Source organism: Pedobacter psychrodurus (assembly GCF_032678585.1).
GTDB classification, from domain to species: Bacteria; Bacteroidota; Bacteroidia; order Sphingobacteriales; family Sphingobacteriaceae; genus Pedobacter; species Pedobacter psychrodurus_A.
The window spans coordinates 1-57,671 of record NZ_JAVTSN010000003.1; the positions used below are offsets into that span (position 1 = coordinate 1).

Annotated in this window: 51 protein-coding genes, 1 tRNA gene and 1 other RNA gene (1 of these 53 running past the window's edge); 29 read left to right on the top strand and 24 right to left on the bottom strand. The window is 38.2% G+C overall.

Annotated features, from left to right (window positions below; translation table 11 throughout):
* Positions 1-255: 255 nt before the first annotated feature.
* A tRNA-Lys gene (locus R2S57_RS02450) sits at positions 256-328 on the bottom strand.
* Between the two features lie 183 nt (positions 329-511).
* Between R2S57_RS02450 and R2S57_RS02455 the strand changes: the two genes are divergently transcribed.
* The 3 genes from R2S57_RS02455 to R2S57_RS02465 all read left to right on the top strand — a co-directional run bounded on the left by R2S57_RS02455 (position 512) and on the right by R2S57_RS02465 (position 3,701).
* Positions 512-1,630 carry a formylglycine-generating enzyme family protein gene (locus tag R2S57_RS02455; RefSeq protein WP_316843523.1) on the top strand — a complete coding sequence of 373 codons (1,119 nt, stop codon included), beginning with the start codon at positions 512-514 and terminating at the stop codon, positions 1,628-1,630.
* 104 nt (positions 1,631-1,734) lie between these two features.
* A complete protein-coding gene (locus R2S57_RS02460; protein ID WP_316843524.1) occupies positions 1,735-3,021 on the top strand; it encodes a sugar MFS transporter in 1,287 nt (428 codons plus the stop codon).
* Positions 3,022-3,194: 173 nt separating this feature from the next.
* Positions 3,195-3,701, top strand: coding sequence for an HAD family hydrolase (locus tag R2S57_RS02465; protein WP_316843525.1), 507 nt, complete (start codon positions 3,195-3,197; stop codon positions 3,699-3,701).
* A gap of 776 nt (positions 3,702-4,477) precedes the next feature.
* Here the strand turns inward: R2S57_RS02465 and fsa are convergent.
* Entirely contained in the window at positions 4,478-5,137 is a 660-nt protein-coding gene (gene fsa, locus R2S57_RS02470) for a fructose-6-phosphate aldolase (protein WP_316843526.1), read from the bottom strand.
* 91 nt (positions 5,138-5,228) lie between these two features.
* An RNA gene (ffs, locus tag R2S57_RS02475) (signal recognition particle sRNA small type) lies at positions 5,229-5,328 on the bottom strand.
* A 422-nt stretch (positions 5,329-5,750) separates the two neighbouring features.
* On the opposite strand from ffs, the gene gltB reads away from it, so the two are divergent.
* Positions 5,751-10,250, top strand: a complete 4,500-nt coding sequence (gene gltB, locus R2S57_RS02480; RefSeq protein ID WP_316843527.1) for a glutamate synthase large subunit — start codon at positions 5,751-5,753, stop codon at positions 10,248-10,250.
* Positions 10,251-10,253: 3 nt separating this feature from the next.
* Positions 10,254-11,720, top strand: coding sequence for a glutamate synthase subunit beta (locus R2S57_RS02485; protein ID WP_316843528.1), 1,467 nt, complete (start codon positions 10,254-10,256; stop codon positions 11,718-11,720).
* Positions 11,721-11,944: 224 nt separating this feature from the next.
* Here R2S57_RS02485 and R2S57_RS02490 read toward each other — a convergent pair whose 3' ends face one another.
* Positions 11,945-13,621 (bottom strand): metallophosphoesterase, encoded by a 1,677-nt coding sequence (locus R2S57_RS02490; RefSeq protein WP_316843529.1) that lies wholly within the window; start codon positions 13,619-13,621, stop codon positions 11,945-11,947.
* A 269-nt stretch (positions 13,622-13,890) separates the two neighbouring features.
* Entirely contained in the window at positions 13,891-15,093 is a 1,203-nt protein-coding gene (locus R2S57_RS02495; protein WP_316843530.1) for a DUF763 domain-containing protein, read from the bottom strand.
* Positions 15,094-15,342: 249 nt separating this feature from the next.
* On the opposite strand from R2S57_RS02495, the gene R2S57_RS02500 reads away from it, so the two are divergent.
* The gene (locus tag R2S57_RS02500) at positions 15,343-16,446 is read left to right on the top strand and encodes a metallophosphoesterase (RefSeq protein WP_316843531.1); all 1,104 of its coding nucleotides are present in this window, start codon (positions 15,343-15,345) and stop codon (positions 16,444-16,446) included.
* On the opposite strand, the gene R2S57_RS02505 is transcribed toward R2S57_RS02500, so the two are convergent.
* Positions 16,432-17,523, bottom strand: coding sequence for a HAMP domain-containing sensor histidine kinase (locus R2S57_RS02505; RefSeq protein WP_316843532.1), 1,092 nt, complete (start codon positions 17,521-17,523; stop codon positions 16,432-16,434). The genes R2S57_RS02500 and R2S57_RS02505 overlap by 15 nt on opposite strands.
* A 155-nt stretch (positions 17,524-17,678) precedes the next feature.
* Here R2S57_RS02505 and R2S57_RS02510 point away from each other — a divergent pair, with 155 nt between their 5' ends.
* Positions 17,679-19,145: a glycoside hydrolase family 130 protein gene (locus tag R2S57_RS02510; RefSeq protein WP_316843533.1), complete on the top strand. Its 1,467-nt coding sequence runs from the start codon at positions 17,679-17,681 to the stop codon at positions 19,143-19,145.
* A gap of 132 nt (positions 19,146-19,277) precedes the next feature.
* Here R2S57_RS02510 and R2S57_RS02515 read toward each other — a convergent pair whose 3' ends face one another.
* On the bottom strand, positions 19,278-21,548 hold the full coding sequence (locus R2S57_RS02515) for a glycosyltransferase (RefSeq protein WP_316843534.1): 2,271 nt from the start codon (positions 21,546-21,548) through the stop codon (positions 19,278-19,280).
* A 130-nt stretch (positions 21,549-21,678) separates the two neighbouring features.
* Between R2S57_RS02515 and R2S57_RS02520 the strand changes: the two genes are divergently transcribed.
* Complete coding sequence (locus R2S57_RS02520) at positions 21,679-22,449, top strand: Ku protein (protein ID WP_316843535.1); 771 nt, start codon at positions 21,679-21,681, stop codon at positions 22,447-22,449.
* Positions 22,450-22,766: 317 nt separating this feature from the next.
* Here the strand turns inward: R2S57_RS02520 and R2S57_RS02525 are convergent, their stop codons facing one another.
* On the bottom strand, positions 22,767-23,885 hold the full coding sequence (locus R2S57_RS02525) for an alpha/beta hydrolase (protein WP_316843536.1): 1,119 nt from the start codon (positions 23,883-23,885) through the stop codon (positions 22,767-22,769).
* A gap of 141 nt (positions 23,886-24,026) precedes the next feature.
* On the opposite strand from R2S57_RS02525, the gene R2S57_RS02530 reads away from it, so the two are divergent.
* Genes R2S57_RS02530 through R2S57_RS02540 form a run of 3 tightly spaced genes read left to right on the top strand, consistent with a single transcriptional unit; the run spans position 24,027 to position 25,395 of the window.
* Entirely contained in the window at positions 24,027-24,395 is a 369-nt protein-coding gene (locus R2S57_RS02530) for an STAS/SEC14 domain-containing protein (RefSeq protein WP_316843537.1), read from the top strand.
* Between the two features lie 18 nt (positions 24,396-24,413).
* Positions 24,414-24,566: a hypothetical protein gene (locus R2S57_RS02535; RefSeq protein WP_316843538.1), complete on the top strand. Its 153-nt coding sequence runs from the start codon at positions 24,414-24,416 to the stop codon at positions 24,564-24,566.
* A gap of 22 nt (positions 24,567-24,588) precedes the next feature.
* On the top strand, positions 24,589-25,395 hold the full coding sequence (locus tag R2S57_RS02540) for a mechanosensitive ion channel family protein (RefSeq protein WP_316843539.1): 807 nt from the start codon (positions 24,589-24,591) through the stop codon (positions 25,393-25,395).
* Between the two features lie 4 nt (positions 25,396-25,399).
* Here R2S57_RS02540 and R2S57_RS02545 read toward each other — a convergent pair whose 3' ends face one another.
* Positions 25,400-25,768: a response regulator gene (locus R2S57_RS02545; protein ID WP_316843540.1), complete on the bottom strand. Its 369-nt coding sequence runs from the start codon at positions 25,766-25,768 to the stop codon at positions 25,400-25,402.
* A 147-nt stretch (positions 25,769-25,915) separates the two neighbouring features.
* On the opposite strand from R2S57_RS02545, the gene R2S57_RS02550 reads away from it, so the two are divergent.
* The 4 genes from R2S57_RS02550 to R2S57_RS02565 all read left to right on the top strand — a co-directional run bounded on the left by R2S57_RS02550 (position 25,916) and on the right by R2S57_RS02565 (position 29,582).
* Positions 25,916-28,129: an ATP-binding protein gene (locus tag R2S57_RS02550; RefSeq protein ID WP_316843541.1), complete on the top strand. Its 2,214-nt coding sequence runs from the start codon at positions 25,916-25,918 to the stop codon at positions 28,127-28,129.
* Positions 28,130-28,549, top strand: a complete 420-nt coding sequence (locus tag R2S57_RS02555) for a response regulator (protein ID WP_316843542.1) — start codon at positions 28,130-28,132, stop codon at positions 28,547-28,549.
* 86 nt (positions 28,550-28,635) lie between these two features.
* Positions 28,636-29,220: a biliverdin-producing heme oxygenase gene (locus R2S57_RS02560; RefSeq protein WP_316843543.1), complete on the top strand. Its 585-nt coding sequence runs from the start codon at positions 28,636-28,638 to the stop codon at positions 29,218-29,220.
* A 182-nt stretch (positions 29,221-29,402) separates the two neighbouring features.
* Entirely contained in the window at positions 29,403-29,582 is a 180-nt protein-coding gene (locus R2S57_RS02565; RefSeq protein ID WP_116249844.1) for a histone H1, read from the top strand.
* Between the two features lie 528 nt (positions 29,583-30,110).
* Here R2S57_RS02565 and R2S57_RS02570 read toward each other — a convergent pair.
* Genes R2S57_RS02570 through R2S57_RS02585 form a run of 4 tightly spaced genes read right to left on the bottom strand, consistent with a single transcriptional unit; the run spans position 30,111 to position 34,694 of the window.
* Positions 30,111-31,166: a hypothetical protein gene (locus tag R2S57_RS02570; RefSeq protein WP_316843544.1), complete on the bottom strand. Its 1,056-nt coding sequence runs from the start codon at positions 31,164-31,166 to the stop codon at positions 30,111-30,113.
* Between the two features lies 1 nt (position 31,167).
* Positions 31,168-31,479 (bottom strand): hypothetical protein, encoded by a 312-nt coding sequence (locus R2S57_RS02575; protein WP_316843545.1) that lies wholly within the window; start codon positions 31,477-31,479, stop codon positions 31,168-31,170.
* 39 nt (positions 31,480-31,518) lie between these two features.
* Positions 31,519-32,592 carry an HmuY family protein gene (locus R2S57_RS02580; RefSeq protein ID WP_316843546.1) on the bottom strand — a complete coding sequence of 358 codons (1,074 nt, stop codon included), beginning with the start codon at positions 32,590-32,592 and terminating at the stop codon, positions 31,519-31,521.
* Between the two features lie 26 nt (positions 32,593-32,618).
* Positions 32,619-34,694: a TonB-dependent receptor gene (locus tag R2S57_RS02585; RefSeq protein ID WP_316843547.1), complete on the bottom strand. Its 2,076-nt coding sequence runs from the start codon at positions 34,692-34,694 to the stop codon at positions 32,619-32,621.
* A gap of 103 nt (positions 34,695-34,797) precedes the next feature.
* Here R2S57_RS02585 and R2S57_RS02590 point away from each other — a divergent pair, with 103 nt between their 5' ends.
* The gene (locus R2S57_RS02590) at positions 34,798-35,733 is read left to right on the top strand and encodes an AraC family transcriptional regulator (protein ID WP_316843548.1); all 936 of its coding nucleotides are present in this window, start codon (positions 34,798-34,800) and stop codon (positions 35,731-35,733) included.
* Between the two features lie 25 nt (positions 35,734-35,758).
* Here the strand turns inward: R2S57_RS02590 and R2S57_RS02595 are convergent, their stop codons facing one another.
* A complete protein-coding gene (locus tag R2S57_RS02595; protein ID WP_316843549.1) occupies positions 35,759-36,775 on the bottom strand; it encodes a LacI family DNA-binding transcriptional regulator in 1,017 nt (338 codons plus the stop codon).
* A 595-nt stretch (positions 36,776-37,370) separates the two neighbouring features.
* Here R2S57_RS02595 and R2S57_RS02600 point away from each other — a divergent pair.
* The 8 genes from R2S57_RS02600 (at position 37,371) to R2S57_RS02635 (ending at position 43,981) form a co-directional block, all read left to right on the top strand.
* Positions 37,371-38,426, top strand: coding sequence for an MBL fold metallo-hydrolase (locus tag R2S57_RS02600; protein WP_316843550.1), 1,056 nt, complete (start codon positions 37,371-37,373; stop codon positions 38,424-38,426).
* 55 nt (positions 38,427-38,481) lie between these two features.
* Positions 38,482-38,844 (top strand): hypothetical protein, encoded by a 363-nt coding sequence (locus R2S57_RS02605; RefSeq protein ID WP_316843551.1) that lies wholly within the window; start codon positions 38,482-38,484, stop codon positions 38,842-38,844.
* A 54-nt stretch (positions 38,845-38,898) separates the two neighbouring features.
* The gene (locus R2S57_RS02610; protein ID WP_316843552.1) at positions 38,899-39,681 is read left to right on the top strand and encodes a hypothetical protein; all 783 of its coding nucleotides are present in this window, start codon (positions 38,899-38,901) and stop codon (positions 39,679-39,681) included.
* The gene (miaA, locus tag R2S57_RS02615) at positions 39,681-40,610 is read left to right on the top strand and encodes a tRNA (adenosine(37)-N6)-dimethylallyltransferase MiaA (RefSeq protein WP_316843553.1); all 930 of its coding nucleotides are present in this window, start codon (positions 39,681-39,683) and stop codon (positions 40,608-40,610) included. Before R2S57_RS02610 ends, miaA begins: the two co-directional genes overlap by 1 nt.
* 117 nt (positions 40,611-40,727) lie before the next feature.
* A complete protein-coding gene (locus R2S57_RS02620) occupies positions 40,728-41,228 on the top strand; it encodes a hypothetical protein (protein ID WP_316843554.1) in 501 nt (166 codons plus the stop codon).
* 153 nt (positions 41,229-41,381) lie between these two features.
* Positions 41,382-41,933, top strand: a complete 552-nt coding sequence (locus R2S57_RS02625) for a hypothetical protein (RefSeq protein WP_316843555.1) — start codon at positions 41,382-41,384, stop codon at positions 41,931-41,933.
* 96 nt (positions 41,934-42,029) lie between these two features.
* Positions 42,030-42,560, top strand: coding sequence for a DUF3347 domain-containing protein (locus R2S57_RS02630; RefSeq protein ID WP_316843556.1), 531 nt, complete (start codon positions 42,030-42,032; stop codon positions 42,558-42,560).
* Between the two features lie 131 nt (positions 42,561-42,691).
* A complete protein-coding gene (locus R2S57_RS02635) occupies positions 42,692-43,981 on the top strand; it encodes a citrate synthase (RefSeq protein ID WP_316843557.1) in 1,290 nt (429 codons plus the stop codon).
* Between the two features lie 165 nt (positions 43,982-44,146).
* Here the strand turns inward: R2S57_RS02635 and R2S57_RS02640 are convergent, their stop codons facing one another.
* The 5 genes from R2S57_RS02640 to R2S57_RS02660 form a co-directional block, all read right to left on the bottom strand.
* Entirely contained in the window at positions 44,147-45,214 is a 1,068-nt protein-coding gene (locus R2S57_RS02640) for a DUF3667 domain-containing protein (protein ID WP_316843558.1), read from the bottom strand.
* A 68-nt stretch (positions 45,215-45,282) separates the two neighbouring features.
* Positions 45,283-46,662, bottom strand: coding sequence for a nucleoside permease (locus R2S57_RS02645; protein ID WP_316843559.1), 1,380 nt, complete (start codon positions 46,660-46,662; stop codon positions 45,283-45,285).
* A 183-nt stretch (positions 46,663-46,845) separates the two neighbouring features.
* The gene (locus R2S57_RS02650) at positions 46,846-47,460 is read right to left on the bottom strand and encodes a bifunctional nuclease family protein (RefSeq protein WP_316843560.1); all 615 of its coding nucleotides are present in this window, start codon (positions 47,458-47,460) and stop codon (positions 46,846-46,848) included.
* Positions 47,461-47,510: 50 nt separating this feature from the next.
* Positions 47,511-48,479, bottom strand: coding sequence for an electron transfer flavoprotein subunit alpha/FixB family protein (locus R2S57_RS02655; RefSeq protein ID WP_316843561.1), 969 nt, complete (start codon positions 48,477-48,479; stop codon positions 47,511-47,513).
* A 116-nt stretch (positions 48,480-48,595) separates the two neighbouring features.
* Complete coding sequence (locus tag R2S57_RS02660; protein WP_316843562.1) at positions 48,596-49,333, bottom strand: electron transfer flavoprotein subunit beta/FixA family protein; 738 nt, start codon at positions 49,331-49,333, stop codon at positions 48,596-48,598.
* 130 nt (positions 49,334-49,463) lie between these two features.
* Between R2S57_RS02660 and R2S57_RS02665 the strand changes: the two genes are divergently transcribed.
* Together R2S57_RS02665 and chrA are read left to right on the top strand one after the other, a co-directional pair.
* Positions 49,464-49,799, top strand: a complete 336-nt coding sequence (locus tag R2S57_RS02665; RefSeq protein WP_316843563.1) for a tetratricopeptide repeat protein — start codon at positions 49,464-49,466, stop codon at positions 49,797-49,799.
* 40 nt (positions 49,800-49,839) lie between these two features.
* Entirely contained in the window at positions 49,840-51,057 is a 1,218-nt protein-coding gene (gene chrA / locus R2S57_RS02670) for a chromate efflux transporter (protein WP_316843564.1), read from the top strand.
* A 215-nt stretch (positions 51,058-51,272) separates the two neighbouring features.
* On the opposite strand, the gene dnaB is transcribed toward chrA, so the two are convergent.
* Complete coding sequence (gene dnaB / locus R2S57_RS02675; protein WP_316843565.1) at positions 51,273-52,835, bottom strand: replicative DNA helicase; 1,563 nt, start codon at positions 52,833-52,835, stop codon at positions 51,273-51,275.
* A 199-nt stretch (positions 52,836-53,034) separates the two neighbouring features.
* Here dnaB and rlmB point away from each other — a divergent pair, with 199 nt between their 5' ends.
* A complete protein-coding gene (gene rlmB / locus R2S57_RS02680; RefSeq protein ID WP_316843566.1) occupies positions 53,035-53,802 on the top strand; it encodes a 23S rRNA (guanosine(2251)-2'-O)-methyltransferase RlmB in 768 nt (255 codons plus the stop codon).
* A gap of 60 nt (positions 53,803-53,862) precedes the next feature.
* Here rlmB and R2S57_RS02685 read toward each other — a convergent pair whose 3' ends face one another.
* The 4 genes from R2S57_RS02685 to R2S57_RS02700 form a co-directional block, all read right to left on the bottom strand.
* Entirely contained in the window at positions 53,863-54,078 is a 216-nt protein-coding gene (locus R2S57_RS02685) for a hypothetical protein (protein ID WP_316843567.1), read from the bottom strand.
* 42 nt (positions 54,079-54,120) lie between these two features.
* The gene (locus R2S57_RS02690; RefSeq protein WP_316843568.1) at positions 54,121-54,933 is read right to left on the bottom strand and encodes a hypothetical protein; all 813 of its coding nucleotides are present in this window, start codon (positions 54,931-54,933) and stop codon (positions 54,121-54,123) included.
* Between the two features lie 13 nt (positions 54,934-54,946).
* Complete coding sequence (locus tag R2S57_RS02695) at positions 54,947-55,327, bottom strand: SRPBCC domain-containing protein (RefSeq protein ID WP_316843569.1); 381 nt, start codon at positions 55,325-55,327, stop codon at positions 54,947-54,949.
* 331 nt (positions 55,328-55,658) lie between these two features.
* Positions 55,659-56,849, bottom strand: a complete 1,191-nt coding sequence (locus tag R2S57_RS02700; RefSeq protein WP_316843570.1) for an acyl-CoA dehydrogenase family protein — start codon at positions 56,847-56,849, stop codon at positions 55,659-55,661.
* A 113-nt stretch (positions 56,850-56,962) separates the two neighbouring features.
* Between R2S57_RS02700 and R2S57_RS02705 the strand changes: the two genes are divergently transcribed.
* Positions 56,963-57,331, top strand: coding sequence for a dihydroneopterin aldolase (locus R2S57_RS02705; RefSeq protein WP_316843571.1), 369 nt, complete (start codon positions 56,963-56,965; stop codon positions 57,329-57,331).
* Position 57,332: 1 nt separating this feature from the next.
* On the top strand, positions 57,333-57,671 hold the 5' end (the start) of the coding sequence (locus tag R2S57_RS02710) for an FAD-binding oxidoreductase (RefSeq protein ID WP_316843572.1). The gene runs 1,086 nt beyond the window's last position; 339 of the gene's 1,425 nt are visible here — the first part of the coding sequence; it begins with the start codon at positions 57,333-57,335; the stop codon falls past the right edge of the window.

Consider the following 57,671-nt stretch of genomic DNA (forward strand, 5'->3'; position numbering starts at 1 on the left):
GTTTTCATATAAACTGAATTAAGGTTAACAAAATTAGCCCTGCAGTCTGAAAACGTCAAGATGTTCGATGGCCGAACGACTTGTTAAACAAGTGATTATAAATAATTCGGTGAGTTCTTTTAGTACCTAAATTACTCACCGAATTACACACTTTTAATATGAGAATCGGTGAGTATTTTAGATTTTCCACTAAAACAAAAAAGCTTGCAATCATTTGATTTGCAAGCTTTTACCTGGTTTTGATACTATTTTCTGTGATCCCGCTGGGATTCGAACCCAGGACCACTACATTAAAAGTGTAATGCTCTACCAGCTGAGCTACGGAATCTACTTTGTTAAAAACGTTGTGCGTTTCCTTTAAAGTGGTGCAAATATAGGGTTATGATGCATTTGTTGCAAATAAAAAATCTTCAAAAGCGTTAGTGTATTGATTTATAGGCGAATTAATTATTTAGCTTCTCTTTTTTAAATAAATTTGATATTTTTAGGGCTTATATTTTAATATCCCCGCATGCGCAGATCACTTCTTACCTTACTTTTTTTGCCGACGCTCCTCATATTATCCTGCCAATCCAATAAAGCTAAAGAAGAGGAACAGGCCAAACACAAACAAGATTCGCTGGCTTCATGCGAAAAGAATATGCCCAGCCGTTTTGGCGCAGTGAAAAATTCTTCGAGTTTTGCCAGCAACAAAGTAAGTCATGAAGGCATGGTTTTAATTCCCGCCGGCGAATTTGCCATGGGTGCATCCGATAAAGAGGGCAGGGATGACGAATACCCTCAGCACAGGATTAAATTACCGTCGTTTTGGATTGATGTTACTGAGGTAACCAATGCCAGTTTCAAAAAATTTGTAGATGCAGCTGGATATAAAACCACGGCAGAGCGCAAACCAGACTGGGAAGAAATGAAAAAACAGCTTCCTCCGGGCACACCAAAACCACCCGATAGCGTTTTTGTGGCGGCATCATTGGTTTTTTATCAGCCTAAAAGTATTACTTCTTTAAATGATGCTTCGCAATGGTGGAGTTGGGTGAAGGGGGCGGATTGGAAACACCCACATGGCCCTAAAAGTGATATCAAGGGAAAAGAAAATTACCCGGTTGTACACATCTCCTGGGATGATGCCATGGCCTATTGCAAATGGTCGGGCAAACGCCTGCCTACTGAAGCCGAGTGGGAATATGCAGCAAGAGGTGCTTTAAAAGATCAAAAATACCCATGGGGAAATGAAGATATAGAAAAAGGCAAGGCAAAAGCCAATACCTGGCAGGGCAGTTTCCCCATTAAAAATAACGACTGGGATGGCTATAATGGTTTGGCTGCCGTAAAACAGTTTAAAGCAAACGGCTACGGACTTTACGATATGGCGGGCAATGTTTGGGAGTGGTGCAGCGATTGGTATCGTCCTGATTATTATGGTACGCTTTCGGGCTTAACCAGCAATCCACAAGGCCCTTCCGACAGTTATGATCCAATGGAACCCACAGTACCCAAAAAAGTGGTTAGGGGAGGTTCTTTTATGTGTAATGCCTCTTATTGTAAAGGATACCGTGTAACATCAAGGATGAAAACTTCCGAAGATACTGGTCTTGAACATACCGGTTTTAGGTGTGTGAGCACCAATTAAATATTTTTTTGTGTTAAAGGTAAAATCACGCAAACGTTTGACTCCTATATTATTAAATTTTATTGTTTAGTTTGGTCGCCACAACTAAAACCGAACCAAATTTTATGCAACCAACTACAGCATCAGGTCGAACTCAGGGACCTAAACCATTGATTATCATTTGTGCCTTATTCTTTATTTTTGGCTTTGTAACCTGGGCAAACGGTACATTAATCCCTTTCTTCAAATTGTCTTTTGGGCTATCCAATTTGCAGGCCTTCTTTGTAACCTTTGCATCGTATATGGCCTACTTCTTTTTGGCTTTGCCATCATCATGGATCCTTAAAAAAGTTGGCTTTAAAAACGGCATCGTTTTAGGTCTGGTGATTTTAGGTTTAGGTTCATTGATATTTATACCCGCTGCTCAAACCAGAACTTTTGGTTTGTTCTTAACCGGTATTTTTGTTCAGGGCGCTGCATTGGCACTACTTCAAACCGCTTCAAATCCTTATTTGACTATTATAGGTCCGATAGAGAGTGCCGCAAAGCGTATCAGTATAGCAGGTATCTGTAATAAATTTGCCGGAATGATTGTGCCATTAATTATGGGCAGTCTATTTTTGAAAAACGCATCTGAGGTTGAAAAACAGATTAAAGCCGCTACAGGCGCTGTACACGAGCAATTATTGAACAACGTTTTAGGCCGTGTAAATATGCCTTACATTGTTTTGGCCATCGTTTTCTGTCTTTTTGCTGTTTTTATCAAATTTACCAATCTGCCTGAGGTGGAAGTTGAAGAAGATGTTGTAGACGAAAGCAAAGGTGCTGTTGTAAAACACCAGAGTATATTCCAGTTTCCACATTTATTTTTAGGCGCACTTTGTATTTTTGTGTATGTAGGCGCAGAGGTAATGGCAGGTGACATCATCGGGATTTATGGTCGCGAGTTAGGTATCAGTACCGAAATCAGCGGTAAATTAACCTCTATCACACTTTTTAGTATGTTAATCGGTTATATTATCGGGATCATCACTATTCCAAAATATATCTCCCAACAAAAGGCACTTAGAATCTGTGCCATTTTAGGCATCATCTTTACGATTTTGTCTTTTGCCATTTCTAGCTGGTTTGCGGTAATCTTTGTAGCCTTATTAGGCCTGGCAAATTCATTAATGTGGCCAGCGATTTTCCCGCTTGGGATTAGTCATTTGGGTAAATTCACTAAAATCGGTTCTGCGATTATGGTGATGGGTATTGCAGGTGGCGCGATTATGCCCTTGTTATATGCTTTTTTAAATGAAAAATTACACGTGCACTTCCAGTTGGCCTATCTGTTAACCGTATTGCCTTGTTACCTGTATATCCTGTTTTTTGCCATAAAAGGCCACAAAGCCGGCTTGAATTTAAAATAACCCAAACCAAATAAATTTTATGATTAAGCCCGATCTTGTAGAGATTGGGCTTTCTTTTGTCCTTAATTTTCGCTTATTTTGCCCAGCTATAACGAGGCTGAATCTCGATAATCGATACTCAAATCTTGATAATCGATACTCAAATCTTAATACTCACATACTAATAACCCACAATGAACAAAGCTATTTTTCTCGACCGCGATGGTGTACTGAATCACGAAATATACGATTACATCTGCCGTGTTGAAGATTTTGAAATATTAGAATACCAGATCCCCGTATTAAAAAAACTATTCGACGAAGGTTATTTGCTGATCGTAATTACCAACCAGGGTGGAATTGCCTTAAAGCGTTATACGGAAGAACAACTGGCCACCATGCACCAAATGCTGAAAAATGCTTTTGTAGCCCAGGGAGCAGATATTAAAGCTTTTTATCATTGTCCGCACCATCCAACTGTTGGCGGCGAATGCAAATGCAGAAAACCAGCTTCAGGAATGCTCCTGGATGCCATTGAATTATACGATATTGACCCAACGCAATCTGTGATGATCGGCGATAAACCAAGAGACGTAGAAGCCGCAAAAGGGGCAGGAGTGAAGGGAATCTTGATCGAGCCGGATGAACAGATCACTTATGTGCAGGTTAAGGAAGTGCTGCAAAGAGCATCTTTAGTTTAGTTTGGAGTTCGGCGTTGGGCGTTTGGAGTCACCCAGATGCCGATGTAAAACTATCTTTGCAAAATAGACCTGATTGAAATGGCATTCCGGTTTTCCACAAATTTATCTTGATCAAAAAATTACCGGAATATAATGGAAAGCAGGGCTGCCGGAAGCGATTAGCACTGGTTTTGCGCTCCAAAAATAAAAGATGTAAAAGGGAAGATGTAGCTTGCAATCCGCCTATTTTCCATTTCACAGCATGCATCATATTGATTTGGGCGTTTTAACACGCTGTCCACTGTATCTTTTTAGCTGTCCTTCGACTACGCTCAGGATGACAGCTAAAAAGGATGCCGTTTCCATCGTTAACGCAAAATAACATGATAACTTACGAAGTTTAGAAAGGGAAGGAGCGGATGAAGAACTTCGTAAGTCAATAGCCTACCTTTCTAAACTTACGAAATCCTTCCACGCGCTTGTCCCTTAAGATTTCGTAAGATGCCCCAGCCACCTAGCCCTGATTGAAATGGCATTCCGGTTTTCCACAAATTTATCTTGATCAAAAAATTACCGGAATATAATGGAAAGCAGGACCGCCGGAAGCGATTAGCACTGGTTCTGCGCTCCAAAATAAAAGATGGAAAATGGAAAAGGGAAGATGGATGATGTAGCTTGCAATTTGCCCATTTTTCATCATACCGCTCACATCTTCCCTCAAACAAAAAAATCCTAAGTCTTAAACCGGAAACCCGACTCAAGACTTAGGACTAAAGACTTTCGACTTTTAAAAAAACTTATTTACCCGCTGCTTTAGCGTGGTCAGCTAAAAATGTAGCTAAACCGCTATCGGTTAATGGGTGTTTTAACAAACCAACAATAGCAGCCAAAGGCGCAGTAATTACATCAGCACCTAATTTAGCACAGTTTACAATGTGCAATGGTCCGCGGATTGATGCTGCTAAAATCTGGGTTTCGTAACCGTAGTTATCAAAAATAGTTCTGATATCTTCGATTAAAACCAAACCATCGCTCGAAATATCGTCTAAACGACCTAAAAACGGAGAAACATAAGTAGCTCCAGCTTTAGCGGCCAATAAAGCTTGTCCGGCAGAGAAAATTAAAGTACAGTTGGTTTTGATTCCTTTTGACGAGAAATATTTAATGGCTTTAACACCATCCTTAATCATCGGAACTTTAACTACGATTTTCGGGTTTAAAGCGGCTAGAGCTTCACCTTCTTTAACAATCTCATCGAAAGTAGTGGCAATAACTTCAGCACTTACGTTATCATCAACGATATCGCAAATGGCTTTATAGTGATTGATTACATTTTCCTGGCCGGTAATACCTTCTTTAGCCATTAAGCTAGGGTTGGTGGTTACGCCATCTAAAACGCCAAGATCTTGCGCCTCTTTGATTTGATCAAGATTTGCTGTGTCAATAAAAAATTTCATGTTTATAAATTCTAAAATGATTACTAGGTTCTGCTGTTAGAACCCCTGAAGAATTTAATATCCCCCCTTCAGGGGGTTAGGGGGTAAAAAAAAAGGGCAAGCACCTTCTATCGCACCGCTACAACCTTCTACCCTTGCTGTGTTCCCACCCTGGGGGAGTTCAAAGGGAGCTGGTCGTAAAAGACTTGCCCGGCCACAAAGGTAGAAAAAGAAGTTGTTTCCCGAAATGCATTTTTCTATTTTTTTTACCAATTAAGCTATCTTACTGATTAGTAAATTAATAAAATTTAAATGTGTATTTTTAAAATGGAAAGAAAATGAAGCCATAACAGGTTTTAAGTTATACGTATTTATATGCAAATATGTCATTCATAAGTAAATCAATGTATAAAACGTTTTATGTCGGGTTTTCGGCGAAAAACCAAGTTTATTGTATAATCTTATCATTATAAAAATGATAATAATTAACATATAATATTATCATTATTTTAATTTTAAAGCTTTAAATTACTTAAGGACTAAAATTATTCTAAAAAACATGTCAACTCTGTAATTTAAAGATTGTTTTTCGTATCTTAGTGTTTCCTATACACTAACAACTAACGAGCAAAGAATGGAACCAAACAGTGGATTGTACGATGCGCAATTTGAACACGATGCCTGCGGTATTGGGTTCGTTGCACATGTGAAAGGGCGAAAATCGCATCAAATCATCTCCGATGCACTTACTATTTTAGAGAATCTAGATCATAGAGGGGCATGTGGAGCAGAACCGAATACCGGCGATGGGGCAGGTATTATGATTCAGATTCCTCATGAATTTTTTTATGACGAATGTTTAAAAGCTGGCTTTAGCCTACCTGAAACCAATAATTATGGTGTAGGGATGTTATTTATGCCAAAGGATATCAGATCCAGAGAAGAGTGCAGAGAATTGATTTACCGTGCCGCCGAAAAACTTGGCCTTGAAATTTTAGGTTTTAGAAAGGTAGATGTGGATACCACAGATATCGGCAATATGGCACTTTCGGTTGAGCCTGAAATTGAGCAGGTATTTATTGCCCGCCCTTATGCGGTAGCACCAGGTGCAGATTTCGAACGCAAACTTTATATTTTTAAAAATTACTTGATTAAACTGATCGTAAACACTGTTCACGGTGGTAAAGATTTTTATATTGTTTCGCTTTCTGCGCAAACCATTATATATAAAGGTCAGCTTACCTCACTACAGGTACGCACCTATTTTACCGATCTTACCGATAAGCGCATGGTTTCTGCTTTAGGTTTGGTTCACTCTCGTTTTGCTACAAATACTTTCCCGTCGTGGAGATTGGCACAACCGTTCCGCTTTATTGCGCACAATGGTGAGATCAATACCTTACAGGGAAATTTAAACTGGTTCAGAGCCGGTGTTAAATCTTTTGCTTCGGCATATTTTACACCAGAAGAACTGGATATGTTATTGCCGGTTATCGACGAAACCAATTCAGATTCAGGCTGTCTGGATAACGTGATTGAATTGTTGCTTCATGCCGGAAGAACTTTACCTCATGTATTGATGATGTTGGTTCCGGAAGCATGGGATGGTAACGAAGATATGGACCCTGTTAAAAGGGCTTTCTACGAATTCCACGCTACTTTAATGGAGCCATGGGACGGGCCTGCAGCGATCGCATTTACCGATGGTAAATTAATCGGCGCCACTTTAGACCGTAACGGTCTTCGTCCTTCACGCTACGCCATTACTTCTGATGACCGTGTAATTATGGGTTCTGAGGCTGGTGCATTGGCGATTGACCAAAGTACAGTGATCGAGAAAGGCCGTTTAACGCCAGGCAAAATGTTCGTTGTGGATATGGAGCAGGGCCGGATTATCAGCGACAACGAAATTAAACAACAGGTTTGTGGCAAAAGCCCGTATGCCGATTGGATTAATCAATATCAGATCCGTTTAGAAGAATTACCTGAGCCACGTGTAATGTTTACCGGCTTATCTTCTGAATCGATTTTTAAATACCAACAGGTTTTTGGTTACAGCAGGGAAGATGTAGATCTTTTGCTTAAACCAATGGCCATCGAAGCCAAAGAACCAATCGGTTCGATGGGTACCGATACCCCTCTAGCTATTTTATCAAAACGCCCTCAGCATTTATCTTCTTATTTCAAACAGTTATTTGCACAGGTAACCAATCCACCGATCGATCCGATCCGTGAGAAAGTGGTGATGAGTTTGGCCAGTTTTATGGGCAGTAACGGAAATCTTTTAGAAGAAAACCCCCTACAATCGCACTGCGTAGCCATTAAACATCCGATTTTAACCAATCAGGAATTAGAAAAATTAAGAAGTATTGATACTGGTGTTTTCCAGGCAAAAACTTTACAGACCTATTTCAGGGCTGATGGCAAACCAGGCGCCATGGCAAAAGCTTTAGACCGTTTGTGCCGTTACGCGGTTGATGCTGTTGAAGATGGTTTCCAGGTAATTGTATTAACCGATAGGGCTATCGATTCGGAACATGCTGCTATGCCATCTTTATTAGCAGTTTCAGCGGTACACCATCACCTGATCCGCAAAGGATACCGTGGCGCAGTGGGTATTGTGATTGAGGCTGGTGATATCTGGGAGGTACACCATTTTGCTACTTTGTTGGGTTTCGGTGTTACTGCAATTAACCCTTATCTGGCTTTAGAAACCATTAACGAGTTTAAAGAAGAGTCGGGTTTATCAGTTGAGCAATTAACTAAAAACTATATCTACGCAGTAAACAGCGGATTACTTAAAATTTTCTCTAAAATGGGAATTTCTACCTTGCAATCTTACCAGGGTGCCCAGATTTTCGAAATTTTAGGATTGAACAAACAAGTAGTGAATACCTATTTTACAGGTGCAGTTTCGCGTATCGGTGGATTAGGATTGGATGAAATTGCAAAAGAAACCTTAATTAAACATCACCGCAGTTTTGGTCCGTTAACAGAAACAGAAAACTTATTGCCTGCAGGTGGAACTTATAAATTCCGTCGTAAAGGTGAGGCGCATTTGTTTAACCCAACAACCATCCACTTGTTGCAAAACGCAACCCGTAAAAACGATTACAATATTTTCAAACAATACTCTAAGCTAGTTAATGAGCAAACACAACAGGCTTATACCATCCGTGGATTGTTCGAATTTAACTATAGCCGCCCGTCGGTGCCTTTAAATGAGGTAGAGTCTACCGAAGCGATTTTGAAAAGATTTGCAACAGGTGCAATGTCTTTCGGTTCGATTTCACATGAAGCACACTCTACTTTAGCCATTGCAATGAACCGTATCGGTGGAAAAAGCAATACCGGAGAGGGTGGTGAAGATGAAATGCGTTATACTAAATTGCCAAATGGCGATAGTATGCGTTCGGCAATTAAACAAGTAGCTTCTGCACGTTTTGGTGTAACGAGTTACTATTTAACCAATGCTGATGAGTTACAGATTAAAATGGCTCAGGGTGCTAAACCTGGAGAGGGTGGACAATTGCCAGGGCACAAGGTGGACGACTGGATTGCAAAAGTTCGTCACTCTACACCAGGTGTTGGTTTAATTTCTCCGCCACCTCACCACGATATTTATTCGATCGAAGATTTGGCACAGCTGATTTTCGATTTGAAAAATGCTAACCGTGCCGCCAGGATCAATGTGAAACTGGTTTCGAAAGCTGGTGTAGGAACAATCGCAGCGGGTGTTGCAAAAGCGCATGCCGACGTAATTTTGGTATCTGGTTTTGATGGTGGAACAGGAGCTTCCCCTTTAACTTCTATTCAACACGCAGGTTTGCCTTGGGAACTTGGATTAGCAGAAGCGCACCAAACCTTGGTTAAGAATAAATTACGTAACCGTATTGTATTACAAACAGATGGTCAGCTTAAAACTGGTAGAGATATCGCTATTGCTGCATTATTGGGTGCTGAAGAATGGGGTGTTGCAACAGCGGCACTTGTAACTTCAGGCTGTATCATGATGCGCAAATGCCATTTAAATACTTGTCCGGTTGGTGTGGCTACGCAAGATCCTGAATTAAGAAAATTATTTACAGGTGATGCTGATCACGTAGTAAACTTATTTTATTTCCTTGCCGAAGAGTTACGTGAGATTATGGCAGAATTAGGTTTTAGAACTATCCACGAAATGATCGGTCAGGCAGATATTTTAAAAGCTCGTGAATTACCTGCTGAAGACTGGAAATTGAAACACCTTGATTTATCGGCAATTTTATATAAAGCGGAAGACAATGGATTGCCATTATTTAATACTGAAGGTCAGGACCATGGTTTAACCAATGTGTTAGATCATAAATTAATTGCTGCAGCACAACCTGCTATCGACAATAACGAACCCGTTTTTGCGAGTTTCGATGTGAAGAATACCGATCGTGCCCTGGGTACCATGTTATCAAATGAAATTTCAAAAGTTCATTTGGGCGCAGGTTTACCTCCGGATACCATCAACTTTAAATTTGTAGGTTCTGCCGGACAAAGTTTCGGCGCATTCAACACACGTGGAGTAACTTTATCTCTGGAAGGTGAAGCAAATGATTACGTGGGTAAAGGATTATCGGGCGCCAGATTGGCCATTTATCCATTCTCAAATTCTACTTTTATCCCAGAACAAAATATCATCATCGGTAACGTTGCCCTTTATGGTGCTACTTCTGGTGAGTTGTTTGCCCGCGGTAAAGCAGGCGAGCGTTTCGCAGTGCGTAACTCAGGTGCAACAGCTGTTGTAGAAGGAGTGGGTGATCACGGTTGCGAATACATGACTGGTGGTGAAGTGTTGATTTTAGGCGATACCGGAAGTAATTTTGCCGCTGGTATGAGTGGCGGTGTAGCCTGGATTTATGATGCAAATGGAACTTTTGCCCGTAAGTGCAATAAGGAGATGGTTGATTTAGATCCGTTACAAGCTGAAGATGAAGAGCGTATTTTGGCTTTACTTAAAACACATATTCGCTTAACAGATAGCAGGGTAGCTGAGTTTATCTTAAGTGATTGGAAAACGCAATCTGCTCATTTTGTAAAAGTATTCCCTAAAGAATACAAAGCGGTTTTAAGCAAACGTAATCAACAAGTAAAAACACACTAGGCCATGGGAAAAGTAACAGGATTTCAAGAATACGATAGAGTTGCGCCCACTAGAGAAGAGGCTGCAACACGTGTAAAACATTATGGGGAATTTTTAAACGAATTGCCCACACAAGAATTAAATAACCAAGCTGCCCGTTGTATGGATTGCGGCGTTCCTTTCTGTCAGTCAGGTTGCCCTTTGGGTAACGTTATTCCAGAATTTAACGATGCCGTATATCAGGGCAAATGGGAGATGGCTGCAAATATTTTATTAAGCACCAACAATTTCCCTGAATTTACAGGTAGGATTTGTCCGGCACCATGCGAATCTGCATGTGTATTAGGCATTAACCGTCCACCGGTTTCTATAGAGGAAATTGAAAAACACATCATCGAAATTGCTTTTGAGAAAGGTTTTATCAAAGCAAAAGCACCATTAATCAGAACGGGTAAAAAAGTTGCTGTTATTGGTTCAGGTCCTGCGGGCTTAGCTGCTGCTGCTCAGCTAAATAAGGTTGGACATGAAGTTACTGTTTTCGAACGTGACGATGCTCCGGGTGGTTTATTGAGATACGGTATTCCTGATTTTAAACTTCAGAAGAATGTAATAGATCGCCGTATCGATTTAATGAAAGAAGAAGGTATTATTTTCAGATGTAATGCTAACGTTGGCGAAAATGTTGAGATAGGTACTTTACTCAGAGATTTCAATGCTGTGGTATTGGCTGGGGGTTCAACTATTCCACGCGATCTGCCAATTGATGGCCGCTCGGCTAAAGGTGTTCACTTTGCAATGGACTTTTTGAAACAGCAAAATAAACGCGTAGCAAACAGAACTTTCGAGGTAGAAGACATTATGGCTACAGGTAAAAATGTAATCGTAATCGGAGGTGGTGATACCGGATCTGATTGTATCGGTACTTCAAACCGTCATGGAGCAAAATCTGTTATGCAATTCGAGATTATGCCAATGCCGCCACAGGCACGTAACGAACACATGCCTTGGCCAAATTACCCAATGTTGCTAAAAAATACTTCTTCTCACGAGGAAGGTGCACAAAGGGCCTGGTCGGTAAATACCAAAAACTTCATTGCTGACGAAAAAGGAAACCTTAAAGCATTAAAAGTGGTAGATGTAGAATGGGAAATTGATGCAAACGGTCGCCCGGTTACTTTTAAAGAAGTGGCAGGCACCGAAAGAGATCTCCCTTGCGAACTGGTGCTTTTGGCGATGGGTTTCTTACACCCCCAAAAAGAAGGCTTAATTGAAAAGTTAGGTGTGGAGTTGGATAACCGTGGTAATGTAAAGGCATCTGAACACACTTACCAAACCAATATTGCAAAGATTTTTGCTGCAGGTGATGTTCGCCGCGGACAATCATTGGTAGTTTGGGCCATTTCAGAAGGTAGAGAAGCTGCCCGCAAGGTAGACGAATACTTAATGGGAACAACCAAATTGGCATCTAAAGATGCTGTTGCATATGCTTAATTAAAGTTTAAATTATATATTTTTAAGGTCGTGGTGCAAACCACGACCTTTTTTGTTTTAGATAGTTGTCGTAACTGCCACGCCTGCCTAGCCATTCAGGCAGGGAAACATGGAGATCACGGAATGTAATTTGTCATCCTGAACGCAGTGAAGGATCTATGCTGAAAAAACATTATTTAAACCCCAGATGTACCGGAGCTTAAATAAAAACAGGACTAAATACGCTAAGGAGCCGTGCAATTACTACCGATCAAAGGTGTATAAGTGGCATTCGATAGGGTAGTATGAAATTTAAAATAACATCCACTGTTGTAATATACGCCTTCCATATAGCCACTATTATAATTGTTGGCATGCTCTAAATCTATGGCCAGTATTTTATTCTGGTACAGCAAAGTGATCTGATTATTAAGTATCGTATGACCAATGTAAGTACGCTCTGCTCCAAATTTGGTGAGTATTCCGTCTACTTCAGCTTGTGTAAGTGCTTGTTGCGCCATCCCTCTATACCAATAGAGACCAACTGAACCACTTGTAGCCGTTTTACAATTCTGCGTGGTACAGGTTTTATTGATCACATTGCCTACATATACATTTAAATCGGTTACGGTTTTGGGTAGTGCAGCCACATCAGGACTAATGCCGGCATGCAAAAATAAAGTATTGCCCGATTTTTCCAGAATATTCTTGCTTCTTAACCATTTACCCAACTCAGTGTCAGCATCGTATAGTGCCGAATAGGCTTCCCCAATAGTTTGCGCATTGGTCATGTATTTTGCATTTACATAACGATAATCGCCTATCAGATTCATGATATCATGATTGCCCAGAATAAAATGTACTTTGCCACCAGCATTGGCAGCTTCCTGTTCCAGTTTATAAATCAGCCAGAGGCATTGGGTTACATACGGACCTCTATCAAAAACATCACCCATAATATAAAGGTGACCTGTGCCATATTTCCACTGATAATTATTATCCATAATGTTGGCTTTTTTGAGCATCAGAATAAATGCATCAATACTGCCTTCGATATCGGAAGTCGCAAAATATTTGCTCGATAAAGTAGCTGATTCTGATGGCTCGCGACTGATCAACTGTGGCTTCAGATTTACTGCAAACGAACCGCCTCCTGGTAGCTCTACGGTAAGATTTACCTGATCGCGACTAGAATACGTTTGGGTAACATAACCGTTGTCTCTGCTGATCGATTTTACAACATACTGGTTGTTTCTGTAAAATACATATGGACCATCAGGATCTGACGCTACAGCATTTTTGATAGTCAAATCGAAAGAGACATCACTACTGCTTGTATTCTGATTATGTACTTCTACCGCAATTACATTATCTCCGGTTATAAAACGTGATTTAGCTACCTTATAATTAAAAAAGCTATTTTCCTGAGCGGTTGGTATAAACGTACTGGTTCCAGTGGTATGCGTAATGGCCCCACTCTGAGGCAATAGGGATGTTCGCAATACTTCAGTTCCGTTGATATATACCACGGCTCCATCATCATGTATCATCGACAGGATAACAGAATCAGGCAGGGCATTTACGTCGGCAATATTTACATGCTTTCTAAAATAGTATGTCACAAATCCCGACTGTAATACTGTAGCTTCATCACCATCGCCAAAACCAAACTGGCCTGAACCCGTTTTCCAGCTTGCATCGTTAAAACTAGAAAAGCGCCAGTTTATTCCTTGGTCAGACCCATTATCCAGGTATTTCCAGCTGGATTTTTCGTCTACAATAGATCCCTCCAGCGTTACCGCTTGCACAACAGATTCTTGTTTCAGTTCATTTTGTGAACCTGGGTTTAAACTCATTTTTTGGCAACTCATCGAAACAGCCGTCGCCACAATGCAATAGGCAAGTAGAAATTGTTTTTTCATTTTTGTTTTTCTTAGGTTAGAAATAGGTAATAGCCCTGTAGGTAGGGGGCTTGTCTTACTAATTTAGAGATTAGCAATTGACTATTAACCAGTAACTATATTTCACTACTTAATTAGTCAATTTCGTATGATTATTGGTTAATTTTTTACCAGAGGAGTATAGAGATCAGGGGTATTTTGATAAAAATGTTTGTGAAAAGATTCTTCGACTTCGCGCAGAATGACAAACTAAAAATAGATTCCGTGCGTTCTGTGGCAAAAATTTAAACTTAAAATAACTTCAGCTGTTCATCTCTGGGTGGTTTTTCTTTCCCAAAAACAGTTCTCCCACCATATTTCCAACTTTCAGCACGCTCTTTTTGGATTACCTTTTCAAAATCCATATTTGGGATAAAGTCTTTCTCCGCGTTGCGGGCAATTTGATGCAATGATTTTATGGCTTGTTGCTTATCCGAATTTCCAATCTTCGCCTTTTCAATGCCCTTTTGTAAAACACTTATGGTTTCGTCGAAAACATTTACTGGAACAGGGAAGGGGTGACCATCCTTGCCGCCATGCGCAAAAGAATAACGTGCCGGATCCGTAAATCGCGAGGGTGTACCATAAATGACTTCGCTTACCAAAGCCATCGATTGTAGGGTTCTTGGCCCCATGCCTTCGAGTAATAATAATTCCTCAAAATCACCTGGTCTCTTCTCTTGAGCAAGCCATAAAATACTGCCCAGGCGTTTTAGATCTACATCTTTCGATTTTACATCATGATGATTGGGCATCACCAGTTTTTGTATTTCAGTTAGCATCCTGGTTGGCGATTCGGCAGTAATGTTCATCATGCTTTGTCTGGTCTTATCAGCCTCATTTGAAGTAAGGTTTAATATTTGACCTTGATTGATGCCACAAATGCCTGTATGCGGTTCTTCAACAAAGGATTTCAAGTTTTCAGAGTGCCAATGGTATCTCCTTGCGGTCGAACTGCTATCGCTCATGCCTTGTTGTACCACCGCCCAATCGCCGTCGCTGCTTAAAATAAAACTATGAAGATATAATTGAAAGCCATCCTGAATGGCCGTATTGTCGACCTTTGCACTCAGTTTACTGGCGCGTACCAATTCGGTGCCATTTAAACCTGTCTTATCGGCTATCTTTAAAAGTTCATTTGGCGTTTCCCTGCTGTGTTTTCCCTTTCCGCCACAAATATAAATGCCCAATTCTTTTGATAAGGGATTGATTGATTTCTTCAAAGCCCCCATCACCGAAGTGGTAATACCAGAAGAATGCCAATCCATGCCCATCACTGCACCCAAACTTTGAAACCAAAACGGACTACTTAAGCGGCGTATCACCTCTGCTTTGCCATATTCCAATAATATCGCTTCGGTTATTGCCAGGCCAAGGGTAGCCATACGCTGCGCCAGCCAAGGTGGTACATGGCCATAATGTAAGGGTAAATCTGCGCTTCCTGATCTTTTCAATACTAACAAATTTAGTAAAATATACTTAATTCAATACTTTTTATTTGCAGATTGATCAGATAGTCATCGAATGCAATGATGAATCTTTAGCGCATTAACCAGATTGTTGACATCATTTAGCTATTAATTATTAAGGGCCCTTCGACTACGCTCAGGGCGACAACCAGGATCAGCTTCAATGAATAAAACGATTCTTGTTATTTTTTGTTATTTTGAGAAAATATCACCGACGAAGCCTCTTTTTTATACATGCGAAAACTCTTACAACGTTTATTTGGCGCCTGGATTATTCGCATGTCGAATAAGTTTGGTTCGAGACCAGATCAAAAACGCATTCACGACGCTTTAAGCACTCTGTATAAAACCATCAATGAGGAGCCAGGAAAACGGGGACCTATTTTTGAAATCACCGATACAGATAAATTTATCATTTTATCCGATCAGCATAAAGGTGCACGTGATTATGCTGACGATTTTTCACTCGCAGAAAAAAACTACCTCAAAGCCCTCGAACACTACCATCAACACGATTTCCATTATATCAACTTAGGTGATAGCGAAGAACTTTGGGAGAATTTGATGGAATCGGTAATCAAACACAATAAAGCTACCTTCGAAGCAGAAAAAGCCTTTATTACAAGAGACCGTTTTACCAAAATATTTGGCAATCATGATCTGTATTGGGACAACGATCCTTTATCTAGCTTTAATCTGAATAGAATTTATGGCAAGAAAATCCGGATTTATGAAGGAACGATACTCAGGATGTTTATTGGAGAAAGCCCGTTTGATATTTTCCTCACCCACGGACATCAGGGTGATTTGCAAAGTGATGGAAACTGGTTTAGTAAATGGTTTGTGAGTACCATTTGGGCACCTTTACAGGCTTATCTTCAAATTAATCCAAATACGCCCGCATACGATAACCAGTTGAAAACAGCCCATAATACTATGATGTACAGTTGGATTGCGGAGCAACCCAATATGGCTTTAATTACAGGACATACGCACCAGCCTGTTTTCGCATCTTTAACTCACCTCGAAAGGATCTATGTGAAATTAGATAAAGCGAAAAAGGAAAAGAATACTGAAGATCTGATGTTTTTAAATGGGGAACTTCACAAAAGGATAAAAGAAGGAGATAAAGCACCCCGCCTTGGTAAGTATAAACCTGACTATTTTAACAGTGGTTGCTGTTGTTTTAGTGATGGTGATATTACCGGGATCGAGATTGAAAACGGCATGACCCGACTGATAAAATGGTCGTACCATAAAAATAACATTCCCGAAAGAATTTTGCTCGAAGAAATGAAACTAAGCGATCTGGCTGATCAAAACTTATTTAATGGGTAGCGTAATATAAAAGGTTGTCCCCATATCTTTCCCCTCACTTTCAGCCCATAATTTCCCTTTGTGGATATCGATTAAAGCATTAGCGGTGATCAAACCCAAGCCATACGTATTCTCATGGTCCGTAGCAACAGCGCTTAACGGGGCGAATTTTAAGAAAATTTTGTCCATATCTTCTTTGGTTAAACCTACGCCATTATCCTGTATGGCAATGGTGATTTCGTTTTCGGCCCTTTGATGTGTTATTTTAATTTCCTTCCCTTTAGGCGAAAACTTAACCGCATTATCAATTAATTGGCTAAAAACGATCTTGAGTTTATCTCCATCTCCAAAAATTTCAGATGGACTATCGATATCGATTAGAACAGATTGATTTTTATCCATCAGCTTAAAATCCAGGTCAAGTGCTGCCGCTCTAATCAATTCATTTAAATCAACTTTAGTTTTTTTAGGTTTAAAGGAGTGGCTTTCTTTCCGTGCATTACTTAAAATATCATTTAAATGATCAATCATTCTTTTCGATTGCCCATTGATCTTTCCAGCAATTAACGACACTTTTTCATCGATCCCCGGAATACGGCCTAAAAGTTCCGATTGTAACGAAATGGTGGTCATGGGGTTTTTAAGATCATGAACCAATACATGTAATCGGTCATCATAAGCCCTAAAGGTTCTCCTTATCGCTATCCTCGCTTCCAGTTTTTCTGTTACCATATCAGCCAATAATTTCAACATACCCAACTGCTGTTCGGTAGATACTTTCTTCTGGTAATCTGCGGCGTAAATCAAACCTAAAACATAGCCTTCAGGTGATTTTATAGAAACGGAGGTAAAAAAAGGAAGTACATCATCCTTTTGTGGTAGCTCAACCGCTGATCCCATCTGAGCTTTCCAAAAAAACTGCTCTTCCGCCTGAAAACAAATACCCGCATTCGGAACATCAAATATTTCAGCAGCCAACATTGCAATTAGATCAAAAGCACTTTCGCTAGGAGTATCTAAAATTTCATAATATACCAGCTTTGCTAAGCCAAAGGTTTCGTTTGTATGAGTACTATTTTCTGCTTTTTCGATCTGCATTTAAGGATTGATTAATATTTGGGATGACGAATTAAAGGTAAAGATTATGATCAATACTATAAATAATATAAACAATTAAGTCGTAAATTCCGTTAATATATAATTGCATAATATAGAAGATAAAGCGTTAAATTACCAGCAAAACAGCGTAAAAAATGAGATTATACATAGAACGTAAACCTGTTAAGGTTAACCCGGATACGAAAAGAGTGATTGCCCGTTTTTTTTTTAACGGAGAGGAAAGAGCATTAGAGGTAATTAGGAAGGTATTAGAGTTCTCTGACGAGAAAGTGTTTTCACTGATCTCGCCAATTTTGCAGGAATATTCTAAAAGACACCGAAACATTACCAAAATTTTAACGCGCCACTGTAAGAAACTTAAAAAACAATTTATTACGCTGGGTACCGAACTTGAGGATGTAGATGAATATACTAGGTTATTAATTGGTGCTTATTTTACTCACGAATATTCCATTGAATCGGCTGCTTTTTTTAATCCAAGTATTGTCGACGATCCCGATCAGACCGATCTTGTAGAAGGTGAGAAACGGGTCATCATCAGTTTCAGGGCAGTTGGTGAAGGCCACATTTCATCTATTGTTTTCCGCCGGGCTTTGATCGATAAAAACAACAACATCCAGGTTTTACCTGTAGGGAATTATGTTGATGAGGCTGAGGTGGTTAAAAATGCCATTTATGTTAAAAAACTGTTCTTAAAAAAAGCAGCTTATGCGCAGATTGATCCTTCGGTATTGGAAGAAATTGAATCAAAACTGGATGATAAATTTGAGTATACCAGTTTAAGCAATATCATTAAAGACTCGAAAAGCCTGCATAAAGAAAATCCGGCACGTTTGATTGAATACGACAAGGTATTGTGGTTATCAGATACTTACCATACCATCAGTTTTTCTAAAGATACCGATATTTCCGACCGCGTAATTTTCCCGATTTCAGAATTCGAACGTAAGGGCATTGAAGATGCCCGTTTTGTGAAATTTATTAAGGACGATGGCAAAGTATTGTATTATGCTACTTACACTGCATTTGATGGTTCATTGATTATTCCAAAATTGGTACAAACCGACGATTTTTACGAGTTTAAAGTGATTCCTCTCTATGGCGATGGTGCACAGAATAAAAACCTGGCCTTGTTCCCCCGGAAAATTAAAGGCAAATACGTGATGATGAGCAGGATAGATGGCTGGAACAATTACCTGATGTTTTCTGATAAAGTAAACGTTTGGGAAAATCCGATCCTTTTAAAACAGCCCCGCTACGATTGGGAACTGGTACAGATTGGCAATTGTGGTTCGCCTATTGAAACCGATAAGGGCTGGATTGTAATTACACATGGGGTAGGACCAATGCGAAGATACTGTATAGGCGTGAGCTTATTGGATCTTGATGATCCTAGTATCGAAATTGGCCATTTAAAAGAACCGCTCATCATTCCCAACAACGACGAACGCGAAGGTTACGTACCCAATGTGGTTTACTCATGCGGATCCATTATCAGCAATGGCGAATTAATTATTCCTTATGGATTATCCGATTATAGTTCTTCTTTTGCCACGGTAAATCTGGAATTATTATTGAATAAGTTATTGGAGAATGATTAAACAATCCGTCATGCTAAACGGGTTCAGCATCTGTCATGAAAGGGCTAAGGAGATCCTGAAATTTAATTAAAACGCATAAAAAAGGCTGGTTCATTTCTAAACCAGCCTTTAATATTTCCGAGACATTTATAATTAAGTACACTTATCCGCCTCCACTAAGGGGGAAGACAAGGTTTCATATTCCGCTTCTGCCGCCTTAAGAATGGCCAGGTGAGAAATAAAATAGGCCAACGTACTTTCAGCCCCCTGGTTTCTGTTTACACTGTTAAACTGCAATCCATCTGCACAACCATGCGTTTCAAAATCGTACAAAGGAATGTGCAGGCTATTTTTACCCAGAAACCATTCGTAACTGATATGCATTAAATTCAGGTATTGGTCATCTCTGGTAATCTCGAAGAATTTTGCATACAATAAAACCATGGCCATTGTTTCTAAAGCTTGCTGGTCGTAAATGGGATTTTTACCATGTTTTTTCATCCATCCGGCATTTCCAACCGGGTTTAAATATCCATTCTCGAAAGAGAAACTATTTAGAAAAGCGATGCTTTCCATCGCAATTTTATAAGAGGTGGCATTTCCGGTCACTTCGTAATGATGCAGCAAGGCCAGTGGCAATATGGCATTATCGTAAGTTAAAATATCTTCGAACCAGTGCCATTCTCCATCTTTATTTTCTTTATAAGCAGCTATTAATGAATCGGCAAGTGCATTAATCTCTTTAACAATAAATTCCTCTCCCGGATGCGCGCACAAATAATAAGATAATCCGATAATGGTATTTGCTTTTCCACGCAAATATTTCAATTCTTTAAAATGGGGAATAGAGTGTGAAAATAATTCCCGGCCAAACTCACGGTATGAGTTATTTGGTGCGGCGCAAATTAAATAACCCAACGACCAGATGGTGCGTCCAAAAGAATCTTCAGAACCAACCTCATCCAGATAATTGCGGTTAAAGCTTAAGAAATTTCTAAAATTCCCGTCATCTGTTTGCATATACTGAATAAAACTGAGGTAAACCGGCATAAACTTTAATGCCACAGGGTTTTTATCCTGCTCAGTAGCCATCAATGCCATAATTAGCGCCCTGGCGTTGTCATCAATACAATAACCTTCTTTGAGATTCGGAATGCCAAAACGCGCATGCTGAATAATGCCCGTATCATCAGTCAGTAATGAAATATGACTTAAATTTAAAGCGGGCATGCCTTCCACATTGATAATGGGAGGGGTAATCCGTTCAGGTTTTTTACCATCAACTACAGCCTCATCCAATACCTTAAGATAAACGCCTCCAATGGCCGGCCAACGGAGTTTTAACCCATATTCGTAGGCATTTTGTCTCAGTTTTTGATATTTATCCTGATCACCCAAAAGATCATTTACAATTGAAGCCAATTGCGCATCGTTTTTGAAGTCGAAAAGTTTACCTCTGTTACCAGCCAGCAACTCTTGTGCATGCCAATATGGAGTAGAAACCACAGCCGCACCTGCACCAATTGCATAAGATAATGTACCACTGGTAATCTGCGCCTCATTTAAATATGGAGTGATGTACAAATAACAAGCTGTTAAATATTGATGAAGCTGTTCTTCTGATACAAATTTATTTACAAAAGCAATGTTGTTTTCTACACCCAGATCTTTAGCTAAGGCTTTCAAACTGTCGCGATATTCTTCCCCATTGTGTTTTACTACTCCAGGGTGCGTATTTCCTAAAATCACATACAATACATCAGGATGCTGCGCCACAATTTTGGGCAATGCTTTAATTACGGTTTCTAAACCTTTGTTACGGCTTATCAAACCAAAGGTAAAAAGTACTTTACGATCTTTAAATAAGTCGCTCTGTGCAATTTCATTATTTGGAATAGGCTCCAGATCCGGAACACCATGTTCAATTAATTTGATTGAAGATTTTGGAATCTGATAAATGCTGGTTAAAAACAGTACTGCTTTTTTGCTCATCACCACAATTTTAGAAGATTTAACAGCAATCTCTTTAATGATAGTTTGTTGCATAAAATTTGGCTCCTTTAAAACCGTATGCAAAATGGTAATGAAAGGTTTTTTTAACCTATTGATTAACGACAACAAAAATACACCACTATTTCCGCCATAGATACCGAACTCATGTTCGATAATACAGCTATCGATATCGCTATTGTTAATAAAATCTGCAGCTTCAATGTAATCCTGTTGGTTTTGTTGGCGGATGATAAACTTTACTTCCTTCGGATAATCATGTTCGTTAACATCGTCTGACTCATTCATGGCCACAACAAAACTTTTTTGTGAATCGTAAGCAGGATTTAAACTTAAAGCATTAACCAAATTCTGATTAAAAGTAGCTAAACCACATTCGCGGGGAGGATAGGTTGAAATATAGGCGATTTTCATATGCAATTCAAATAGGGTTGATACTTAAATAACATAGTATTATCTAAATAGTTTGTGATTTCCTCAATTTACGCTTAATAAACCCAAAACAATCTGTTTTAGGTGCTTGTTAGTAAGTAAATATGAAGTTATGAGATCAATATGGAAAGGTTCGATTGGATTTGGATTGGTAAACATTCCGATTAAGTTGTTTTCGGGTGTCCAAAACAGTAATCTTGATCTGGATATGCTCGATGAACGCGATCATGCCAAAATTAAATTTTTAAGGGTAAATGAAAACACCCATAAAGAAGTGCCCTACGAGAAAATAGTAAAAGGTTACTTTTTAAAGGATAAATACATTGTTTTGGACAAACACGATTTTGAAGAGGCAGCTCCAGAGAAAACCAAGATTATCGAATTGGAAAACTTTGTAGACATTAAAGATATCAATCCGGTTTATTACGAAACCTCCTATTATACCGAACCCGAAAAGCAGGGTAAAAAAGCTTATGGTCTACTGTTAAAAGCATTAGAGAAATCGGGCAAAGCTGGAGTAGCCAGGTTTGTGTTGAGGAATACTGAAAATCTTTGCGTTATCCATCCCATGGAGCATGTCATCGTGGTGACCAAAATCAGGTTCGAACAGGAAATCAGAAGTTTATCCGAAATAAATAAGGTCGATGATATCACCATCACTAAAAAAGAAATGGATGTTGGTTTGGCCCTGATCAAACAATACAGCTCTAAATTCGATTTAAGTGCTTTTAAAGATGATTATAGCTTGGAACTGTTAAAGATTATTAAAGCAAAAGCCAAAGGAAAACGTGCTACGGTTAAAAAGATGAAACCTCAAAAAGCCACCAGCGATGATCTTTATGATCAACTGATGCAAAGTTTAGGTTCCAAAAAAGGAGCGTAATTGGTTTGAAGTTATGGGTTAGCCACAGCTTTACATGAACATTAGTTTTGCAACAATGGTTGTTAAATTAATCATAAGCACAATAAAAAAATAATTTAACCACAGATAAAAAGGATGAACACACCTGCCTTGCCGTTCATGCAAGGATATGAAAATCAGTGTTTATCCCCGCCTGACCAGTCGGGCAGGTGTGCCCATCTGTGGTTAAAAATAAGGAATTGCCTCATAAATTCGTTCTGAGCATGAAGTAAAACGCTTTGCGCCAAACGCTATACAAAACTGCATTGGAGTGGTTAAGCACTCCAATGCAGTTTTTTTTATTTAAACGCAGCTTTCAATTGATCTGCAGCATAAGCCTGAGCAGCTTTTGCTTCTGGGACCAGGATGGCCATTCCAAAGAATTCGTGGGTTACACCTTCGTAGTTTTTACTGTCCACTTTTACACCAGCGGATTTTAATTTATCAGCAAGCATTACGCCATCGTCATGTAAGGGATCTATTTCTGCTGTGATAATAGTTGTTGGGGGTAAACCTTTCAGGTTAGCATTCACCAATGAAATTTTTGAGTCCTGTGCTTCTATCATGGTATTTAAATACTTTTCAGTAAACCAGCCCATCATGGCTTTATTTAATGGTTTTGCTTTTTCATACATTTTATACGATTCCGTATTCATATCTGCCTGAGCAATCGGATAAACTAAAACTTCGTGTACCGGAACCATGATATGTTTATCCCTGGCCATAATAGATACATTTGCAGCTAAGTTTCCTCCAGCACTTTCGCCAACCACTGCAATTTTAGCTGGATCAGCTTTTAAGCTTACCGCATTTCTCACAGCCCATTCGTATGCTGCAAAAGCATCGTTATGTGCTGTTGGGAATTTGTTTTCAGGTGCTAAACGGTAGGCTACCGAAACCACTATCGCGCCAACCTGCTCCGATAAAGCTTGTGCTGATGCATTGTACACATCTAAATTGGCTATTACGAAACCGCCTCCATGGTAATACACAATTAAGGGATGAGGACCGCTTCCTTCTTTTGGTGTGTATATGCGTAAATGGATTTTTCCACCACTAACGTCAATATCCTTTCCCATGGTATCTACCTTGGGTGTAGGAACGGTAATGTTATTCTGTTTTACCAAATCCATCACGGCATCGGTTGGTGTATGATTTTTACGTGCATCGGTAGCACTCAGCGTTTCGATGGGTTGATCGCCATAACTGTTTAATTTCTCAATTACCGTTTGCATTTCAGGCTTAATGGTTTTGCCCCATTCAGGCGCCGGACCTGCAGGTTTTAATCCTGCAGCAGCAGTAGAATCGGTTATTATCGAATCGGTTGTAGTTGTTGTTTTTGTTCCACCCGTACAAGAAGCGAGCGAAACCGCTACACCACAAACAAGTGTAGATAATTTTAATAGATTGGTTTTCATAGGGTTATTTCTTTTGTTATTAAATATATTCTATAACACGATCGGTTAGAGAAGTGTTTTTATGCGCTTACAACTTTTCAGAATTTAACCAAATCACAAACATCTTGATGAATTTAGGTGTTCACTATATAAAAACTAAATATGTTAACAGAAATAACAGGACTGCCAGACCATATTTTTGGCGTAAGAGCTACCGGAGAAGTAACCGGTGATGATATAAAAAACGTATTACTGACTGGTTTAAAAAGAACGGCAGAAAGGTTTAAAGAAATCAGATATCTGCTTGTTTTAGAAACTGACGTAAAGAATTTTACTGCAGGCGCTTGGGTACAAGATGCCAAAGCCGGTTTGCAAAACTTTACCAAATGGAAAAAGATTGCTGTGGTAAGTACCGAAAAAGGAGTCGAATGGTTTACCGATATTTTTACCATAGCCACACCAGGCAAATCAAAAGGTTTTAAACCCGAAGAAATAGAAAAAGCTACAGCCTGGCTTGATACCGAAGACTAACCATAAAGAAAACAGATCATGAAAAATTCTAAAACACAGGAAGAAAGTAGCAAGGCTACTGCACCTAAAAACACAAAGGCAAAAGGAGCTGATGATAAGGTAACATCAGCCAAGGATGCAAAGAAAGTAAATGTAACCAAAGATGCTCCCGGTAAAAATAAAAAACCCTAAATGTTAAAAAGAACCCATTTTTATGAAAGCCGATGCTGTTAATATCGACCATTTTTATAATAAAGCCTACGATTGGATTATTGATAAAGGACCTTCTTTAATTTTAGGTGTAGTCATCCTTATTTTAGGTTTATGGTTAATTAAATTATTAGGTACATGGATGCAGGGGGGGATGCACCGCAAAGATGTAAACCCTTCGTTAAGACCTTTCCTAACCAGTTTAATGCTTATAACGCTTAGAATTTTACTGGTGCTAACCGTAATGCAGATCATTGGCATTCAGCTTACCTTTTTAACGGTATTAATTGGCGGTATGGGTGTAGCAGCTGGATTGGCCTTGTCGGGTACGCTACAAAATTTTGCTAGCGGCGTGCTTATTTTGTTATTGAAACCTTTCGTAGTCGGCGATAATATTATTGCGCAAAGCCAGGAAGGAACCGTTACATCGATACAGATATTTTATACTATTGTTAAAACTTTCGATAATAGGACGGTGGTAATCCCAAATGGTAAATTATCGAACGAGGTAATTATAAATATAAGCAGGGAGGGAAGCAGAAGACTGGATATTGAAATGAAATTCAGTTATGGGATCGATTACGAGCAGATTGTTGTTATTTTCAATAAAACAGTTGACGGGTTTAAAGAATGCCTTAAAACGCCTGAAAGAAGAGTGGGTGTATCTGCTTTAGAAGATAATGGATTTAAAGTAAGTTTGAACATTTGGGTAAAAGCCCACGGTTTTACAGATACCAAACTATCATTTTTGGAAGTACTGATGAAAAACTTAAAGCTTGGAGGAATAAAATTACCTGGAATGCCAGATTAAAAAATTACTTCCTCAATAGGGCATAAATTTTATCCATCAGTTCGTCGATATTGAATGGCTTAGCCATAAACCCATCTGCTTCAATACCATCTAATGCATAATTACTTGCATTATAACGGGCAGAGATCATTAAGACAGGGATATGCTGGGTAATCTGGGTATCTTTAAGTTCTTTCAGGAGCGTTCTGCCATCAACATCAGGAAGCATAATATCCATAATAATCACATCAGGTTTAAATTCCTGAACATGATTAATAAAATCTGCTCCTTTGTTTAGTCCGGCAACATTGAAAGCTTCACTTTCTAAAATAAGGGTAATAACATCTAGGATTGCATGGTTATCTTCGATAACCAAAATGTTCTTCTTTGCCAAGTTTGGGATGATGGTTTAAATTTCAAACAAATATATAATAAATAACAAATCCAAAAACCAAAATTATCAAATTAGAGTCATTCTAATAATAGGCTTAATATTTGTTAATCCGTTAAATCTAATACTTTTGCAATATCAACATACAATATGACTAAATTTTCTGTAGACTTAACCAATTGCGATAAAGAACCCATCCATATACCTGGTAAGATTCAATCACATGGCTTTCTTATCGCTGTTGATAAAAACAGCCTCTCCATTAGCTATCTAAGTGAAAACACAGAAGATTTTTTTAAAGAACCTGCCAAAACCTTATTGGACAAAAATATTTCTGTTTTAAATAACTCTATTAAGCAACAGGATCCTGAATTTAATATTGAAGACCTGTTAAAATTGGGCATTATCAGAAAAAGCTTCGATGCCATTAGTCCGCATCCCATCGAGATTGATGGCAATCGCTTTTACCTGATTATCTCTTCCTCAAAAAGCGATTGGTTGTTGGAATTTGAACCGGTAACGTTGCAATACGATATCCAAAGTTCTATAGGGCGCTCCGCTTCATCTATGCTTCAGGGCAAAAGTATTTCCGCGTTATTAAGCGGTGCTGCACTGGAGGTGAAGAGACTGATCAATTACGATCGGATCATGATCTATAAATTTTTAGATGATGGGCATGGTGAGGTTGTAGCAGAAGAAAAGGAAGCTAATTTAGAGCCTTTTTTTGGTCTGCATTATCCCGCTTCCGATATTCCTAAACAGGCACGGGAACTGTATAAGTTGAACCTTACCCGGTTAATAGCCGATGTAAATAGAGATGATTCACCGATTATTACCTTTAAAGAAAACGAACCGCTCGATTTGACAAACGGTGGTTTACGTGCTGTTTCGCCTATCCATATTCAATATTTAAAAAATATGGGCGTGCATTCGAGTTTTAGCATATCCCTCATCTCGCACGGCGAATTGTGGGGACTAATTGCCTGCCATAACTATAGCCCTAAATTTATCGATTACAAGGCTAGGGAAGGCTCAAAACTGATCGGACAGATCCTTTCTTCAGCATTAGAATACCGTCAGGAAGAAGAAGACGCAGAAGTGATCCAGCAGTTTAAAGATACGGCCACTGTACTCTCAGATCATTTAAGCCGCGACAAATACTTGATTGAAGCCATAACCGGACACAAAACAAGTATTCTAAATGTAACCAAGGCAACGGGTGTGGCTATTATCTTTGAAAATGAGCTTAAAACCATCGGTAATGTTCCTGCTGACGACGAAATATGGGAACTTAGAGACTGGTTAAGAAATACAAATGATGAATCTATATATTATACCCATCGTTTGCCGGAGATCCATTTACCTGCCAAAAAATATAAATCAACGGCATCAGGTATTCTTTCCTGTATTTTAAATAAAGAACTGGGCGAAATGATCATCTGGTTTAAGCCCGAAATCATCACGAATGTAAATTGGGCGGGTAATCCGGATAAACCTGCAACCTCATCAGAAAATGGATTGTTAAGTTTATCGCCACGAAAATCTTTCGAAATCTGGTCTGAAGTGGTGAACAATACTTCCGAAAAGTGGTTGGCAGAAGAAGTAGCATCTGTTTTAAGGATTAGGGAAATCATCCTCACCGATATCAATAAAAAAGCAAACGAGATCAGACAGCTGAACGAAAAACTTCAGGCAGCTTATGAAGAACTGGATACTTTTAGCTATACCATTTCGCACGATCTGAGAACACCTTTAACATCCATTAAAACCTACGCCGAGTTGATGCTCAAAAACCAAAGCATCGATGAAAATGGCAAAAAAATGTTAACACGCATTTTAACAGGCGCCGATAAAATGAATTTCCTCATTAAAGAGATCCTGAATTTAGCGAGAGTAGGTCGTTCTGAAATTAATTTTGAAACAGTTGACATGCCTTTGTTGTTACAAGAAATAAAGAACGAAGTGTGGACGGCTTTTAAAGCAGACAATTCCGAACTGATTTTAGGCCAATTACCTAATTTAAAAGGGGATAAAACAATGATTGTACAGTTATTTACAAACCTGATCGGCAATGCTGTAAAATACTCTGCAATGGTGGATAAACCCAAAATTGAGGTTGCAGCGTATATTGATGGGGGAGAGATTATTTATTCAGTTAAAGATAACGGTATAGGAATTGATAACAGGTATTACGACAGGGTCTTTGAGCTTTTTAAACGCATGGACAATGTTAAGGATATTGAGGGAACAGGGGTAGGACTGGCTATTGTAAAGCGGGTTGTAGAAAAACACAACGGAAGAGTTTGGTTCGAAAGTAAGTTAAACGCAGGCTCTACCTTTTATGTAGCTTTTAAAAACAGATAAATGAAAACGCCAGATATATTTTACGTTGAAGACGATATAGACTATGCATTTTTTATGCAAAGTGCCGTACAGGAAGTTAAAGATACGCTAAATCTAACGATAGTTGAAGATGGGGCAGAAGCTTTGCAAAAACTACAGAATTTTGTAGACAGTAAAACCAAGCCTAAACTGATCTTGCTAGATTTGAATCTTCCAGGTTTATCTGGCTTGGACCTTTTAAAATGTATCAGGGATATTCCTTATCTAAAAACAATACCGGTAATCTTGTTTTCTACCTCCGATAATCCGGATGATGTGAAAGCTTCGATAGAATTTGGCGCCAATGCTTACTTAACCAAACCGGATGGTTACGAAAATCTGGTTAAATGCGTACATTCGGTGCACGATTTTTGGTTTAACCAACATCTAAGGTTAAATTAGATTTTTATAAAACAATATAGAGAGATTCGGGTATTATTATCCGAATCTTTTCTTTTTTAGAACATTTTAAAATAAAACCTCCTGATATGATTGCCAATTTATTGAGAACAGAAACTGCCGAAAACCATAAAGCTTTAGAATCGCTGATGTTTGTAAACGAGATTATGAACAATTCTTTAAGCATTGATCAATATAAAAAACTACTGACCATCAATTACATTATTCACCAAAAATTAGAAAATGCCCTGGCCAATATGCTCGATGCAGATATTGGGTTGGAGTTAGAAATGAACAGCAGGTTAAAACTTTCTGCGCTGGAACAAGATCTAAATTACTGGAACATTGATAGTTTAACTTTACCAGGCTTAAATTTTGAACTCTTTGTGCCTCAGAAAAATACGGCTGAAGTTTTGGGGGCTTTATACGTGCTGGAAGGGGCAACATTGGGCGGAAACGTCATTAAAAGGCATATTTTAGCCAATCCAAATTTCAAAGATCACGATGGCGGTTTAAATTACTATGGTGTTTATGGGGAAGAGCTCAGTACAAAATGGAAAAAATTTGTTTCTGTATTAAATGAGCGTGTTGTAGAAGCAGATTATGAACGTTGTGTAAATAGCGCAAATCAATCCTTCAGCAACCTGATCAACTTGTCGAAACAACTCAACTAAGTAACGGGAATTTAATCCTGAAAATCAAAAAAATACGTCTATAATAGTGCCAGGGCATTTTTTTGATTGTGTAAATGTGCAAAACTTCTTTCAAATAAATATTTGCTTTCTGTTGTTAATTCAAGGTAAATATGTATTATTGAAAAAATAAATTTTTTAAACCTTAAAAACATCAATTAGCGATGGAAAAATTCTCAAAAGTTAAAGCTGCTGTTGCTGCGATTGAAGCAGATGTAGAAAAATTTTATAATGCTGGCAATGCAGCTGCTGGTACTCGTGTGCGTAAAGCAATGCAAGATCTTAAAGTTTTAGCACAAGAAATCCGTGCAGAAGTAACTGACAAGAAAAATACTGGCAAATAATATTTCGCGAGTAAGAAACAAAAAGGGTTCTGGTATGCCAGGGCCCTTTTTGCGTTTATAACATAAAAAAATGTCGTCATCTCGACCGGAGCATAGCGGAGTGGAGAGATCTGCCACGATAGATTTCTCGGCTATGTTGCACCCGATAGCTATCGGGTCCGCTCGAAATGACGATCCGTTTGTTGTTAAACCTCGTAAGTCTCCCCAAACGTCACCCTGAATTTATTTCAGGGTCCTTTTTACTAGCTTAGCTCAATTTTTAGCATGATAGATACTGAAACAAGTTCAGTATGACGGATTTACACAAAGCTTCGTCTCGACTGAAGTGAAGCGGAATGCCCGCCTGTTGCAAGAGCGGAGAGATTTATCTTGGGCTAGACTTACGAAGTCTATCTGGCTTCTGGTCCCATCAGACTTCGTAAGTCTCTGGCCTGGCCTATAAAAGATAAAGCTCCCCATCGCGGAGAGCTTTTATCCAACTAACAAAACATATTTTTTATTTATTGTTTTTGGAAAATAAAAGATAAGTTATTTCCAAGTAGGTGTAATATTCAAATTATTACCAGCATTAGAAGTTAAGCCTGCTGCTACAATTGTATCTATATAGGGTATGAAAAATTCATAATTGCTATTTATCGGAGTATTTTGTGGATCTTCTGCTCCAAAAATTAATGCTCTAAATCTAATATTGCTATCAGGATGATCTAGAATTATCTTTATTTTATTTCCTATTAACAATCCATTGTTATCAAATACTTCCGTTTTTGTTACGGTGTATGTATTTGGTGTTGCTGTTGGACTCGGGGGAACGACAATCTCATTACTATAACTTCGCGCACCAGACCTAGTATTTATTACCCTTCTATAGGTCCCCCCATTAGTAACTGCCATTATACCAGTAATAAATCCCCCATTTACTTCATCCCCTGAAATAATGTAACCATTAGCTAATGCAGTTTCGAAAACTCCATTGGCATTTTTAATTTCATATGATTCACTATAAGTTTCATTTGGACTTATAATAGGTTTTGAACCAATAGTACTTGGGTAATTCACTCCGTTATTATAAAGACTAATTATATTATTTGTAATTGTAACAACAACCTGTGGTGGAACAACATATATACTATAGCGAGTTGTAGAATAACTCACTCGGTTAATATTTTGGTTGTCTGTGAATTCAAATCTCAAAACCAGCTTACCGTTTTGCTTATTAGGTGGCAATGATGCGTCAATATCTGCCAATATAGCTTGGCTTTGATTATAATTTGAAGATGTGATGTTAACTGTCTTCATTAATACAGAGGATGGATCATCCGGAATATTAGAATCTGCACTTTGATTTTCAGTATAATATAAAGAAACTTTACAATTACCTGAAACATATCCACCAGAAGAGGATATACCCCTTGTTGTAACAATTATAAATTTAAATGGAGTCGCAACTGCAATATTGGGTATTTTAAGCGTACTACTATTTTGTAGATAGTTCTGTCCTATTTGGAACGTTTGCAAAGTAACTTGTGCATTTGATGTTAAAGCCAACACTATGAAAGCCAACAAAACAAGAAGCTGTTTTTTCATATTACTTCTCATAGGTTGCGATGTACTCGTTTGCTTTGTCATGTTCCAATTGGGCATCGGCTAAACTTTTATGAAACCATTTATAAACAACAAATTCTTGTTTCTTTTCATCAAATACAATCTCTTCTTTTGGTGCGCCTGTTGTTATGGATATGTACTGAAGAAGTTTTAAGAACTCAGCCTCAGATATTTTTGTTGTCTGAATTACAGGTTCAATTTTAGTCTCATCCTTTTTACAACCTGTAAAAGCCATGCTGACAAATAAAGCAACTGTTCCCATTTGCTTAATGGACAATTTTAATTTAGATTTCATAGATAGATTATTGATTTATTATTTAAATTATTTTTTATTTTATCCTTTTTTAACCAATTTATATTCGATTACAGGTTTACCACGAGTTCCTGCATCACCGGCACCCATCGAAATAAATTTCAATTTGTACACGTTTCCGGCAGGATCTTTAATTAGATAAAAAACTTTCGTGTTCACACCTGTAGCAGGTTGTGTACTTCTCCATCCTGACCCAATTGCATCCCTGGTTGTTAAAAACGTTTCTCCAGCAATGTTTGATTCCGAAAATGACGCATAAGTTTTTGAATCTGTAATGCTAACAACTGCAGCAGATGTACCGCCTAAACTGTTAATAAAAACCAGATCAGAAAAGTTATATGGAACTAATACACCTGAAAAAGTAGTCTGGTACACAGAATAAGTCCATTCTAAATCCCAGTTTGCTTTTTCTGGTTGCGCATTAACAATCGCTCCATTTGTAAGAGACACAAACTTGAAATTAAAGTTTCCGTCTTTTGGAATATCTATAGTTGTAAAATTTGTAGTTTCTTTAATTTTACCATACTGTAAAGTATAACCACCAGATGCATTCCTGGTTACTTTAAGTTTGATCCACGATCTTGCTGTAATGCCACCACCGGTACCACGATTCAAAATAATAATTTTGTTATCAGCGGCTGTAGCAGAAACTGCTGGAACCACTGTATTCGAAAGGTTACCATTTATAGCATCAAAATGAGCAAAATCAGTATTTGCTGGATCTGCCTGATTAACCGCTAGTCTTAAACCCAAAGTATCGACTTCACCTACTGTAGCAAGACTTGCGTTTGTAGTAGTAACTACTTTTGCACCTGCCCCTGTGGTATTATTCAGAATAACCCTGAAATCAGACCCGCTGTAAAAACCTAAATCCCATGAAGATCTGGCTATTGAAGTTTGTTTATCAGCACTAAAGTCTACATAAACGCTATTACCTGCGGCACTTCCGGCTTCTGCACCTACTAATCCACTAAGGGTTAAAGTACTTCCATCTGATGGTGGAACAACCACAATAGGTTCATCAGAATCTTTTTTACAGGCTGTAAAGGTTACCGCTAAAAATGCGATAGTGATCATTAAGTTAAATTTGTTCATGTTTATTGTGATTATATTATTTATAATTAATGTATATCCAGGTTATAGCTTAAGCCCAATACATAAGAACGACCATAGCTATAAGGAATAGTTGCTCCACCCGAACTATGTGCGCCACCACTGGCGGTCGAACTGTTGGTTAATTGTGTAACATTGAATAGGTTCTTAACGCCAGCGTTGATGGTTAAAGATTTAAACAGATTTTTGTTCAGCATTAAATCAGCCGTGTGGAAATCGCCAATCTTTACCAGTTTTACTGTACTGACACTGTTTTCTGTTGTCAATTGATAGCTTGGTAATGCACCAGTATACTTGTAAAACAAACTGATACTCCCACGCAGTTTAGGAAACGTGTAAGTAATGTTCGAATTGAGTTCCGTAGCCCAGGCAAATTCGGGTGTTTCGAGATTACCTTCTTCGCTTAAATTGTTGTACCTTCCAATGTAAGAAACGCCGAGACTAGCCTGGAGATTCTTTTTATAAATTAAAATATTATCTAAAGTACCGCCTGTGGTTTTGTATTTCGATACATTGATCAGTGTAGTTACCGAATTATCTGTAGGAGAGAAACCAAAATCAATTCTGTTTTTAACCAGATTGTAGAAACCGGTTAATGTAGAACGGAATTCGATATCGCTATTGCGAATACCTGCCCACACCAGTGAGCCGTTAAAACTATTTGATTCTTCTGCCTTTAAATTGGGATTGCCTAGAATATTATGACTGGCATCTACAAAATCATAGTACAACTCTCTCAATGCTGGAGAGCGGAAACCTTTGGCATAAGCCACTCGCAAATCAAGGTCTTTAGTCAGGATCAACTTGGCGTTTAAAGATGGAATTACAGGAGGAGCATCATAAATAGAGTTTTTGATAAACCTCAAGCCTGGTCTGATATTGATCAAATCACCCAATTTAATTTCAGCGGTAATAAATGCTGCATAATCGTTAATTACCGGCGATCCGCTAATTCTTTGTCCACTGGCGGCATCTCTACTGTATTCGATGCCAGGTTGAAATGAAACTGAATTATTTAGTCGATAAATTGCAGTTGCCCTAAAATTAGTCGCGTTAAATTTCGCCACATCCTGTTCTCCAGCACCGTTTGATAATTCTTCGGTATTATTGCTGAAATCATGAATAACCGTTCTTGTAGCACGATCAAGCTTGGTAAAACCTGCAATAGCAGAAAGTTGTAGCTTATTGCTGATTTTATATTCTGATTGAAGCTGTTGCGTATAACGATGTGTGGTATAGGTTTGGAGTAATCCTTTATAATTGTTCGGATTAAGTCCATTGCGTACATCAATATCTTCCTTCAATCCGTCTAAACGATACCAGATGTTAAAGTTATTGTTACGATAACCGATTTTGGTATTTCCTAAAAATTGTTCCTTTGGTTTCCAACGATTTGATACAGCATTAATCTCGTCTATTGTTGCGGTTTTACTGGCCAGATTCCAGCCACCAAAATCGTTATAGCTAAAGCCTGCCAATATACTCCAATGGTTATTCTTCCAGTTGGCACTAAAATTCTGCGTATGATTGCCTTTACCCGATAAAGCCTCATATTCATCGCCTGCAGTTTCTTCTTGTATCCTGGCGGATAGATTTAATAATCTTTTACCTGGATTTTTGGTGATGATATTGATTACCCCGGCTAAGGCATCTGCACCGTACACGACCGACATTGGCCCTTCTACAATTTCAATTCTTTCAATGGTATTGATGTCGATCTGGTTTAAACTTTCTCGGGTATCAGATCGATCAACCATAGCTATACCATCCAATAGTATTTTAACGTTTCTGCCTGTCATCCCCATCAGCTGAATATCAGTAGTGCCTAAAGTTAAATCGTTACTAAAGCGGAAACCCAACTCTGTATTTAAAATCTGTTGCACGTTGGTAGCCGCCCTGAGTTTTATCCGCTCAGCTGTAATGGTTCTGATATTGTATACCGAATTTTTTAAAGTTTGCGGACCATATTGCCCCGTAACCACTACATCTTTTAAATCATTTGCCTTTGTAGTATCAACTTTAATTTCTTGAGCCACAGTAACAAATCCACAAAGAGATAAGACAATTGATAAATATATTTTCATTTATTTAGACTAATTATAAATAATTGTGCAAATTTGTGCATAATCACAAAAAGCAGATAACGTTAAACGGATAATTAATACCGCCAAACGGATTAAATCATTTATGGAATTTAAACTCTCAACATACCTAAACGGAAATATCCTCTACAAAAACAGCTATCCAGATAATTTTGATGGTGATAGAGATATTGATGAGATCAAAACTGTACTTCGCACAGAAAATACCATTCTAAAAGTAAAAGAAAAGTGGTTTAATGGCATCCACATCAGTATAGTGGAGATTGATCCCGATCAGGCAGAAGACTTTTTATTTGAATCTTCTCACCACCACATTGGTTTTTTGTTTTGCTTAGATGGTACCATCCATTATTGCTGCGATCAGCTACAGCATAATCGCCTATCGCTTTCCAAAAACGAACAAAATATTAATGCAGGAAAGATTAACGCAATCAAATTTAGCGCGACAGAGAAAACCAGATACGTTTATATACAACTTACAGAAAGCTATTTTTATAAAATCGCGGGTCGCGAATTCAGCAATATTACCTTGGCTAATCAACAAGAATCGATCACATCAGAAATCAGTTTAATACTGCAGCATTTGGTTAACCATAAACATGAGGGGAGAGTAAAGCGCTTATTTTTGGAGGCCAGGATATTTGAACTGATCATCATTTACATGAACCAGAAGCAAGAAAAACAAACGGTTAGTCTAAAGCAAGAGGATGTTAACAAGATTATGTTGGCCAAGCAACTGGTAGAACAGGATTTACAAAAGCCGAATTCGTTAATGGAGCTATCGCGCAAAGCCGGGATAAATGATTATAAACTTAAAAAAGGTTTTAAAGAAATCACCGGCCACACGGTATTTGGCTACCTGTACAAAATCAGGATGGAAAAAGCCCACTACTTTTTAGCTAAAGAAAAAAGAACCGTAAATGAAGTTGCGTTTCTGGTAGGCTACAAAAACGCACAACACTTTATTTCAGCCTTCAAAAAAAAGTATCAAATTTTGCCAGGCAGTTTAAACAAAAATTAAAACTCAGCGCAAACGTTTGTTTATATTATTCCTTCACCTCGTTTACGATTAAATCAGATTCTACAATGGTATTGTAATAGGCCTGATTTTCGGAATTTGGACTGTGAATAAGATCTAATAAGATATTGGCTGCTTTTTGTCCCTGCAAATACGGGTATTGCTCTACCGATGCAACAGGCGAATGATCTAAGTAGCTGATAATGGGTAAATTGGCATAACTCACCACGTCAAAATCATTAATAACATTAAGCTTTTTGAAATATTTGATTAAAAAGAGGGCTACATAATCGTTAAAGGTAACAATTGCCGTAGGCTTTCTTTTATGGTTTAAGAATTGGTCGGCAGCTTCAATAGTTCCCTGTTCGGTTAAATCACAGTTTACCACCAACGAGGGATCGAACTTTAAGCGGTTAAAGGTAATGGCCTGCATATAACCATCTTTACGCTCTTCACTGGCATATAAGGTAGTTGGTCCGTTAATCATCCCGATACTTCTATGTCCTTTTTTGAGCAAATAATTAACCGCTTTAATTGTAGCACTTTCTAAACTACAGGCTACATAGTGCACATTTTTAAAAGGGGGTATCCGATCAAAAAATACCACAGGGATATTAAAAGAATTCAGTTTCTCAAAATGGTCGAACTTAGAAGTATCCTTACTGATGGACACCAATAAACCATCTACCCGCTGATTTTTCATCTTTTCAACGAGTTTAACTTCCTGCTCATAGTTATCATGCGATTGCGCAAAGATAACCGTGTAATTTTTTTTAATCGCTTCGTCTTCAATGGCTGAAATGGCAATGGAAAAAAAGTGCTCGGAAAGTTCTGGTAGAATTACGCCAATAGTATAGGTTTTCCCTTTTTGAAAAAGGATTGCAGCGTTGTTAGGCTCATAATTTAGAGACTTTGCCAGCTGTTTAATTTTCTCTCTCGTTACCGCTCCAATACTGGGATGATCGTGCAATCCCCTGGAAACACTCGAAGGAGAAATGTTTAAAATTCTGGCTATTTCTTTAATGGTGGTTGGTTTCGATTGCATTGTAACTGCTAAACTACATTAAATTTCTTCAATATGTAATATTACAAAATTAATCAAACGTTTGCGCTGTTTTTTTTTCTCAATTCTTTCCTTCACGGTATAAATATCAATACATTCGATGAGGAATCAGGGCATAATGTGCTAAGAATTAGCTTAGGGAATTTATAATGCTAAGCATTTTTTGCGACCCAAATAATGAAATTGATATCATCATAAAAATAAACCCCAAATGATTAACAAAATGCCCCTCAATTTGGAGGGGTATTTAAACGAAAAAACGAGAAGTGTTCGTACCACTCCTCGCTAAATTGGGTTATTTTCCTGCAAGCAGGTACAATAAGTTATCTAAGCTATATGTTTAACCCAGTTGTAAAGGTATAAAATTTACTCATTTTTATAACTTAATTCTTTAAATGGAGCAATTCCAAAAGTTATTAACAGGCCTCAAATTTTGGAGCTTTTTTATTTATAATGTGATAAGAAGTAATCCATAAGTCATATATAACCGCCAGGCATCATTTTTAAAATCATATTCCTACTTTGGTTTTTTATTTTAAAAATGATCGTGATATACGTCTTACTTTTTATCGTTATAATGTTCCTCATTATAATAAGCCTACCGGTTTTTGGCCGTTTACCCAGGGGGTTAAGGTTGGAGAAAATCCATCAATTGCCCAATTACCGCGATGGTGCATTACAAAACCAGTCGGTAACACCCATGCAGCCCGAAGGAGTAAGTTTTTTTAAGATTTTAAAAGCTTTCCTTTTCGAAAAACATCCCAACAAATCGCCAGATAAAGCACTTCCATTTGTAACGCCTGATATAGCGGGCGAACCAGGGAGTGCTACTCCAGAAATCATTTGGTTTGGACATTCTTCGTATCTGATCAAAGTAGATGGACTAAGGATTTTGGTCGATCCGATTTTTAGCATTACCCCATCACCATTTTCCTTCATAGGAAGCAAAGCTTTTAAGGGGACAGATGTGGTAAAAGCAGAACAGTTTAAAAATATTGATATTTTATTGATCACCCACGATCACTACGATCATCTTGATTATCAGAGTATACTTAAAATTGCGCCAGAAGTTAAAACAATTATTACTTCGCTAGGCGTAGGAGAACATTTAGAGAAATGGGGGATTAAGGCTGAAAAAATCAATGAATTAAGCTGGAACCAATCGATTACTTCATTTAACGGCCTGGAATTTACCGCTGTACCGGCAAGGCATTTTACCGGAAGGAAATTTAAAAGAAACCAAACACTTTGGTCGGCATTCGTACTAAAAACCGCCAACTGTAAACTGTTTTTGGGTGGAGATTCGGGTTATGATACACATTTTGCCAAAATAGGGGAAGAATTTGGTCCTTTTGATTTGGCCTTGTTAGAATGTGGACAGTATAACGCCTATTGGCCATACATCCACATGTTTCCGGAAGAAACGGTTCAGGCCGCTATCGACCTAAAAGCAAAGGTTTTAATGCCAGTACATTGGGGTAAATTTAGCCTGGCCATGCACCCCTGGGATGAACCGATTAAGAGAATAGTGGCAGCGGCTGCAGCAAAACAGTTCCCTTTAGTAATCCCAAAATTAGGCGAGACAATAGTTTTAAATGAATATATGCCTAGCGAAAATTGGTGGCTTAAATAATAAAACTAAACAATAAGCCTGGTAAGGTGTTTAATTTCTAAAATCAAATCGCACTATGAAAACTGATCTTGTAGAAATTTTTCAAACCATAAGGGCAGGCGTACAGCCATATGCAACACGAGGTTATACGGTACATGAAAACTCTGAAACCGGATACGATCTATATAGTGAAAAAAACATCGATGTAAACGGAGAAAAAATAACCGAACGTTTTTTTACAGGTATTTATATTAATGGGAGTGTGGTGGAAGTTAAAGTTAATACAACCGAATTTTCAACTTCCAATCAAGAGTTAGAAAATTTCGGAGAAGATAAAGCAGGTTTAAAAATTACCCGTTTAGACGATACCAAATTAAAAGAAGTAGAAACTTTAATTGAAATTATCCATACCAACTTCAAAGAAAAAGAATGGATTTAATAATTTGATGGTTAAATTTGCGGCGGATAATTTTTCTGAATAACCTTCTGCTGATTGAATAATTTAACTTCTGATTTTAACTGGCATCATCAATTACTCTTAGCGCTTGCTAATCACAAAATTGAATGCCATTTTTTTTGGGGAGAGAAATTTCAATTATTGCAGCTCAATAACGAATTGATCATTCATTTGGTTAGTTTGAATAATGGAGGCACAGCTGAAGATTTCATCGGGTTACAGAAAGAATATCACAAAAAAAACATCAAACTCGTTCATCTTTGGGAGGACATTTGGCTATCGAGGCCAGATCAGGTTTTAGCCAGGATAAAATCCCTGCTTGGCAGAAATATCCGCATTCATGGAAGAAAAACCAAGGCTTTCAAAATAGCCAAACCTGTTGCAGATGCTTTTTTAACTGAAAACCATTTGCAGGGATCAGTGAGCAGCCGTTATAAAATCGGTTTATTCGAGAAAGAAGAATTGATTGCTGTCGCCACATTTTCTGCACTCCGTAAAATGAACCATACCGAAAATTATAAATCAGCAGAACTGATCCGGTTTGCCGTTAAGTCGGGTTATTCAATTACAGGAGGATTGAGCAAACTGATTTCATTTTTCGCTGAAACGCATAAACCCAACGATTTGATGACCTATGCAGACCGCGATTGGTCGGCAGGAGAGGCCTATGTTAAACTTGGTTTTACTCAAACAGCAGTTGTCGAATCCCACAATTATATTTTGGACGAAAAGCTAAACCGACAGCTGAAAAAGAACAACCAAAGTTCGGGGCAGGAAGTGTTTAATACAGGAAGTTTAAAATTTATTCTCAAATTTTAATGGATCAGCATAACCTCATTATTATTTTAGGCGCAACGGCATCAGGCAAAACAAAACTTGCTGTGCAGGTTGCAGATGCGCTAAACGGAGAAATTATCAGTGCCGATAGCCGTCAGATATTTAAACGTATGGATATCGGGACAGGAAAAGACCTTCAGGAGTATCAGATTAACAACAAAACAATTCCTCATCACCTTATTGATATTTTAGCACCCGGTGAACGTTATCATGTTGATGCCTTCAAAAACGATTTTTATGACGCTTTTGAAACGATAACAGCACTAAATAAAATTCCAATTCTTTGTGGTGGTACAGGAATGTACATTCATAGTCTCCTTCAAAATCAAACTTTTACTGCCATTCCGGTAAACGAACAATTAAGAGATCAATTAAACCAATTGCCGAAAGAAGAATTGATTGTGAAATTGCAAAGTGATAAAAGCCAGCCTAACGATCATGTAGATTTATCTTCCAAAAAGAGGTTAATCAGGGCTTTAGAGATATCAGATTTCCTGAAACATAACCAACTGGAAATTATTGACCGGCCCATACTCAAACCCATTATTTTTGGCTTGAAAAACGAAGTGGAAATTACACGCGCTAAAATCATGGCCAGATTAGACCAAAGACTTAAAGACGGATTAGTTGAAGAAGTGGAACAATTACTTAAGGAAGGGATCAGCAAAGAGATTTTGGTTTTCTATGGACTGGAATATAAATTCATTGTGAATTATCTGGATGGGCTGTTCACCTTCGATGAGCTAAAATTAAAATTGGGCATTGCAATTTGCCAGTACGCCAAAAGGCAAAACACTTTTTTCAGGAAGATGGAAAAGGACAGTGTCGACATTATTTGGCTTGATGCTTCGGCACCGATAAACCAGTTAAAACAACAAATCTTTGATAAAGTTTCAGATCAGGTTAATTAGATATATTTAGTCATCCAAACGTTGGTTTATCGGTAAAATAGATTCAAAAAAGCCTTTTTGGCACAACCTTTGCGTTTATTGAAGCATATTAGTTTTAACTCATAAATCATCCTTAAAATGAAAACAATTACTAAAATCATTGCGACTTCAGCAGCTGTAGTGGCACTATTTTTTACAACAAATGCTAATGCTCAATCAAGAAATTTAGGTATAGGATTAAATGTTGGTGCTGGAACAACAACTGGCTACGGATTAGTTATAGGTGGGGATATCAGATATCAATTTAATGTTGATAAACAATTATCTATTCCAGTAACAGCAGGTTATAATAATTTCTCAATAAAAGACTCTTACGGAGGCGGAAGTTTTGGAATTATCCCAGTAAAAGCTGGTGCGAAATATTTCTTCAATGATTCAGGCGCAGGTGCTTATGGTTTGGCTGAACTTGGAGCTGGCTTTGGAACAAACAAAGGTTCAGGTACTTCATTTGTTTATTCTCCAGCAATTGGTTATGCATGGAGTAACGGCTTAGATTTAGCAGCCAAATATGAAGGCTACTCGAATAATGGTAGTATCGGTTTTGCTGGTATCCGTTTAGCTTATGGCTTTAGCTTATAAGCATAATCCACAATAGAATTAATGAAAGCCTCCTTTTAAGGGGGCTTTTTTTATTTCATAAGATTCTGAAAAAAATGAAAACTTAAAAATCCATGCTTGATATTTTAACGTATATACACTAAACCCTTAATTAATAACTTAAAATATCTTAAAATGAAAACAGTTACTAAACTTTTTGCAACGACATTAACAGCCCTTGCAATTTTAACCACATCAAATTTAAAGGCACAAACCATGAGCACAACCGAGTCAATGAGCAGCGGAAGCGGCATGGCTTTCAAAATCGGTGTTGGCGTAAACTATGGCATATTTCCAGACAAGTCAGAAATGGATAATGGTTATGGTGCAGATGTAAAACTTCAGTATGATTTAAGTCCTTACGTGGCCGTTACTGCTTCTGGTGGTTATACCAGATTGAAATGGAAAGGAAGTCCGCTTAAATTCGAGTTTATCCCTGTAATGGGCGGTGTTAGGGTATTCCCGATCGAGAGAATGTACCTGGCTACCGAACTGGGTTCGGGTTTAGCGATTAAAGATGGCGCTAACATGAACTTTATTTACACTGGTGGATTAGGTTACGAATGGAAAAATGGATTGGATCTTGGTGTGAAATACGAAGGTTATGTAAACAATAGTGAGTCGGATCTTTACTTCATGAAAACTGGTCAATTTAATCTTCGATTGGCTTATAATTTTAAATTATAATTAAAACATCATATATTTTGAAAGTCCCGATGAAAATCGGGACTTTTTTATTTATTTAATATTTTAATTGCTATTTTGAGCCGAAAACCAAATAGCATGAAAAGAATATTCGGAATAGCAATACTTAGCACTTTACTGGCCTGCACTCAGGCAGATCAAAAATCAACTGAGGCCAACGACTCCACCAAAACAGATTCAGTATCGGTTAAAAACGAGGTTTCGATAAAAGATAAACAGAAATCTGAAATCTTCAATCAATATGTAGGTTTGAAAAACGCCCTGGTAAAATCAGATTCAGCTAGCGCCCAGAAATCTGCTTCTCAATTGCAAACGAGTTTGGCCGCCTATAAAGGCTGCGAACCTACCGCCGTAGTGGCCAGCAAAATAGCGGCAAGCACCAACCTTGTTTCACAAAGAAAAGATTTTACCGTTTTAAGTTCCGATTTGATCGCTTTGCTAAAAGGCGCCGAAATTGAAAAAGGCACCATTTATGTTCAACATTGCCCAATGGCGAACAAAGGAGATGGAGGAGACTGGTTATCAACCGAAAAGGAAATCAGAAATCCTTATTATGGAAATGAAATGCTGGAGTGCGGAAGAGTGGCTGAGGAGATCAAGGCGAAATAAGATCGAAAAGCTGTTTAATTAAGCAGGATTGTTACGTCATTTTGACCAATTGTTCATATTAATTTAACAGATTTGTTATGCATGTATATTAATTTTATATAATTTAGAAGCTATAAACACAATACAATAATATGTCAGATATTGCAGAGATTAAAGTTGATGGTAAGACAATAGAATTGCCAGTAATTACAGGAACAGAAGATGAAAAGGCCATTGATATTTCAAAATTAAGAGATCTTACAGGTTTTGTAACTTTAGATACTGGTTTTAAAAATACGGGTTCTACAAAAAGTAAAATCACTTTTTTAGATGGTGAAAAAGGCATTTTAAAATATAGAGGTTATTCTATCGAAGAGCTCGCCGCAAAATCGAGCTTTTTAGAAGTAATTTACCTGATCATTTATGGTGATCTTCCAACACAAAAACAATTGGAAGATTTACAGGCTGATATCAGCAAGCATACTTTGATCCATGAAGACATGAAGAAATTCTTTGATGGTTATCCGTCAAGATCTCATCCAATGGGTCAATTGGGTTCTTTGATCTTCTCCCTGTCTACATTTTATCCGGAGTGTTTAAAACCAAACCAAACTGCAGAGGAACAAGATTTAACCATCATCAAATTGTTGGCTAAATTTCCAACCATCGTTTCTTTCGTTTATAAAAAATCATTGGGCCATCCGCTTATTTATCCAAAAAATAAATATGATTATGTGACCAATTTCCTATGGATGACTTTCGGCCAACGTACTGAAGATTATGATGTAAACCCAATCGTTGTTAACGCAATGAACAAACTACTGATTTTACATGCAGATCATGAGCAAAACTGTTCAGCATCAACAGTACGTATTGTAGGTTCGTCTGACTGTAATTTATATGCTTCTATCGCTGCTGGTATTGCTGCGCTCTGGGGGCCGCTGCATGGTGGTGCCAACCAGGCTGTTATCGATATGCTGGAACTGATTAAAGCGGACGGTGGTGATACAGAGAAATGGATTGCAAAAGCAAAAGATAAAAACGATCCTTTCCGTATGATGGGCTTTGGACACAGGGTTTACAAAAACTTCGATCCAAGGGCAAAAATCATCAAAAAAGCTTGCGATGATATTTTAGAAAACTTAGGTATCGATGATCCGATTTTAGAAATCGCTAAAAAATTAGAAGAAGCAGCTTTAACTGATCAATATTTCATCGACCGTAAATTATATCCAAACGTAGATTTCTATTCAGGTATTATTTACCGCGCTTTAGGTTTCCCATCAGAAATGTTTACTGTTCTTTTTGCTTTAGGACGTTTACCAGGATGGATTGCCCAATGGAAAGAAATGCACGAGAACAAAGAACCGATAGGCCGTCCACGTCAGATTTATGTTGGCGAAACAGATAGAGAATTTGTTGAATTGAAAAACAGAAAGTAATTTGATTCAGCATAAAAAAACCACCCGATAAAATCGGGTGGTTTTTTTATGGGATTAACTCTTGGACAGTCATTACTCTGAAACAAGTTGAGTACTTAAAAGTAAGTTCTGTGAGAACGTCTATTGCATCAGATTTCTCCGCTAAGGTCGAAATGACGGGATAATTTATGTAGCTACGTAATAAATCAGATTGATCATGACCATTTCAGATAGTTTAAAGGCTACGGCATATAAAATCAAAATCCAGAAGATTTTAAAAATTGTACTCCACGTTTTACGCTGATAAAAAATGGTAAGAGCCTTAAACATGTACCAGAACAAAAATACCATAACCCCCACTTTAATAATACCACTTACCACAGAGTCTTCACCAAAAACATGTTTCATGATGGGTTGGGTAACAATTGAGACAATGAAGTAGACCATCATGCCATGAATGGTAAAAATCAGGTGATCTAAATAGTAAATGTGGTTTTTCCTGAAATTGAGCATAATAAACCAGGCCAGTAAAGGCATTAACAAAAAGTATTGTTTTGGTCGGTTATGTTCTAAGGTTTCCTGAATGACTTCTGATTTTTCTCCGATCGAAATCGCCCTCTTTTTTTTCCATTTCTTATACCAGCTGTCTTGATCAGAAAGCGGTAGCTTTTTTTGTCTGGATAGATAAGCAGCATAGGTGCTATCGTTCCTTTCGATATGGATATCATTAAATTCATCAATCATATCAGTAAGGGAATCAGATTTTAATTTCGCATTTTCTGCGTTTAACCTGTTCAATTCCTTTTCCTGATCAGCAAAACCAAGGTCTATAAATTCTTTTTTCTGGATTGCTTTATTAATCGATTTTGTAGCTTTATTTGCAATGTCTTTAGATATTCCGGTCAGTTTTAACGCTTTATTTACACTATCCGTAACATTTTGATCCTTTTTATTCTCGATCTTAATATGGTCATCATCGGTATCCTTTTCTACATGCTTTGGCGAATACACCACCAAAAAATAGACAATTGATACAAAGATATACATGCTCACCGGATTGATATACCGTGCTCTTTTACCAGCTAAATAATCTAATGTAACCTGCCCCGGCTTGGTTAAAAGAGGAGATAGGGTTTGGAAGAACTTATTATCAAAATGGAAATAATGGGCAATGCTGTGGCTGATAAAGCCCCAAAAACTTTCCTTTAATTCTAAATTGGGTTGACCGCAATTGCTGCAATAATGTTTCTCCACGTGGGAACCGCAGTTTAAACAATTGTGCTCTTTTCTATACTTGCCAGCTGACATGGGATTTATCGAAATTATAAATGGTTAATGGCTTCTACTTCTGCCCGGGTATGTTTGTGTTTAAATATGATTACAAAAACAATAGCAATCACTAAAACATAGATCGTAAAAGATAGCCAGATGTTGTGCCAGTCTTTTACATCCAAGGCCCGGCTTAAATCTCCGTTTTGCAATACACTAATGCCTTTATTTTTCAAAAATTTAAGCAAATGTTCATTATCGGCTTCACTTTTTACATATTTAGATAACGAACCGATGTTACTATAGTAAGAGGTGAAATACTTATTGATCATCCAACCGGATACCAAACTGCCAAACACTGCACCAAAACCATTGGTCATCATCATAAATAAACCTTGCGCCGATGAACGTGTTTTAGGTGTTGTTGAAGTTTCGACAAATAACGATCCTGAAATGTTAAAGAAATCGAAAGCCATTCCGTATACAATGCATGAGGTGATAATCATCCATAAATTAGTAGAGGGATCGCCAAATGCAAATAAGCCAAAACGCAATACCCAGGCAAACATCGCGATTGCGATGACCCATTTAATCCCAAATCTTTTCAAAAAGAATGGAATAGCCAGGATAAACAATGTTTCGGATATTTGAGAGATGGATAAAATGATGGTAGAATACTTGATTACAAAAGATTCTGCAAAAACGGGGAATAATTTAAATTCATCTAAGAAAACATCCCCATAGGCATTCGTTAACTGTAATGCCGCGCCCAAAAACATGGAGAAAATAAAGAACAACGCCATCTTATAATCAGCAAACAGTTTGAAAGATTCTAAGCCAAGCTTTTGCACGAATGTTTTTTTCTCACTGATTAAATTTAATGGTTTACATGCCGGAAGGGTAAAAGAATATACCCCTAATAATAAAGCACTTATGCCTGCAATGTAAAATTGATTTGCACTGGCTTTGTTGCCTGTTAAATTGGTAAGCCACATGGCCGCAATAAAACCAACCGTTCCCCAAACACGGATAGGGGGAAAGTTTTTGACCACATCAAAGTTGCCATTTTTTAAAGTAGTATAACTGATCGAGTTACTTAAGGCTATGGTTGGCATATAAAAACACATGGCAACCAATATTACCCAAAAAAAGGTGTGTGGATCTTCTACCTGTGGCAGATAGAACATAGTAGCAGCATAAAGAATATGTAATATAGCATAGAGCTTTTCAGCATTGATCCACTTATCGGCCAGGATACCGGTTATGGTAGGCATAAACAAAGATGCAATACCCATTGTAGAAAAAATTATTCCAAAATCTGCGCCATCCCATTGTTTGGTTCCAAACCAATAATTTGCAATCGTTATTAACCAGGCAGCCCATACAAAGAATTGCATGAAACTCATTATAGTTAAGCGAAACTTAACGTTCATAATAATAGTTTAGTTTGATTATTGAAAGTAAAAGCTGAATATAGAACTATTTTGAATGATAATCCAAAATGAGCTCAAATTATTTTAAACAATTTGGGCTATTTTCAGATTTAGCTTTTTATTTAGTGATTTTTAGAAAAATCGATTGGAATTTTGATTCGATGAACATTTTTTTGATCAAAATTAAGATGTTCCCCGTTTGTTCAATTCATCTCTTAACCTTGCTGCTTTTTCATAAGCTTCTTCAGCAATGGCCTCTTGTAACTTCTGCTGAAGTTCTTCTAAGGTTAAATCGCCATAACCCTGTTGCTTGGTTGAGGTTGGTAAGCTATCAGCTTCGGGTTCTTTGGCAATAGAATCCATATTTTCGAGAAAAAGAAAATCATTTCCTTCGATCACGATTCCTGCTGAAGCCAAAATAAACTCATAGGTATAAATCATAGCGTTAAAACGAACGGCTAATGCAATTGCATCAGATGTCCGGGCATCAACCTCATGGGTATTTTTTCCATCACTACAAATTAGTTTGGCGTAAAATACCCCATCAACCAAATTGTAAATAATGATTTCCTGAATATTGATATGAAAAGTATCAGCCATCGATTTAAATAAATCGTGTGTCAACGGCCTACTAGGAGTCATTTTCTCAATTTCAATAGCAATGGCCTGCGCTTCAAATGCACCAATAATAATCGGCAACCGGCGGCGTCCATTTACTTCTCCTAAAACAAGGGCATAAGCACCAGATTGAGTCTGGCTGTAAGATAAACCTACAATATCTAATTTTACTTTTTTCATATTTATGTAAGACCTTACAGGTTTTTAAAACCTATAAGGTCTGTAAGGTATTATGCCTTATGCGCTTTTAATGCTTCAATTAATTTTGGTACTACTTCAAAAGCATCGCCAACAATTCCATAATCAGCCACTTTAAAGAATGGCGCTTCCGGATCTTTATTGATCACTACAATTACTTTTGATGAACTTACACCTGCCAAATGCTGGATCGCCCCAGAAATACCAATGGCAATATATAAATTTGGACTGATGGCAATACCTGTTTGACCAACGTGTTCTGAGTGCGGTCTCCAGTCTGCATCAGAAACTGGTTTGGAACATGCTGTAGCTGCCCCTAACAGACCTGCTAATTCTTCAATCATTCCCCAGTTTTCTGGGCCTTTTAAACCTCTACCAGCCGAAACGACCAATTCAGCATCAGGTAAAGAAACTTTATCAGTTGCCCTTATAATCTCTTTAATAACAGTACCTAAGTCTGATTGTTTAATATCAGCAGCAAAGGTTTCAATAGCTACATCTGTAGCATTTTCTTTCACGCCAAACGCATTTGGGTTTAGGGCAATTACTTTGTTTGCAGAAGTTAATTCGGTAATGGCAAATGCTTTACCTGAGAATGCTGTTTTCTTAACCGAGAATTTACCATCGCTGCTAGGCAATTCTACCGCACCATCAGCTAAACCAGCTTTAAGTTTTACTGCAATACGCGGCGCCAAACCTTTACCAGAGAACGAGTTAGATAAAACAACAATATCAGCTCCTTCTTTCTCAGCGGCAGCAGCAATGACGCTTGCATAAGCCTGGTTAACAAAAGTTCTTAACTGGTCGGTACTTACATTTAAAACTTTAGATGCACCGTATTTGCCCAATTCTTTTAATTCAGTTTCTGCAACATCACCAATTGAAATGGCGGTTAATTGAGTTGATTGTTGATCGGCAATGGCTTTGGCATAAGATACTGCTTCGAAAACAGATTTCTTAAATTTACCCTCAGCTTGTTCTACATATACTAATACTGACATATAATTACCCCTAATCCCCTAAAGGGGATTTTTATTTCTATAATTAATTATTCTTTTATTTATCTCTTAACCCAAATCAGACAGCTTGAAACTGAAAACTCCAAACTGCCAACGGGTTATATTACTTTAGCTTCGCTGTGTAATAAGCCAATTAACTGTTCTGTCTGATCCGCAGGAATTAACTTAACCGTTCCGCGTGGGGCAGGAGTCTCGTATTTCGTAACCTTGGTTACTTCTTCGATAGCAACTGCATCTACAACAACTAATGGTTTTGTTCTGGCGCTCATGATGCCACGCATGTTCGGAATTTTTGGTTCAGCTACACCTTCAGCACAACTGGCTACAAATTTACCAGAAACAGTTAATACCTCTTTTCCACCTTCAATTTCTCTTTCTATGGTAGCACTGTCGCCAGCAATATCTAATTTTTTAATGATCGACACAGATGGGATATCTAAAAATTCGCCTACCATGGCCGCAACCTGGTTACCATTATAGTCGATAGATTCGCGACCGGTTAAAATGATATTGAAATCTTTGTCTTTGGCATATTCTGCGATCTGTTTAGCTACAAAATAAGCATCTCTGGGCGCAGCATTCACCCTAACCGCATCATCGGCGCCAATTGCTAGCGCTTTTCTGATGGTTGGATCGTTAGCTGCTTCGCCAACGTTGATCACTGTTACTGTTCCCTTGCCACCTTCAGTTAACTCAATTGCGCGTGATAAAGCGATTTCATCGTATGGATTAACAATATATTGCACTCCTGACGTATTGAATTCGGTATTATCATTAGTAAAAGTTATTTTTGTCGTTGTGTCTGGCACGTTACTGATACAAACTAATATTTTCATATGTTAATAGTGGTTTTTATTGCTATGAACGATCTAGAACTGTAATTGTTTAATGTTGATCGGTTCATATATGATATCATTATTATATAAGGTCTTTCTGCAAATTTAATTAAAAAAGCAAGGAAATAAAATGTCATCCACCCGTTTAAGCAAGTTATTAGAATTTTTAGAAAGCGATCCCAACGATCCATTTATACTATATGCCTTAGCCACAGAGTATAACGCTCAAAATGAGAAAGAAAAGGCCTATTCTTTTTACCTTCAGTTAACTGATAAACATCCAGATTATGTTGGAACATACTATCATTTGGGCAAATTATTGGAAAAAGACGATCAAAAAGAGAAAGCAATCGAAATTTATCAGAAGGGAATGCAGGTGGCTAGAAATAAAAGAGATATGCATGCATTTTCAGAATTGCAAGGTGCATATAATACAGCCGCCGGACTAGATTATGAAGATGATTAAACCCCAAACCCCTAAAGGGGCTTTTAGTTTATTATTATAAATGCAGACCAAACCTATTGCCGCTAAAAAGCAGTGGCTGTTTATTAGAAACGTAATCTTTTTTACATTTACCTCTTTTGGTGGGGCGCAGGCGCACCTGGCCTTGCTGCTGAAATATTTTGTACAGAGCACCAAGTTTATCTCCGAGGAGGAATTGTTAGAACTAAATGCACTGGCCCAGGTATTGCCGGGGCCGGCATCTACACAAACACTGGTAGGAATAGCCTGGAAGGTTGGCAAGCTCAAGCTGGCCATCATCACCTTCCTGATCTGGATATTGCCTACAGCGGCCATCATGACCTTTGCAGCGATCAGTTATGCCTTACTCGATCAGAAACAAAAGTTTAACGATATTTTAGAATATATCCAGCCCATAGCCCTTGGTATTGTGGCCTATGGAGCCTGGAAATTGGGCAAAAAAGTTTTATCTTCTCAGGTTTCTATATTTCTGGCTATTGCTTCGGTTATTGCTACTTTGGTATTAAGAAATGCATACGTATTCCCTTTATCTATTTTAATAGGAGGGATGATATCATCTGCGATAGAAACCCCAAAAGAAGAAACGGAATTAAGGGTTAAACTTTTTTCGAATATTAACCCTAAAAAGCTGGTTTATTTTATTGGCGCATTATTGCTGTTCGCTTTAGTGGGCGCAATTATTAACCGTACATCACCTTTCAGTTTACCCATCCGTTTGCTTGAAAATTTTTACCGTAATGGGATTTTGGTTTTTGGCGGCGGACAAGTGCTTGTACCATTGATGTTTACAGAGTTTGTGGAGATGAAGCATTATTTGCCTTCATCTGGTTTTCTATCTGGTTTTGCATTACAACAAGCCTTACCAGGACCTACATTTTCTTTTACCAGTTATCTGGGTGCCTTGAGCATGAAGAATTTTGGTTATGGGATGTGGGGGCAGATTTTAGGTGGATTAATCGGCGTAATAGGCATTAACTTGCCTGGTTTAATCCTTGTTTTATTTATTGTTCCCTTTTGGGACGATCTTAAAAAGATCTCCAGAATCCGCCATAGCCTATCGGGAATCAATGCCGTGAGTGTAGGGTTTATCATTGCCGCATTTATCCTTTTGCTAATCCCAATGGGCTTTAACTGGGTGTTTTTAGGAATTATGATTGCGACGTTTCTGTTGCTTAATTTTACCAAGGTAAGTCCTCCCGTTATTGTATTAGCGGGTATATTGATTGGGTATATATTCTAGCATTTGCTTTAACGAAGAAGCGTATACATAACAGCCTTGATGATGAGGAAAGCAGTTACAGTGCCATTTAGGTTAAAGTAGTCCCGCTATCACTGCTGCTCCGATAAGGATCGGGAGCATTCGTTTTATCGGGTTTAGATGGGTCGGTTTCCTGCTACCAGGCTCGTTTTTCCATCTCAGGACTATTTTTAGCGGTTAATAGCAAATAATTATTCCTAAAACGGTGGATCATCATCATTATAATCATCCATTTTGGATGGACGAATGATCACATTGCTTTGCTTTTCGAAATCTTGTGACGGATACATTCCGGCAGATGGATCTGCAGCAAACGAATTTGGAGGTGCGTTAAAATCATCTTCCAGATCGACGAACTTCACAAATTTACCTATAAATTTAAGCGGCACAATTCCGGTTTCACCGTTACGGTGTTTTGCAATAATTACCTCACCAATACCCGCCTGCGATCTTCCTTGCTCATCTTCGGTAATACCATAATATTCGGGACGGTATAAGAATAATACCATATCCGCATCCTGCTCAATTGATCCAGATTCACGTAAATCGGATAACATCGGCCTTTTTCCCTGCAAACCTGGCCTACTCTCTACCGCACGACTTAACTGCGATAGTGCCAATACCGGAACATCAAGTTCTTTTGCTACAGATTTTAAGGCCCTTGAAATACTACCGATTTCCTGCTCACGGTTTCCACCACCTTTACCTTCGCCTTTACCATGCATTAACTGCAAGTAATCGACAATTACGAGCTGGATGTCGTACTGAGATTTTAATCTACGGCATTTTGCCCTAAACTCAAAGATATTTAGTGCGGGCGTATCATCTATTAACAGGGGGGCTTCAGTTAAACGGCCAATTTTACTGTGTAATTGTTGCCATTCCCATTCCTGTAAATTCCCTTTTCTGATTTTTTCCTGCTCAATTTCTGCTTCACCGGAAATTAAACGATTAACCAACTGAACCGACGACATCTCTAGTGAGAATACAACCGTTGGTTTAGCGAAATCGACGGTAGCGTTTCTGGCACAGGTTAGCACGAATGCCGTTTTTCCCATCGCCGGACGAGCCGCAATAATTACCAAATCCTGCTTTTGCCAACCGCCTGTAATTCGATCCAAGCCTGTAAAACCGGTAGGAACACCTGTTAAACCATCTGTTTTGGTACGAAGTTCTTCGAGGGTAGCTAACGATTGCTTGATGATATCGTCCATTTTCTGGGTATCTCTACGCAGGTTGTTTTGGGCAATTTCGAAAAGACCTTTTTCAGCCTGATCCAATAAATCGAAAATATCGGTAGTATCCTCATAAGCATTGGTAATGATTTCGGTTGAGATCCTGATTAATTCACGCTGAATGTATTTTTGAGAAATAATACGGGCGTGGAACTCGATATTCGCTGCTGAGGCAACACGGTTGGTTAAATTAGTAATGTAATAAGCGCCGCCAACGATTTCTAAAGTACCTAAAGTACGCAATTCGGCAGTAACCGTTAAAATATCTACAGGTCTCGACTTTTGGAATAAAATATGGATAGCCTCGAAAATTTTCTGGTGGGCAATATTATAGAAAACCTCTGGTTTCAAAACATCGATTACGGCTGAAAGGGCATCTTTTTCGAGCATGAGGGCACCTAAAACCGCTTCCTCAAGATCTAATGCCTGGGGAGGGATCTTACCCTGTGAACTAATGGTATTACTTAACCTGCTTTTTCTAGCAGTCATACTGTTCTTTCCGCCTTGTTCATTATCCGTACTCATGCAACAAAAGTAATCAAATTTTGACGCGATTGCTCGAATTAGTTCTTAGCTGTTTGTTAACAAATTGAAGCATAATCAGATTAAATTTTATGTGATTTTATAAATCGCCAAAATTTTTAAACAATTAAATGTTAATAAGGATCATATAGATTAGGGCTAAAACATTTATTTGAATACTTTTGCCTAACAATTTCAAAACATGGATAATTTTAGAAGACCGCAACGCGCAAAAGAGAATAATGAGTTTGTATTTGGCATCAGGGCCGTAATAGAAGCCGTTAAAGCAGGAAGAGATATCGAAACGATTTATCAGCAACGCGGTTTAGGTGGCGAATTATTCTTAGAGTTAAAAGCGCTTTTAAAAGATACCTTGATTCCTTTAAATTCAGTTCCGATTGAGAAACTGAATCGCATGTCGCAAAAAAATCACCAGGGTGTAATTGCGGTCATTTCTCCGATCACCTATCAAAACATAGAGGATATTGTACCAGCTGTTTTTGAAAAGGGAGAGGTGCCTTTAATACTGGTTTTAGATAGCGTAACCGATGTGCGTAATATGGGCGCAATTGCTCGTACCGCGGCCTGTGTTGGTGTACATGCCATTGTTGTACCTTTAAAAAATGCTGCACAGATCAATGCTGATGCGATAAAAACATCTGCAGGCGCTTTGTTTAGCATACCAATCTGCCGTCATGCCAATCTGCATAAAACCTGCTTGTTTTTACAGGAAAGCGGCTTGCAAATCGTTGCCTGTACCGAAAAAACAAATGATTTTATTTACGCGCCAGATTATACGATGCCTACCGCAATTGTAATGGGATCGGAAGATGAAGGTATTTCTAACGAACTTTTACGTGTAGCCGATCATTTGGCTAAAATTCCGATGGCCGGTAAAATCGAATCCTTAAATGTTTCAGTAGCTGCTGGCGTAATTTTATACGAAGCCGTTAGACAAAGAACCGTTTAACGTAACAGCGAAATAATCGGTGACGGAATTAAAGCAGTTTTGAGATAAACAGGATCCTGTTTATCTCTTATTTTTAGAAGCGACGAATACAAATACCCCCGCTACCAAAATAATACCACCCGCATAAGGAGGCCAATTGACGGATTTTTCCTTGTCTGCAGATATTTGGATTGGTCCCGCATCTACAATTTTTTCTTTTCGTGTGTAGCTAAAGCCAGTCCAGATTAGCATCGCAATCCCAACCACAATTAATATAAGTCCTACCGTTTTGTTCATGATGTTTTATTTATATCAGAACAACGGCAGGTTAATTATGTTTTATTGAAATGAATAACCCAGGCTTATCTTTTGCGCATAATTAACATTGTCGGCCATTTCGAAGGAAAGAGAAAAACGTTTGATATACAGAAAGTAATTAAAAACCCAACCCATCGAATTTTTCCCCCTAATGATATCATTTGTTTTGATGCCAGACCTAAAACTATTTGCAAAGTTAGGTGTGCCGCCAATAAAAAACCTAAAAGCATGTCGGAAATCATGGTTATCCCTTACCCTCCAGATCACCTCTGTAGATAATCCAGTGGTCCAAAGCACCTTTTTGTTGGAAACCGCTACGTAGTCAGGAATATGGCTGTTATAAACCTCTTGTCTGAACTTGGTATAATCGCCGCCCTCAAAGCTAACTGCATTTTCAAAATTAATATACCTAAAATCTGTATTCCCGTTAGCGGAAGTTTTGTGAAGGCCTGCAGAAAGTCTTAAACCAACTCCACTGATAGATTTTTTAAAAGCCGGAAGATAATTCTTAAGATTCTCTGTACTGTTGTCGTTATCTCCACCCGAGGCTTTTCCTATATAGCCGTACATGCCATAAGAAATATTTGATTTTTTGAAAGTGTGCGAACGGCTTATGTTTGCCATTCCGAGTTCGAAATCCGTACCAGCGCTTGGTGATATAGAACCGGCATAACTTGCTGATACATTTGTTAAGCTTTTAACGCTATCCGCACCCATTGCTTTTGGCATATATCCCATATTGTTCCCCAGAACAGCAGGGGTAAGAAAAGATGTACAGGAAGTAAATGTGGCAAGGAAAAGGAAAGAGGCGAGAGCGATAATTTTAGTTTTCATTTTTACTTTTTTGTTATTCGTCAAAGAAATCAACCAATCCACCCAGAAAATATTCCTGGATCCCATCTGTAAAATCTTTATAGTCTTCATCAGGAATATTGGTCTGTTTATACTCCAGCGAAGTTCCTTTTTTGTCTTCGTGAAGTTTTATGGTTACAATTGAGGCATCGTTTTCTTCGCCAAAATACCATTGTTGTACAATTTGCTTACCATAGGTAAATTCTATGTTTTTCCCGGTAATATCGCCATCCCAAAAAGAAAATTCAGTTCCTGGTACTTCTTCAAATTCAACATCGGCACCAGTCCATAATTTTATACTGGTTTCTTTGGTAAGGGCTAAATAAACTTCTTCGGGTGGGGCAGGGATGTAGGTGTATTTTTTAAAGTCTTTCATGATCGTGATTTGCTGGATTTATGGATTTTTAGGATTAATGCCTGAAATAAAAAAGTTTATTTGTCCAATCCTGCTTTATATTTATTGTCTCTTGAGTTATATATCTTTTTAAATTGGAGGCTTGTAGCGCCAAAATTAACTAATAATCCTATAGAAAATCCATAAGCCACAACATAATTTTTAGCTTGAGCTATCCATCTTGTAAATGTTTTTAGCACTTGGTTCAAGACAATAGTTAGGGATAAAACTATCTAAGTTACCAATATCTTTATACTTACTTATTTGTGGTTTTAGGTATCATGCAAATCCACTAATCTTTCTAATCCTGTTGTTATTTAAATGCGTTTAATCCTGTCACATCCATTCCGGTGATCAGTAAATGTATATCGTGTGTGCCTTCATAAGTGACCACCGATTCTAAGTTCATCATATGGCGCATAATAGAATATTCTCCTGTAATACCCATTCCACCAAGCATTTGGCGGGCATTACGGGCAATATCCAATGCAATTTCTACACTGTTTCTTTTGGCCATCGAGATCTGTTCGGCTGAAGCCCTGTTTTCACTTTTTAAAACACCTAAACGCCATACCAATAGTTGTCCTTTGGTGATTTCGGTCACCATTTCTGCTAATTTCTTTTGTTGCAACTGGAAACCACCAATAGGTTTTCCGAACTGAACGCGTTCTTTCGAATAACGTAAGGCCGTATCATAACAGTCCATTGCAGCACCTAACGCACCCCAGGCAATACCATAACGGGCCTGATTTAAACAGCCCAATGGGCCTTTCAATCCTCTGATTTCGGGAAAAATATTTTCTTTTGGTACTTTTACGTTATCAAAAACCAGTTCGCCAGTTGCTGAAGCACGTAAACTCCATTTATTATGTGTTTCGGGGGTTGAAAATCCTTCCATTCCACGCTCTACCACCAATCCACGAATTTTTCCGGATTCGTCTTTGGCCCAAACTACCGCAATATCTGCAAAAGGCGCATTGCTGATCCACATTTTGGCACCGTTTAAAATATAATGACTTCCCGCATCCTTAATATTGGTCACCATCCCCCCTGGATTAGAACCATGATCTGGCTCTGTTAAACCGAAACAGCCCATCATTTCACCACTGGCTAATTTTGGGAGATATTTTTTACGCTGTTCTTCGGTGCCATAAGCATAAATAGGATACATCACCAACGAACCTTGAACGGAAGCTGTTGAACGGATTCCTGAATCACCACGTTCAATTTCCTGCATCAAAATTCCATAAGCAGTATAATCCAGTCCTGCACCACCGTATTCAACTGGTATTGTTGGACCAAAAGCACCAATATCGGCCAGGCCTTTTATCAAATGTTTAGGGAATTCTGCTTTTTGCGCATAATCTTCAATAATCGGACTCACTTCTTTTTTTACCCAATCTCTGGCCGTAGCACGAATTAATTTGTGTTCATCGGTTAACAATTCGTCCAACAAATAATAGTCTGGCGCCTCATACAGGTCTTTTTTTACTGATTTGCTCATGTAATTTCGTGTTATCTGGTTAAGAAATCGCGTTAATTTCAAAGGTAACAATTTACGGCAAGGGGCATTATATTCATGAATAAAAAATTAATTTTGCAGCTTACAAAACATACATGAGCCATTTCAAACAAACCGTAGCCTTAAAGGATGTAAAATGTTTTGCCCTACATGGTTATTATCCAGAGGAGCAACTTATTGGAAATCATTTTGTTGTAGATTTAGAAACGGAGTTTACACCACGAGGTTTTGATGATGAACTGGCGCAGACGGTCAACTATGAGGATTTGAACAACATTATTCTCGAAGAAATGAAACATACCCAAAAGTTATTGGAAACGGTTTTGAACAATATCATTTCGAGAGTAATCGCCCTGCATCCTTTTGTTGATACTGTTTATGTAAGTATGAAGAAATTAAACCCACCAATGCCTGGCCAGATTGGGCATTCTTTTGTTAAACTAACCTATACATCAGCCAAATAAAATGAATTTCACCAAAATAAATCCTGAGATTTTAGCAGAAATCAAAGCAGCCATAGGAGCAGATCGAGTTTTTACTGATGCAGATAGTTTAGAAAATTATAGTCATGATGAAACGGAAGATCTGCGCTATCAACCAGAGCTGGTGGTAAAACCAACAACGCCTGAAGAAGTTTCAGCTTTACTTAGAATCTGTAATGCACATCATATCCCTGTTACGCCTCGTGGAGGCGGAACGGGCTTAAGTGGTGCAGCTTTACCTATTTATGGCGGTGTTTCTTTATCGATGGAAAAATTTAAAGCTATCCTTGATATTGATACTGAAAATCTACAGGCAACGGTT

Coding starts and splice junctions, on each gene's coding strand:
- R2S57_RS02455 (WP_316843523.1), top strand. CDS start 512: ATGCGCAGATCACTTCTTACCTTACTTTTTTTGCCGACGCTCCTCATA.
- R2S57_RS02460 (WP_316843524.1), top strand. CDS start 1,735: ATGCAACCAACTACAGCATCAGGTCGAACTCAGGGACCTAAACCATTG.
- R2S57_RS02465 (WP_316843525.1), top strand. CDS start 3,195: ATGAACAAAGCTATTTTTCTCGACCGCGATGGTGTACTGAATCACGAA.
- fsa (WP_316843526.1), bottom strand. CDS start 5,137: ATGAAATTTTTTATTGACACAGCAAATCTTGATCAAATCAAAGAGGCG.
- gltB (WP_316843527.1), top strand. CDS start 5,751: ATGGAACCAAACAGTGGATTGTACGATGCGCAATTTGAACACGATGCC.
- R2S57_RS02485 (WP_316843528.1), top strand. CDS start 10,254: ATGGGAAAAGTAACAGGATTTCAAGAATACGATAGAGTTGCGCCCACT.
- R2S57_RS02490 (WP_316843529.1), bottom strand. CDS start 13,621: ATGAAAAAACAATTTCTACTTGCCTATTGCATTGTGGCGACGGCTGTT.
- R2S57_RS02500 (WP_316843531.1), top strand. CDS start 15,343: ATGCGAAAACTCTTACAACGTTTATTTGGCGCCTGGATTATTCGCATG.
- R2S57_RS02505 (WP_316843532.1), bottom strand. CDS start 17,523: ATGCAGATCGAAAAAGCAGAAAATAGTACTCATACAAACGAAACCTTT.
- R2S57_RS02510 (WP_316843533.1), top strand. CDS start 17,679: ATGAGATTATACATAGAACGTAAACCTGTTAAGGTTAACCCGGATACG.
- R2S57_RS02515 (WP_316843534.1), bottom strand. CDS start 21,548: ATGAAAATCGCCTATATTTCAACCTATCCTCCCCGCGAATGTGGTTTA.
- R2S57_RS02520 (WP_316843535.1), top strand. CDS start 21,679: ATGAGATCAATATGGAAAGGTTCGATTGGATTTGGATTGGTAAACATT.
- R2S57_RS02525 (WP_316843536.1), bottom strand. CDS start 23,885: ATGAAAACCAATCTATTAAAATTATCTACACTTGTTTGTGGTGTAGCG.
- R2S57_RS02530 (WP_316843537.1), top strand. CDS start 24,027: ATGTTAACAGAAATAACAGGACTGCCAGACCATATTTTTGGCGTAAGA.
- R2S57_RS02535 (WP_316843538.1), top strand. CDS start 24,414: ATGAAAAATTCTAAAACACAGGAAGAAAGTAGCAAGGCTACTGCACCT.
- R2S57_RS02540 (WP_316843539.1), top strand. CDS start 24,589: ATGAAAGCCGATGCTGTTAATATCGACCATTTTTATAATAAAGCCTAC.
- R2S57_RS02550 (WP_316843541.1), top strand. CDS start 25,916: ATGACTAAATTTTCTGTAGACTTAACCAATTGCGATAAAGAACCCATC.
- R2S57_RS02555 (WP_316843542.1), top strand. CDS start 28,130: ATGAAAACGCCAGATATATTTTACGTTGAAGACGATATAGACTATGCA.
- R2S57_RS02560 (WP_316843543.1), top strand. CDS start 28,636: ATGATTGCCAATTTATTGAGAACAGAAACTGCCGAAAACCATAAAGCT.
- R2S57_RS02565 (WP_116249844.1), top strand. CDS start 29,403: ATGGAAAAATTCTCAAAAGTTAAAGCTGCTGTTGCTGCGATTGAAGCA.
- R2S57_RS02570 (WP_316843544.1), bottom strand. CDS start 31,166: ATGAAAAAACAGCTTCTTGTTTTGTTGGCTTTCATAGTGTTGGCTTTA.
- R2S57_RS02575 (WP_316843545.1), bottom strand. CDS start 31,479: ATGAAATCTAAATTAAAATTGTCCATTAAGCAAATGGGAACAGTTGCT.
- R2S57_RS02580 (WP_316843546.1), bottom strand. CDS start 32,592: ATGAACAAATTTAACTTAATGATCACTATCGCATTTTTAGCGGTAACC.
- R2S57_RS02585 (WP_316843547.1), bottom strand. CDS start 34,694: ATGAAAATATATTTATCAATTGTCTTATCTCTTTGTGGATTTGTTACT.
- R2S57_RS02590 (WP_316843548.1), top strand. CDS start 34,798: ATGGAATTTAAACTCTCAACATACCTAAACGGAAATATCCTCTACAAA.
- R2S57_RS02595 (WP_316843549.1), bottom strand. CDS start 36,775: ATGCAATCGAAACCAACCACCATTAAAGAAATAGCCAGAATTTTAAAC.
- R2S57_RS02600 (WP_316843550.1), top strand. CDS start 37,371: ATGTTCCTCATTATAATAAGCCTACCGGTTTTTGGCCGTTTACCCAGG.
- R2S57_RS02605 (WP_316843551.1), top strand. CDS start 38,482: ATGAAAACTGATCTTGTAGAAATTTTTCAAACCATAAGGGCAGGCGTA.
- miaA (WP_316843553.1), top strand. CDS start 39,681: ATGGATCAGCATAACCTCATTATTATTTTAGGCGCAACGGCATCAGGC.
- R2S57_RS02620 (WP_316843554.1), top strand. CDS start 40,728: ATGAAAACAATTACTAAAATCATTGCGACTTCAGCAGCTGTAGTGGCA.
- R2S57_RS02625 (WP_316843555.1), top strand. CDS start 41,382: ATGAAAACAGTTACTAAACTTTTTGCAACGACATTAACAGCCCTTGCA.
- R2S57_RS02630 (WP_316843556.1), top strand. CDS start 42,030: ATGAAAAGAATATTCGGAATAGCAATACTTAGCACTTTACTGGCCTGC.
- R2S57_RS02635 (WP_316843557.1), top strand. CDS start 42,692: ATGTCAGATATTGCAGAGATTAAAGTTGATGGTAAGACAATAGAATTG.
- R2S57_RS02645 (WP_316843559.1), bottom strand. CDS start 46,662: ATGAACGTTAAGTTTCGCTTAACTATAATGAGTTTCATGCAATTCTTT.
- R2S57_RS02650 (WP_316843560.1), bottom strand. CDS start 47,460: ATGAAAAAAGTAAAATTAGATATTGTAGGTTTATCTTACAGCCAGACT.
- R2S57_RS02655 (WP_316843561.1), bottom strand. CDS start 48,479: ATGTCAGTATTAGTATATGTAGAACAAGCTGAGGGTAAATTTAAGAAA.
- R2S57_RS02660 (WP_316843562.1), bottom strand. CDS start 49,333: ATGAAAATATTAGTTTGTATCAGTAACGTGCCAGACACAACGACAAAA.
- R2S57_RS02665 (WP_316843563.1), top strand. CDS start 49,464: ATGTCATCCACCCGTTTAAGCAAGTTATTAGAATTTTTAGAAAGCGAT.
- chrA (WP_316843564.1), top strand. CDS start 49,840: ATGCAGACCAAACCTATTGCCGCTAAAAAGCAGTGGCTGTTTATTAGA.
- dnaB (WP_316843565.1), bottom strand. CDS start 52,835: ATGAGTACGGATAATGAACAAGGCGGAAAGAACAGTATGACTGCTAGA.
- rlmB (WP_316843566.1), top strand. CDS start 53,035: ATGGATAATTTTAGAAGACCGCAACGCGCAAAAGAGAATAATGAGTTT.
- R2S57_RS02685 (WP_316843567.1), bottom strand. CDS start 54,078: ATGAACAAAACGGTAGGACTTATATTAATTGTGGTTGGGATTGCGATG.
- R2S57_RS02690 (WP_316843568.1), bottom strand. CDS start 54,933: ATGAAAACTAAAATTATCGCTCTCGCCTCTTTCCTTTTCCTTGCCACA.
- R2S57_RS02695 (WP_316843569.1), bottom strand. CDS start 55,327: ATGAAAGACTTTAAAAAATACACCTACATCCCTGCCCCACCCGAAGAA.
- R2S57_RS02700 (WP_316843570.1), bottom strand. CDS start 56,849: ATGAGCAAATCAGTAAAAAAAGACCTGTATGAGGCGCCAGACTATTAT.
- R2S57_RS02705 (WP_316843571.1), top strand. CDS start 56,963: ATGAGCCATTTCAAACAAACCGTAGCCTTAAAGGATGTAAAATGTTTT.